This is a genomic window from Thermococcus sp., from assembly GCF_026988555.1.
Lineage (GTDB): Archaea > Methanobacteriota_B > Thermococci > Thermococcales > Thermococcaceae > Thermococcus.
Genome location: NZ_JALSLB010000015.1, coordinates 1 through 54,304 on the forward strand (window position 1 = coordinate 1; position 54,304 = coordinate 54,304).

Sequence of the window (54,304 nt, forward strand, 5' to 3'; positions counted from 1 at the left end):
CAAGCCGGACTTCGTGGTTCTCGATGAGCCAACATCGGCTCTCGATGTTTCGGTGCAGGCGAACATCCTGAACACCCTCAAGGGACTGCAGAAGGAATACGGCTTCTCGTACCTCTTCATAAGCCACGACCTCGGCGTCGTCAAGTATATGAGTCACAGAATGGGCGTCATGTACCTGGGTAAGCTTGTTGAAGTCGGGCCGGCCAAGAGGATATTTGAGAACCCGCTTCATCCCTATACCCAGATGCTCCTCTCTGCGATTCCTGTGCCCGATCCGGAGCTGGCCAGGACAAAGAAGAGGATGGAGGTCAAGGGGGAGCCACCAAGTCCGGTAAACCCGCCGAAAGGCTGCCGCTTCCATCCCCGCTGTCCCCTGGCCAAGGCAGGCCTCTGCGACAGGAGGGAGCCACCACTAATCGAGGTTGAGAAGGACCACTACGTCGCGTGCTGGCTGTATGAGAAATCTTAGTCTTTTCCCTATTTTATTCCGAGCGTATCATGGAGAAGGGCGGAGTAAAACGCCGTCCTGAACCGGGGGTCCTTTTTAAGAAGGTTTGTGTAGACCTGATCCTTTCCGGAGTCCTTCATGACCGTCCCACCCTCCAGCCATAGCCTCATGTAGATCGTACCTTCGGTGACTATCCTGATGTCCCCTAGGTCACTGGAGCCCTTAACCCCGAGTATCCCTTTGAGAAGCGCCAGTCCCAGGGAATTCTCCCTCTCCGTTTCGGCGAGCCTTTCGTCGATGTCGATATGCCTGCTGTGCCCCGTGGGGATGCCTATCATCCTGAGTATGTTCCACCGCCTTATATGAGAGACTCTTCTCTCCAGAACCTCTTCGGTGGCCCGTTCCAGATTTTCAAACGTGTCCTTCAGCAGCTTCTCCAGGTTCTCCGGAAGAAGCACTGGGAGGGGGTTTTGAGCGGAGTTGAGGAATCTCTCTTTATCAGGGTCCTTTACGAGGACCGCTTTCCTCGGTTCAATCGAGACGAACTCGATAAAATACGAGTCCATGGCCAACCTTCGTATGCTCTTCCCTTTTTTTATGACCCTGAAGACTGTGAAAGGAACCTCCATAGGCATCCCAAAGGTATTTAACCGTGGCCCCAATAAGTCTTGCGGTGGAAGATGAGGGTCGATGAACTTCCGGTTGATGAGAGGATAAAGAGAATCATCATTGAGAGAGGCATAGGAGAGCTGTACCCGCCCCAGGCCGAAGCCCTCACCAGTGGAGTGCTGGAGGGACGGAACTTAGTTCTGGCGATCCCAACGGCTAGTGGAAAAACACTGGTCAGCGAGGTGGTCATGGTAAGCAGGCTCCTTCGGGAGGGTGGCAAGGCGGTCTACCTGGTTCCGCTCAAGGCCCTCGCCGAGGAGAAGTACCGCGAGTTCAAGATTTGGGAGGCCTTGGGCCTGCGCGTTGCGGCAACCACCGGTGATTACGACTCCAGTGATGAGTGGCTTGGGAATTATGACATCATCGTTGCCACGGCCGAGAAGTTCGACTCTCTGCTTCGTCATGGAGCCAACTGGGTAAAGGACGTGGGACTGGTCATCGCTGATGAGGTTCACCTCATAGGCTCGTACGACAGGGGGGCAACGCTTGAGATGATCCTGAGCCACATGCTGGATCAGGCGCAGATCCTCGCCCTGAGCGCTACAATTGGAAACGCCGAGGAACTGGCGGAATGGCTCAACGCGGAGCTCGTCGCGAGCGACTGGCGGCCGGTTCAGCTCAGGAAAGGGGTCTTCTCCCACGGACTCCTCACATGGGAGGATGGTAGCACCGAGCGTCATCCCGAGAACTGGGCATCCTTGGCCACGGGTGCAGTCCAGAAAGAAAAACAGGCTCTGGTGTTTGTGAACACCCGCCGCTCTGCCGAGAGGGAGGCCCTGAGCCTGAGCGGAAAGATCTCCCGGCTCCTGACGAAACCGGAGAGAAGGACGTTGAACGACCTCGTGGGCTCCATAGAGGATAATCCAACGACTGAGAAACTCAAGAGGGCCCTTAAGGGGGGCGTTGCATTCCACCACGCGGGTTTGAGCAGGATAGAGAGGACTTTAATCGAAGATGCCTTCCGTGATGGCATCATTAAGGTGATAACGGCCACACCGACGCTCAGTGCTGGAATAAATCTCCCAGCGTTCCGTGTTATTATAAGAGACACCAAGCGTTACGCCGGCTTCGGCTGGACTGACATTCCCGTTTTGGAGCTTCAGCAGATGATGGGACGTGCCGGGAGACCCAAGTACGATAAGGTGGGCGAGGCCATAATCGTTGCGAGGACTGAGGATCCGAAGAAGCTGATGGAGAGGTACGTCTTTGGAAAGCCGGAGAAGCTCTTTTCAATGCTGGCCAATGAGCAGGCATTTAGGAGTCAGATCCTGGCGTTGATAACCAACTTCGGTGTTTCCAGTTTTCAGGAGCTCCTGCACTTCCTGGAGAAGACGTTCTACTTCCACCAGAGGAGTGATACATCATCGCTGGAGTGGAAGGCGAAGGAGATAGTCTATTTCCTCATCGAAAACGACTTTATCGACATGGGGACCGACGACCGCTTCATGCCCCTGCCCCTTGGAAGGAGAACCTCCCAGCTCTACATAGACCCACTGACGGCCAAGAAGTTCCACGACGCTTTTCCAAAGCTCGAGGATAATCCGAACCCCTTCGGAATCTTCCAGCTCATGGCATCGACGCCGGACATGGCCACGTTGAACGCCCGGAGACGGGAGATGGAGGACTACCTCGACCTGGCATATGAGATGGAGGATAAGCTTTACACGAACATCCCCTACTACGAAGACTCGCGCTTCCAGGGATTTTTGGGCCAGATAAAAACGGCAAAGGTGCTCCTCGACTGGATAAACGAGGTTCCGGAGACGAGGATATACGAGACCTACAACATAGACCCCGGCGACCTACACAGGATCCTCGAACTGGCCGACTGGCTCATGTATTCGCTCATAGAGCTCTACAGGCTCTTCGAGCCAAAGGCAGAGGTTCTGACCTACCTCCGTGACCTGCACCTCCGCCTGCGCCACGGCGTTCGCGAGGAGCTCCTCGAACTGGTCAGATTGCCTAACATCGGGAGAAGGAGGGCGAGGGCCCTCTACAACGCCGGATTCCGCACGCAGGATGACGTAATGCGCGCCAAGGTGAGAGATCTTCTGAAGGTGGAGGGCATAGGCATGAAGGTCGTTGAGGGCCTCTTCAACCACTTCGGCGTCGAGATGCCGGGGGTGAAAGGGAGGCGAAAGAACGGGAATAAAAGAACCAGGAAAGGCACCCTCGACGATTTTTTGAAGTGAGTTAAGCTTTTAAACCCCCTCTTTTTACTCTGGCGTGGGCACTATGATAGTCATCGTAACCGGGATGCCAGGATCCGGAAAGAGCAAGATCGTGAAGGAGTTTGAGAGTAGGGGATTTCCGAGCGTTTCTATGGGAGATATTGTGAGGGAGGAGACCGTAAAGCGGGGTCTCGAGCTCACCAAAGAGAACGTCGCCAAAGTCAGCATAAGGCTTCGGCAGGAGCTCGGCCAGAACGCGGTTGCGAAACTCGCGGTTGAGAAGGTTCGGGAGTTGCTGAGGGAAACAGACGTGGTGGTAATCGACGGCGTCCGCTCTCTGGACGAAGTGGGGACGTTTAGGAGCGCTTTTCCGGGGGAGAGGATAGTGACCATCGCCGTACACACCCCTCCGAGACAGCGTTTTGAACGGCTCAGGGCCAGGGGCAGGCACGATGACCCAAGGAGCTGGGAGGACTTTGAGGAGAGGGACTGGAAGGAGCTGAAGTTTGGCATAGGCAACGTCATGGCTATGGCCGACTACATGCTGGTGAACGACGGCCCCCACGAGGATTACATCAGGCGCGTCAAGGAGCTCGTGAGGACCATCCTATCCGAGCATTGAATCTAGGAAGAGCATGACGTAGAAACCCGCGAAGAAGCCCAGGGTGACGAGCGTCTCGTTCTTCTCCATCCTGTATATCTCTGGGATCATCTCCTTAACCGTGACGTAGAGCATCGCGCCCCCAGCCATTCCAAGTCCGTAGGGGAGAAGCCAGCTGAAGAGGGTGAAGAAGTAAGCCCCGACAAGGACCATCGCCATCTCCGCCAGACCGCTCAGGACGCCCATGAGTATCGGCTGGAGCCTCTTCCCCTGCAGCGTTGCGAGGGGGAGGGAGACAACGGTTCCCTCGGGGAAGTCCTGTATGCCTATGGCTATGGTTGTCACGAGGCCGACCTCTAGGCTGTAGACTAGTGATGTTCCGACGGCCAGGCCTTCGGGCAGGTTGTGGATTATCACAGCTATCACCAGCAGCCACACCTTTCTCAGACGCTCTTTCATGGATCTAGGCCCCTCGTACCCCCTGGCCAGGTGTTCGTGGGGGAGGAGGCGGTCTATTGCGTAGATAATCAGAACACCCAGTGTTATGCCTATTCCTGCTGGAATAAACGAACCTGTACTCCCTATCGCGGGGAGGATCAGTGACGTGAACGCCGCGACTATCATAACCCCTGCGGCAAAGCTGAGGGAGAAGTCTACCCCTTCCTCCGGCAAACGTTTGGCGAATATCGCCACCATTGCCCCTAGAGATGTCATTATGGCCACGAATAAGCCCGCATAGAAGGCCACCCACATGATTTCACCGTTTGAAACCCTCAGTATCCAGCCGGCGAGGTTCGTGATGAAGTTCTCTAACACTGTTAGGACACCCTAACTATTTTGGTGGTTGGGTTTATAAGGCTTCTTCCGAGCATTACCCCGGTGGTGAGAATGGAGCTGTTTGAGGAAGTTGAAGTTGAGACCCATGTTTGCCCTACGGAGGACTTGGAAAAGGTGAAGACTGCGATGCTCAACCTCATTCCCGGGCTTGAGTTTGAGGTGTTCGAAAAGGAGGAGTACACCATCCTCACCGGGAAGACGACGAGTAGAAAAGCCCTCCAGAGGCTTTACGAACTCTTCCGCGGTCAGGCGATACTTGACACGGCGCGCTCATTCTTGGAGGATGGTTACTTCGGTGAGGAAATAATTCTGAGGGTTAACAAGCAGGCCGCCTACGCCGGATCCGTTAACTTCAACGAGGAAAGTCCCCTTGGCCCGATAACAATAATCATAAGAACCAAGGATCCACAGGGACTCATGAAGTGGCTCGCACCGAGGACGAGGGATGGAATTCCGGTGGAATAAAAAGAGAAATGCTCAGTCTCTCCTTCTCCTCTTTTTACCCCAGGATATCTTTGCCGTCAGCACTTTTTCGCTGGAAAATATCCTTGCCGCGAAGTAGAGGGTTACTAGGGACAGGGCGCTTAGGTATGCGATGCTGAGTGTCATGGGACCATAGCTCCCGGAGAGGGCGTACCTGTAGGCCAGTATTGGGTGGGTAAACGGATCCGCTAGGAGACCGTAGTGCGCCAGGGCTGGTAGCTCATTGATGTCTGTGAACATCAGGATAAATGCCGGGAACGCGAGCGGCAGTATGACCGAGCTCACGACCGTATTTGCGCTCTGGACATCCTCCGCAAACACCGCCAGTATCATCGCGAGGCTCAGTGCAAAGACTATCGTCAGGAACACCACGAGTGCAAAGAGCAGCATTCCCATCGGGGTGACACCCAGGCCAAGCTCCTTCAGGGTCACTCCCGTCTCCGTTGTGAATGAGCCGAGGTAGCTTTTAAGACCTATCATGTAAGCCAGAGCGGCTATCAGGCCCATGATCGCGGTTCCGCTGATTTTTGAGGCCACTATGGTCGTCCTCTTAACTGGAAGGGTCAGGAGGGTTTCAAGGGTCTTGTTCTCCTTCTCGCTTGCTATGGCTCCTGCCGCCATCTGGGCGGTTATCGTCACCATCAGAAAGACTATGAGGGGAAGGCTGATCGCCTGCGATGTGAGGACGCCCGAGACGAGCGACGGTGGGGCGTTCACTATATGGTGATTTATGAAGGATCTGCTCTCCGCCCTAACCGGGTGAAGGAGGGCCTCTGGTTGACCGACGTTCAGGTTTTTGAGCTTCAGCTTTGCTATCTCCTCCGATAGGACGTTTATGACTGCATTTATCCTGGATTCACTGACGCTTTCCCTGACCCCCGTTCCTACGGAGTGGAAGATTCCGTAGACTTCCACAGTAGCGATCCTGTTGTCCTCGATGCTGACGCTGAAGTTGCGTGGTATGACGACGAGGACGTTCTGTTTTTCCTGGTAGGCTCGGTTCAGCGCCCCCTGAAGTGAGCTCGCGTTTATCTGTGTGACCGTCACGTTTGGGGCTGCGGTTAGGGCGTTAACCAGCACCCTCCCGTACGGGCCGTCGTCGAGGCTGACTATGACGACGTGGGTCTCCCCCTGGGCCGTTTCCATTCCGACCTGCATCACCTTTCCCATGGCGGGATATATTATCAGTGGTACTATTATAAGGCCGAAGAGCAGTTTCTTGTCCCTTATGAGGCTCAGTATCTCCTTCCTCGCAAGCACCCAGAAATCGCTCATGATCCCTCACCATCCACCGGTTCAACCGCCCTCATAAAGACCTCCTCGAGGTTCTCGGCACCATAGCGCTCCTTCAGCTCCTCCGGGGTCCCTATCTCGATGATCTTTCCCCTGTTTATCAGGGCAACGCGGTCACAGAGGAACTCGACCTCAAGCATGTTGTGGCTGGAGACCAGAAAGGTCGTTCCCTCCTCCCTGGCGAAGCGTTTTATTGTCTTCCTGATCGTGTAAGCGTTGACTATATCCAGCCCGCTCGCCGGTTCGTCGAGTATCGCCAGCCCTGGCATCACCATCAGCGCCCTTGCCAGGAGCAGTTTTCGGGTCATACCCTTAGAGTAGGTGGCCACTTTGTCGTTCAGTCTGTTTCCCAGGTTGGAAATTTTCTTTCCGAGCTCCACCATTCCTGTCGCCTTTTCATCATCTTTGGCGTACAGCCTCGCCATGAGTCGGAGATACTCGATCCCCGTGAGGTTCTTGTAGGCACCGGCCTCCTCCGGAAGGTAGCTTATTAGGGCCCGCACCTTCTCGGCTTCCCTGACCACATCGTGCCCGAACACCTCGGCCCTTCCCCCGGTCGGCTTCAGCAGAGTTGCCAGTATCTTCAGGGTGGTGCTCTTGCCCGCCCCGTTCGGCCCGATGAGGCCGAATATCTCACCCTCGTTGATGGAGAAGCTTATCCCCTTGAGGGCCTTCACCTTTCCGTAGTCCTTCTCCAGGTTCAGAACTTCAACCATGGGCATGTTTGGCCCTCCCAACTTTGTAGAGTACGAGACCAAGGATTGATAATGTTGCCCCAAAAACGAAGAGGCTCAGGATCGATGAATAACCACTTATGATGGCAATGCCAAGGCCGCTCGAAAGGCCCAGCCAGCCGTTTAATTCGTGGTCGTTTTTAAAGCCATGGCCGAGCCCCAGGAGCAGCGCCCCAACAGCGACCAGCCCGAGCTCAATGATGAAGATGGGCGTGTTTATCCCCGTATAGACCTCTCCACTCGGCACTTTCATGCAGGCCAGCCGTTCAATGGGCGGCTCTGCTATGCCTAGGCTTATGCCGAGGAGATAAACCATCAGCCCGGCCAATTTCTTACTCATCCCTATCACCCTCGTAAAGGAATACGTCCTCGATTTTAACGCCGAAAAAGCGCGCTATCCTAAAAGCTAATCTCAGCGATGGGTCGTATTTACCCTTCTCAATCGCTATCACCGTCTGCCTCGTTACCCCTAGGGCCTTCGCCAGTTCCTCCTGGGTTAAGCCTTTGGCCTCCCTTAGCTCTCGCAGGCGATTTTTCATAGGCTCACATCCTCCCGGCATAATAGGCTCTGAAGATGAGGTTGCCTAGGAATATGGTAGCGAATATCAGGACGGCGAGGTTGGTGCACCGCTCGTCCCTGAGAACCAGCCACGAGTAGTAGAGCGCCGCCACTGTGACGAGAAGGACGAGCTCCAGGGTTCTCGCCGCTGAGAGTTTGGCTATCTCGAAGGCCCTCTCGTCTGGGGGAAGACCGATATCCCTCACTATCGTCCGGGTCATGAAATGGCCCAGGAGTCCGCCTCCAACAATGGCAACCAACGAGACTAAGATGAGTTCGTTCATTCACATCCTCCTCCTGTAGTAGATCCCAGCCCCGATCATCGAGAGGCTCCAAGTTAACATGAATAAAATGGAGAGCGTTTCAGAGCTCGGGTTCCACAGGTGGAAGAGGCTCACCAACAGAACTATTGAGGCAACGAACGTCATGTTCCTGCCGACCATTGCCCAGGACTTGAGCTCTATCAGCTCAACCCTCTCATCCGTGAGGGGTTCCTCTGGAGTTAATGTGGCCCTTTTTACCCGGAGGATAAGCGCCCAAGACACCACTACAACCAGGACAAGAAGCGCGCCGGGAGTTCTTTTCAGATACCCCGTCATGATGAAAGCCCCTATAGCCGAGGTTGTTCCCAGTAGAATTCCCAGGGACAACAGTTGCAGGATCACCTCTCTTTTCTCGACCATCTCTGAGCCGGTAATCGTCAGAAGTCCCCACCCACCGATGAACGCTATCCCAAAGACGAGGACGCCAACGAGGAGCGGAAACGTCCACTCCGGAGGGTTGGAGCTTACCACCATCGTTCCGCCACTTGCTTCATAAAGCCAGGCAAGATAAAGGACATACACCAGGGCAAAGACAAGTAGAAGACCGAGCACGTTTCGCTTCCAGCGCTCCATTCACATCACCCGCTCATAATGCGCCTTCAGGACTGCCGCGGCCAGGACACCCGCTAACATCGACAACAGGAGCCACTTTGAAAGCAGAACCACAGTTTCATAGTCATGGCCAGCGAGCCAGATCAGTTCGTAGCCAAGAACGACGAAACCGACTCCCATGCCTTGGTAAAAACTCTTCATGGTTATCAGCTCGGTCCTTTCGTCTCTGAGGGGCCCTACTTTCTTCTCGTAGGTCTTCGCAAGGACCCAGGTTCCGAGCCAGACGAGGGTGAAGAAGAACCAGCTTAGGTATGTGCTGGTTCGCGAGTAATAACTCACCAGGAAAATTGTCGTGAACAGAAAGACGAAGTGAATGACCCCGAACCTCACTCACATCACCCGCTTGTAATGATAGTGAGAAATCAGGGGCACGGCCGCACCAAGGGCGAGGGGAATTATAAGCTTCGTAGCCACCTCGACGTTCTCCTTGTTGTACTCCCATAGATATTCAGCGAAGAGGAAAAAGCTCATCACAGCATAGCCGTTCCTCGCGCTCTTCGCACTTATGAGCCTGCTCCTCTCATCCTCAATCCTCTCAACCTTTGAGTCGTAGTACCAAGCCAGCAGATAGCTTAGCAAAAAGCCCGCGACAAAAATTCCCACAGCCAGAAGGGCTTTTCCGGACTTTGTTGAGTAAGCCAGCCCGATTATCATGCCCGTGATGAGAATCCCGAGCAGGCCTTCGTACTTCATTCACATCACCCTCAAGTAGTAGTGTTTCAGCGCGACCTTTAGAACCGAGACGAGAACCATCAGGGCAAGGGAGAGGTAGTAGGCGCTCCTCAGCTCCGGGCAGCTCTGGGAAAGTACCGCCAGACCCACCACGCTGAAAGCGAGGACGAGCACCAAAACCTGAAGCGTCCTTCTTGATGCCATCTCCTCAATGCGGAGCGTTCTCTCATCGTTTATAATCTCACCGCGCCTCTTAACCCACTCGGAATATAAGAAGGTCGTGGCAATTGCCCCAGCCAGAACCCCAAAGGCGAGTGCGGCGTTTCCCATCCAGAGGGCCACGGCCAACAGCGATGCGGTCGTGGCCGGAATCGCATATCCAATTGCCTTCCATCCTTCCACATTCATCACCATGTAAAGTTTCCTTTACGTAAAGCTTCCTTTACATCCTTATAAGCCTTTCCCCTCAAAGTTTTTAAAGCAAAGGCAATAACTCAATCCGCGCGGGGGTAGCCGAGCCTGGCCAAAGGCGCGGGATTTAGGGTCCCGTCCCGCAGGGGTTCGCGGGTTCGAATCCCGTCCCCCGCACCATACAAACTTCGCCTTTGCGACGTTGAAGTGGAGCTTCAACGCACGGGATGATAGTCCCGTTGAGTTTGACCAAGACTCGTGATTCTTCTCTAAATGCACTTCTGTGAGGTTTGCACTTTCAAACGGCTATTTTCTCGGGGAAATTCTCTTTAGGGGGCTATTAAACGTGTTTTCTCTAAAAAGCGCTCCTTCGGAGCGCGTGAAAGTGTAAACCTAATGGCAACGGCTCTTAACTTGGAGAATTTCACACATCCAAGGGGCTATTGGAAGTGCAAACACTCACCAAAAAGCTCCCTATCACAGGAATCACTAACTTTGATGAAACTTTGCTCAGCAAAGTTTCCTTGATGAATCTTTTCCCAAAAGCTTCAGCGCTGGCGGAAGGTTATGTGCTTCTTCTAAAGCATTCATTTTTGAGCGGGTTTTTTCCTAACTTACCCCTTGGTGAGTGTTTCACGCTCTAAATGGCGTCCAAAGGACGCCTTCTTGAGTGAAACACTCTTCAAAAAGCACGTGAAAAAGGAACCAAACTCAAAATGGACACCTCTAGAATAATGAATCTTGTTTTCCGCCAGCGCTTTCGTCGGAAAGGGCTGTTATGGTGGGCCCGCGGGGACTTGAACCCCGGACCTCCACCGTGTGAGGGTGGCGTCATAACCAGTCTAGACCACGGGCCCATCCGAAGATAATGCCAAAAGCAGGGAATATAAAGCTTTCGCTGGGCTTTAGGTTTCTTCCAGTATCTTCCTTGGAGCCCTCCCGAACTCCACCAGGTATTCTGCCTCAACGATGTGGAGCCGCCCCGGGACAACCATGACATGAGGCTGTCTCCCGAAGTCCTCGTTTATCATATCTTTAACGTAGCCCGCCCGCAGTGTTGGATTCAGAGAGCCCGCCCTTGCAAGGACAACTACTAGAGTGTCGGGCGTGAAAATCCTATCACCTTTCATGTTCTCCACCTGGAGGAGTATCTCCATCGCCTCGTTGGCGGTCATGTAGCGGTTTTGGTGGGCTCTTATGTCGAGGAAGAGCATTGTATGAAGGCCCCTCTCGCGGTTCTCCCTGATTACGTCGTAGTGGCTGGTTGGAAACCAATTTTTCTCCGGATACGCCACCGTGGCGCTCTTCCCAAACTTGTATATCTGGAGGCCCGTTACGGCGATCGCCGAGTAGATGCTGGGTGCGTGGATTACGTGGCTTTCGATACCCATCCTCTTTGCCCTTATTCTGAGGTCGGAGTGCGTTGTTGCCACCATGGGATCCCCTGCCGTCAAAAAGGCAACGTCCTTTTTCTTGGCCTCACTTAGGACGGTGCGCTCAAAGTTGAGCTCAACATCCTCTCTGCTGAGCCTCTTTATAGGTTTACCTATCATGGCCTCTATTCTGTCCACCGTCGTTCCGGCCAGCAGGGATGTGTAGAACTCCGCAAACACCAGGTCGCATTTCTTAGCGGTCTCAAGCCCTTTGAGAGTGATGTCCCTCTCATCGTAAAGACCGAGTCCTATGAAGTAAATCGCCATCGTCTCACCGGCGGAAGTTTCCCTTCCACCTTTTAAGATTACCCTCGCAGCGCATGCTAGTTTCATGTTGCCGTGTGAGCCCAGTGCCACCTTAACCCTCGCTGTGGGGTGAGAACCAGCTGTGAACCGGGTTTGCCTAACTTGCCTGGCTTTTTATGTGGAGAGCCGACCCAACGTTCATCAGAAAAGGCTGTTGTGGTGCGGTGGCCGGGATTTGAACCCGGGTCACCGGCTTGGAAGGCCGGTGTCCTAGACCAGGCTAGACTACCACCGCGCAGAAAGTGGTGGGGCGAGGGGGATTTGAACCCCCGACACCCGGATCTTCAGTCCGGCGCTCTCCCAGGCTGAGCTACCGCCCCACGCCCAAAGATAAAAGGCCGGAGCGAATTTATAAATCTTGCGGTGAGCCGAAAGCAGACCCACCTTGGGAAGGAATCCGTGAGGCGGCACTATACCCTTGGTTCAACAGCGTAGACCGTCTCGTCCTCTCTAATACCATCGATGAGTCCCCTGTGCCGCCTCACGCAGCTCTCGCACTCGCCGCAGTGTATGGGCTTTCCATCCCTTGTGAAGCCCTTCGGCATATAGCAGGAGCTGGAGTACTCGTACTTGGCGCCAAGCTCCTTTAAACGTTTAGCTATGCCCCTCTTGTCGAGGTCTATTAGCGGGGCGACGACCTTCACGTCTGCCATTGTTCCGTATTTCAGCATCTCGTTCATCTTTTCGACAAACTCTGAAGTGTTGTCCGGAAAAGTTGCCCCCTCCTCGGCGTTGAAGCCGACTATTATATCGCCCCCGCCGAGCGCATCGAGGAGCGAAGCCGCTAAGCTTATCAGCACGACGTTTCTCGCCGGAATCCAGACGCTTTTTGCTGTTTCTTTGGCCCTCTCAAAATTCTCAAGCTCTTCTCTAGTAACCTTCGGTGTCTCCCCCCCAACGAGCGTCGTTCCCCTCAGCTTTGAGAACTCCTCAAGAAAGTCGAGGCGGACTATCTTCAATGGAACATCCAGCTCCTTCGAGAAGAACTCCGCGACCCTGTTCGTAACGCGCTCCTCGTTGCTTCCGTAGTTGGCGGTGACCATTATGACCTCGTCGTAGTTTCTCTTCGCCCAGTAGAGGCAGGCGGTACTGTCAAGCCCACCCGAGAACAAAACCACCGCGCGCTTCATGGTATCACCCCTAGATTAAAGTTGGGCCGGCGATTAAAAACTTACTCCAGCGCTAGGCCGACTATCTCTTCCACACTCGAAAAGCCCTCGCTTTTGAGGTATCCAGTTATCCCCTCGTTTATCTCCCGGAATACTCCCCATCCCCGGAGTGAGACGGCTGTACCAACCTGAAGGGCCGAGGCTCCGGCGAGGAGAAACTCAACCGCGTCCCACCACGTCGTTATACCCCCAATTCCTATCACCGGGATTTCAAGTGTTCTCGCGAGGTCGTAGACGGCCCTCAAGGCGACGGGCTTCACTCCGGGCCCCGAATAGCCTCCGACCCTGTTGCTCAGTATCGGCCTCCTCGCGTAGACGTCTATGGCTATCGCCTTCAGCGTGTTTATGGCGGAGACCGCATCTGCCCCCGCTTTTTCGGCTGCAAGACCGAGCTTCGTTATGTCGTTCGTGTTCGGAGTCAGCTTCGCTATCACTGGCCTGTCAGTGGCGTCTTTAATTGCCCTGACCACCTCGTAGACGTTCTCCGGTTTCTGGCCTATTTCCATGCCGTAGCCCTTTGCATGGGGACAGCTGAGGTTGAGCTCGAAGGCGTCCGCAACGTCACTTAGCTTCTCGGCCAAAAAGGCAAACTCCTCTGGTGTCCCTCCGAAAATCGAGACGATCAGCGGGAAGTCGAAGGTGAAGCCTTCAACCATCTCAAGGAAGCCCTTCCAGCCGGGGTTCGGCAGTCCCATCGCGTTTATCAATCCATAGGGGAGCTCCACGATCGTTGGGTTGGCATAACCCTTCCTCGGCTCGATTCCGATGGATTTGGTGATCACCCCCCCCGCACCTTCCTTATACGCTCTAATCCACTGCTCCGGAACCTTGTCATCTATCCCCGATGCGAGAAGAAGGGGGTTCTTAAGGTCAACTCCAAGAAGTTTGACTTTTAATGACGGCATCTTCGCACCTCACTAGGGAATGGGGTGATTATATTAAGGTTTTCTCCCTTCCCGGAGTTCCATACGCACGTCTTCGTCCATGAGTATGAAAAGCGCTAGTCCCGAAAGGAGCGTCAGGCTTACGGCGGCCAGTGAGAAGATGGATATTACCCAGATTATCCCGAATATAAGGTCGAGGAGGGCAACGTAGGCACCCCCATCAACGGCAATGCCGTTTCCGAGGTATACTCCGGCTGCGAAGAGTATGTGAAACGTTCCTATGAGAACAAAGCCGGGAAACATATACTGCTCCCCATAGCTCAGAACGGCGAGACCGTAGAAGTAAATTGAGAGAAGGAGAAAAAATGAGACGACGATTAGTCTAGGCCTCATTTCCGAGTTCCTCCACCGGGAGCCTCATTCTGGAAGCGGCTAACAGGAGCCCGATTCCAATCAGAGTAACGGCCAGGAAAATCGCCATCCCCGTCCCTACCCCGCTCACTAGGAGGAACATAACGTTGGGTGCCACTGCGTTGGCGGAGTTTGAGATGAGGCCGAGTGCAAAGCTGGCGTCGGGGTAGACCTCCTTGGAATAGGCCGCCGGTGCGGTCGTCCAGAACGCTGGTCCGGTACCCTGCACTATCCCCGTTACCGCCAAACCGAGCAGAAGTGCGCTGTAATCTCCCGAGGAGAATCCCTTCCATACAAGAAGCAGCCCCAGGAACGTTACCGCGTACGAAATGCTCATGACGCTGACTATCGCCTTGAATAGACCACGGTTGCTACTGTTCTTGACTGATAAGCGGTATCCGAGGTACCCCATGATTATCGACCACACACCAAGGGACACCTCAAGGGAGGTCAGGAGTGTTGAGATCTGGGCGCCGCTGAAGGGTGCGTGTTTAACCGTGAACGAGCCTATGGTGAATATTATCCACAGTGCGGGGAAGAACGTGAAGCCGAAAACCCACGTGAACGGCATCCTCCAGACGCTTACGCTGCTCGTCCGTGATGTGCTCTTGGGGATTTCAAAGTCCTCGACGAGGAACCACCAAACCGCGAGCATCAGGTACATGATGACTGCTGATATAATAAATACCCTTTGAATGGCGCCCCAGTCCGAGCTGTTCGGTGCAAGCCAGCCCGCAAGGTGAACTCCGTAGAGCCCACCCCAGAATATTCCCGATAGTATTATGCCCTTTGCAAACGGTCTCCCCGCGAGGAAGAGCCTGGCGATCTGGTTGCTGAAGACCGCGATGAGGGCCACGATGAACCCCTGGAAGAACCTCAGGGCAACCACCACCCACCAGTTCCCGACGAACGGGATTATAAACTGGGGCACCGCAGCGAAACTGACTATAAGAGCGACGCTCCTTTTGAACGAGCCTTTGAAGAGGTTAGTCCCTCCAAGCAGAAACGCAACAAAGAGACCAACAACGTAAGCGTCCTGCTGGTAGCTGAGTGCTGAACCGCTGATTCCGTAGTGAATTATAACCGCGTCTTTAAACCTCTCCAGCATGTGCATCGTACCGAATCCTGCCGCGAGAAGAATCGTGTTCAGTATGACGGTCATCCACCTGCTGTTTTTCATGTCAGCACCTCCTTTATTACATCATGTCATATCCTGCCTTTTCATATCCTGCCTTTCTACATCCCGAAGGGCAACAATAACCTCAAATCTCCGAGAGGGCGTTCCTCATCCTCTCCATGGCTTCTACAAGCTGGTCCTTCTTGGTCGCGTAGCTTATCCTTATCCACCCTTCCCCCTGCTTTCCGAAGGCGGTACCGGGGATAACGACGACTCCGGCCTTCTCAAGGAGCCAGTTTGCGAAGTCTTCGCTGCTCATATCGAGCTCCGGGTCAATCTTGGCCCACACATAGAAGGCTCCCTTGGGCTTGAATGGAGTTATGTGGGGCATGTTAAGAAGATTTTTAACGACTATCTTCCTCCTCTCCGCGTAGGTTCTGCGCATCTCCTCAAGTCCCGCCCAGCTGCGGCTGTCCCTGAGTGCTGTTATTCCGGCTATCTGGATGAAGGAAGCAACGTTTCCAATGACGTACGCGTGAAGTTTTATCATGTCCTTGATTATCTGATCCGGTGCTATTGTAAAGCCCAGCCTCCAGCCCGTCATGGCGAACGTCTTTGAGAAGCTGTTGGCTAGGATCGTGTTATCCGGGGCGTACTTTACCATCGGGTAGTGCTTGGCCCCCTCATAAAGGAAGTGTTCATAAGGCTCGTCGCTGAGTATGTAGAGGTTGTAATCCTCCGCAATATCAGCGAGGGCCTTTACGTCCTGTTTTTTCATAACGGCTCCGGTGGGGTTGTTGGGGTAGTTCACCACCAGCATCCTGGTGCGCTTGGTTATTGTCTCCACGAGCTCATCAGGGTCAACGCGGAAACCGTTCTCTTCCCTCAGGGGGATGCGAATTATCCCCGCCTCCGCTATCTTGGCGTCTTCCACGTAGCAGACGAAAGCGGGATCCGGGATTATGACGTCGTCCCCTTCCTCAAGAAGTGACTGAAACGCTAGGTACGTCCCCTCGTACGCACCCGCCGTTACGATGATGTTGTCTGGATGAACGTCGATCTTATAAAAATCGCTGTAATACTCCGCGATCGCCTCACGGAACTCCGGAATCCCCGCGTTTGGGGTGTAATGAGTGTATCCTTCGTCCAGGGCCCTTTTGGCGGCGTCCTTTATGACCCCCGGAGTGTCGAAGTCGGGCTCTCCAATCCCTAGGGAAATAACGTTCTTCATCTTCCTTGCCTTTTCAAAGAGCTCCCTAATCTTTGAGCGCTGAAGCAGGTTTATCCTGCCGGCCATAAAGTACTTACGCTTTTTGTATCTCATGAGCATCACCCCTTAAGCACGCAGAGATTAGAGCACTATTTTATAAATCTATCCTGTATGTGACCCAGTTCATCCCCAATTTTGCCTATAAAACTTCAACGAGAGCCGCGTTTTCAAAAAAAGTTTTCGCTTCTTCTCTCCTGCATTCAGCAGGCGGCATCTTCTTCAGGTTGAATTCCCTCATGAATTCCATGCACTCCTCCTCACTTCCAAAGAAAACCAGGTAGTTCTCACCCCTCCTCACACCTACCCTCTCTATAGCATCCTTTATCTGAAGTGTTCCCGCAAGGCGCAGGAGCAACTCACCTCCTGGAGTCTTCGCATGATTCGTTCCCCTCTCAAAGGAGTGCAGGGTCAGAACCGCCGCGAACCTAACCACCTCGTCGCAGGGGGCCCTTACAACCTGTATCTTCCCACCAAGGCGTGGAATTATTCTCCCGACCTCATCCACCAGCACTCTGACTATGCATACGTTGCTCCAAGTGCTTCCCATTACACACCCCTCGGAGAGATGCGTTCCGTGCCGTTAAAACGCTTTCCTTTCTCTATTTTCAGCCTTTTTAAATGATTTTTTGTGTATCAAAAAGTTATTAAAAATTTTTTTAAAATCATAATATGCTGATAATATTAAGCAAGCGCAAAGTATTTAACTAATTAAAGCACTATCTATTTCAGCGGCTTAGTGGATTGGGTGGTGCAGTAATGACCAAGATGCGTATCATCAGTGTACAGCTCCCGCAGGGACTCATAAACGCCATGGATCAGCTTGTTAAGAGGGGTGCTTACCCAAACAGGAGCGAGATAATACGGGAGGCTATTCGTGAGCTCCTAAAGAGAGAGCTCTACCAGCTGGAAACTGAAGAACGGTCAATGCCTGACTACGTGCTGAAATAAGCCCTGGACTAAGCTTGCTCAAATAAGTCCTTGAATCATATCCTCCAATAATCGGTCCGAATGAATGAGGGGGTTGGGAAAATGGTGTTTAAGCTCTTGGAGCAGGCAGGGATTGACCTGAATCTAGACGATGAGAAACCAAAGGCAAAGATAGAGGGGTTCTCGGACGAGAACCTTGCTGATCTGATAAAAATAGCCATTGTGGGCGTTGGTGGTTCCGGGAACAACACGATAACCAGACTCTACGAACTCGGGGTTCAGGGGGCGGAGCTCATAGCTATGAACACGGACGCCCAGCATCTCGCCAGGATCAAAGCCCATAAAAAGCTCCTCCTCGGACGGGAGATCACCCAGGGGAAGGGCTCCGGGGGAGACCCTGAGGTGGGGTATCGGGCTGCCGAGGCAAGCGCTCACGAGATCGCCGAGACCATAGGGGACGTTGACTTGGTATTTATAACGGCCGGTATGGGTAATGGTACTGGTACGGGGGCTGCCCCGGTTATTGCGAAGGTTATAAAGGAGCGTGCCAGGCACAACGGTCGCTTTAGGGAACCGCTCGTCGTCAGTGTTGTAACCTATCCTTTCAGGAACGAGGGTAAGATAAGGATTGAGAAGGCCAAGGCCGGCATAAAGGCCCTCATGTACTACTCCGACACCGTCATCATAATCGAGAACGACAAGCTCCTCAAGCTCGTTCCGAAGCTCCCGATAAACGCGGCCTTCCGCTTCGCCGACGAGATAATAGCCAGGATGGTCAAGGGCATCACCGAGACCATAAAGCTCCCGTCCATGGTCAACATCGACTTCGCCGACGTTTACAGCGTTATGCACAACGGTGGTGCGGCACTCATTGGAATCGGTGAGAGTGATTCCAGTAACAGAGCGGTTGATGCGGTCAAGAACGCCCTTGAGAACAAGATGCTTGAGGTCGAGTACGGCAGCGGCGACAAGGCTCTGGTTCACTTTACAACCGGTCCGGACGTCAGTCTGGGTGAGATAAGCGCCGCTATGGACATAGTCTACGAGAAGCTCGGTGAGAAATCGGAGATAAAATGGGGTGCGAGGATAGACGAGGATATGGGCAAGGTCGTCCGCGCCATGGTCATAATGACGGGCGTTAAGTCTCCCAACATCCTGGGCGGTGAACATGCCCTGCGCGTCGGCGACAGATTTAAGGACAACATAATCACCCCCATAGACGCCAAGCCGTTTAAGAGCACCGATAAAGGATTTGAGAGCTCGTTCGGCGACATCGCTAGGAACAAGAAAGGCGAGATACCTGTCCACGCCAAGCGGGCGCTTGAAGGTTTTCTCGACCTTACCTGATTTTCGTTCTTTTTAACCCTCACAGGTGATTTTATGGCAGTGGTAATTAGCGTAGCGAACCAGAAAGGCGGTGTTGGAAAAACCACCCTGACAATGAACCTCGGTTGTGCACTGGCCTCAAAGGGAAAACGCGTTCTCCTCGTTGACATCGACCCTCAGTTCAACCTTACCTTTGGTCTCATTGGCATGGAGGTTTTGAACTACGAGAACAGCAACGTTGGCACACTGATGACGCGTGAGAGCGAGATCAACGACGCAATAGTGGAGATCAGCAATGACCTTCATCTGCTCCCCAGCCATCTAAACCTCTCTGTTAAGGAGATAGAGATAATAAACGCGTACAACCGGGAACGGCGGCTGGAGAAGGCCCTTACTCCGGTTTTACCGGACTATGACTACGTCCTAATAGACAACCCGCCCAGCATGGGCATATTCTTGGTCAACTCCCTGACGGCATCCGATTACGTTCTCATACCCCTGGAGCTCAGCTACTTCGGCGTCATCGGGATGCAGCTCATGTTCAACCTCATGCGCATGATCCGCGAGGAAACCAACGAGAACCTGAAGCTCCTCGGCCTCGTTCCAAACAAGTTCACAAGGCAGACCAAAGTTCCAAAGACCCGTCTAAAGGAACTCAAGGAAGCGTACCCGGACGCCCCCATCTTAAAAACGATACCGAAGGCCATCGCACTTGAGAAGGCTCAGGGTAAGGGCATGAGCATATTTGAGTTTGAGAACGATGGAAGGGCTGCAAAGGCGTTTATGAAACTGGCAAGAGAGGTGGTAAGAATTGCCGAGGGATAAACTTCCCAAGCTGTTTGATGGTTCCGTTAACGAGCTCACCAAGCCCTCCCGTTTAAAGGCGGGGGACAGGTCCCGTAGCTCCCTTAAGTCCGAGAAGAAACAGAAAACCCTCTACGTTACACTGGACATGAACCGGAAGCTCATTGAACTTTACGGGGAGGAAGGCAGGAGACAGAGTACCATAGTTGAAGACGCCGTTAATCTCTACTACTACCTCAAAAAAGCGCTCGGTGAGAAGAAATTCAACGAACTCCTGAGTGCCGTTGGAAGGGAAGATCCGGAGTTCCTAGCGGAATATATCTCAAAACTCAGGGTTTAAGTTAATTAAGAGCCTTTCAGTCAGTCCGCTGGAATAAACGGTTAAAATCGACGGCATCATTCGCAGTAAGTTTCCACGATCCTTTCTATTATCTTACTCGTCTTTGCACGATCCTTCTTGTACAGGTAGGGTATCCTTATGACCTCCGCTTCTATCCCGTGTTTCCTGAGGTCCTCTTTCAGTCTTTTGCAGTTGAACGCCTGATCGGGACCCACCGCAACCACGTCGGGGTTTATTCTTTTCACCAGCTCGAAGTCTATGCTTCCCGGGGCCCCTATGTAGACCTCATCAACGTATTTTATGGATCTCAGGACCTCTGCCCTATCCTCTGCGGGGTTTATGGGCTCCCTTTTCTTGTTCTTCCTGACGGTTTCGTCGCTGGCCACTATAACCACCAGCTCGTCCCCGAGTTCCCTTGCCTGCTTCAGGAAGTGCAGGTGGCCCACATGGAGCAGGTCGAAGACCCCCCCGACGAGGACCCGCACCTTCCCCCTCTCCGAGCCGATCATGTGACTTCACCGTTGTCCAACGGTTACTTCCCACATCCTGTCCTTTGCGTGGTGTATCACCTTAACGGCTTTTCCCCTGGGTTTCTCCTTCATGGCCCTGCCGTCCATGAGGGCCACCCCTATTGCCAATGGTCTGCCATAGTCCTCTTCAACCACGAATACAAAGTCTCCCTCCTTTATGCTCTCGTCGGCATCGGTTATTCCGGCGGCCATAACATCGGCGCCCTTGAGTATGAATGGAACCGCACCAGCGTCAACCACAACCCTGCGTTTCCAGTTCCTTAGGTTCTCGGTGTTCGACAGCTCATAGAGGGCGATGACCAGAGGAAAGACGAGCCCCCCTCGTTTTATGAACGTGGGCCTACCGTTCACAAGCAGGATGTCGGTGGTTTTGTCGAACTCCGCCAGTTCAACCCTGTCCTTCTTCCCAAGGAGCTCCCTGCCCATGTCCTCGCCGAAGATCTCCCCCATCTCCCGGATTATCTCACGGATCTCCCTTTTACTGAGAGGATGTTTGATCTTAAGTTCCATCACCTGTTCCCCCATTTATTTCCTCATGGAGCCGTCTGGCACTTTCTCCTGGGTTCTCACTCGCGTAAATACTTCTTCCCACGATGATGTAGTCTGCTCCGGCCTCTAAAACCTCACCCGCCCTGCCGCCCTGGGCACCGACGCCAGGGGTGAGGATTTTGATTCCCGGCTTCAGCTTCGAGCGTATGTATGAAACGCGTTCTGGCCTTGTCGCGGGGGCCACTATGCCGAATGGTTCCAGTTCGTTGGCCAGCTCCACCAGTCTGTCCGTGAGAGATTGAATGAACTCCCTTGCCCCCGGATGGCTCATCTCGGTGACCATTATGACCTCGCCCAGATCCATAACGGCCCTTACACTGTCCCTGCCAGTGAACCCATGGGCGATGATGTAGTCCGCTCCTGCCTCGAAAACCTTGCTAGCTATCAGCCGGTTGGTGTTTGGGATGTCCGCGAGTTTGAGATCCGCGATTATCGGAAGCCCGGTTTCCACTTTAAGCCCCCTTATGATTCCCAGTCCAGAACCCAGTATCAGCGGCCAGTTGACCTTTACGGCCCACAGGTAATCCGCAGTCTCCCTTGCCACCCTCAGGGCAGTTCCCTTTTCGTACACGTCAAGCGCCAGGATGAGCCTTTTCATCACCTCACCCCGCAATGGACTTGATCTCCCCGGGTAATACCTCTGCTTTTAGCGCGAGGGCAACGTGGTAGGCACTCTTCATGGCATCTCCGGGGTTCTCCGCCCAGGTCACGACCACAAGGCAGCCTTCATTCAGCTCTGGCATCCTTTTGATGTCCTCATCGAGGGCCGGCATGGTCTCCCTGAGAGGTCTCTTGTCCTCTGGAAACACGACCTCCCCTTCGTCCACCACCAGTATCATAGCACCCTTTGCGAAGTACCGTATGGCTTCATCGCGGAGCTCTATGCTTTTGAACTCCGGGGGGTTTCTAACCACCACGGCGTACGCGGGATAGCTATCGATCCTGTGTACCTCCCGTGCTTCTGAGAAGTTCTCCGTAATCCCACGAACAAGGGATACCCCCTTTTCCGTGAGCGAATGCCCCCTCTGGGCGGAGCGTATAAGTCCCAGGTTGGTTAACCTCCTTAAGAGCGTCCTGACACTGCCCTCCCCTATGTTGAGTAACTCTGATATGGTTTTTCTCCCCGTGGGCTCTCCAAGGAGGAACAGTGTCGCAACAGCATCCTCAAGGGTAAATTCCGGATAGGCTCCCCTCTTCCAGCTCATCGACTTCCCTCCAGAGATGATACCCCCCACAAGATTAAAAGCTTGTTGGGTGGACGTTCTGACGTGGGACTCCGGGTTGAGCTAACAACGCGTCCCTTCCCACCCGGAACGACGCTCACAGAACGCAGACGAATACCTGGAAAACCCCATTCGCAACGATCACGGACCGGAGAGAACGGGAAAGGGGCAAAGGCCCCTCAAAGCCACTTTGGTTCCAGACCGGCCCACATCCTCATCTTCTCGTGGGCGATTATCCTGGGAATGTTCTGCTTCTCCTTCGGTCCCGGATTCTTCATGTAGAATGCGTTGACCTCGTAGACCGGGCCGAAGTCCCTCTTCTCAACCGCCATCCTCCCAAGCCTGACGAGATCGACGAGGAGTCCGGCGAGGGCCGGGCTGTCGTTGATCCTTCCGGAGATAATTATCTCATCGTGGGCACCGTTGAAGCTTACGTACTCCATGTGCATGGCGATGAACTTCTTGTCTCCGAGCGGTTCGAGAAATCCTGTCGGTTTTATATAGTGAGGAGCGTCGTAGCCTAGGAGTTCTTTGACGATGGAGCTCTTGGTGAACTCCTTGCTCTTGTTCCTCTCCTTGTCGGTGAGGGCGAGGAAGTCGTTATTTCCCCCGATGTTGAACTGGGCGATGTCAAGGACGTACCTGTTCCTCTGAGCAAAGTGGCTGAGGACATCGGCGGTTAGTGGGGTGGCACCGGTCGCACCGTCGTCCCCGAATATCGCGAGGTTGCTTTCCCTTGCCAGTTCGGCGTAAACCGGGTCGTTAGCTATGAGGGTTGGGATTGCGTTGACGAACGCCGCACCGCCGGTCTCCTTCGCGTACTGTGCGGCCGCGTAGACATAGACCTGTGTCGCGGTGAGCCTGTCCTTCCTATCCTCGGCGATGGCCTTCTCAAGCTCCTCTCTGCTTTCGAAGGGAATGAAGGCCTCGGTGGTGCAGACGTTGACGAAAACGTCCGGTTTGAGCTCTTTCCACTCGTTAACAAGGTGCTCAACGGCCGCCTCAATGGTCATCCCATCGTCGAGGCCGGTGGCTTTGATTGGAAGGTTCCTGAGGCTTCTCAGGTGAATTCCATTCCTGACGGTGATGCCCTTGAGGCTCTCCGGCGCCTCGGGATCGTACCTCTTGACCACATCGTACAGGTCTTTGCCAACCTTGGAAGCATCAACATCGTAGGAACCGACTATCTCAATCTCCCTGATTTTGATCGGGAGCTCGTCAGCGAGGGGAACGCCGTAGGGTTCCATCTTCCCGGCCTTTATCTTCTCCAGACCGCTTGCGAAGATGCTTGCAACGTATCCCTGTCCAAGTATCACAACCTTCACCATTGTTATCCACCTCCTTTCTTATTCAGGATATTTCATAGTGGTTAAATAGTTTTCGGCTACGAAACTTTTTCGGATACTAAATAGCTCGTGAGGCAGACACGGAGGTTCGTCAGAATGGCGAGCAGGAGAAAGAGTGCCCTAACCGAAGCCCCGGCTGGATACAGAAGGAAGAGCATGGTGGTGAAGATTCTCTCGTCCCTCTTGCCGGGGAGCTTTCTGAGGGCGGGAATCGAGCCGTAGGCGTCCTCACCGTAGGCGGCCTTGAACCTCTCGGTCGAGTAGCTCACCATCACCGAGCCGAGGAGAGCGAGGAGTGCAGTGAGATACCAGAGGGGCTCTCTGAGGGTCGAATAGGCCAGGAGGGCCAGAAACGCGCCGTCAACGTAGCGGTCGAGGAGGGAGTCGATGTAGCCCCCAAACCTGCTTTCCCTGAGCTGGGCCCTCGCCAGCTCCCCGTCAACGCCGTCGAGGATTGAGCTAATCTGATACAGTATTCCCGCCAGCGGAAGGCTGACGAGCGTCAGAAAGGCCGAAATCACTCCGAGGGCAAATGTAATGAGGGTCATCTGGTTCGGGGTGACCTTTTCGGCGAGGAGGTAGCTTATCTCCGTTGAAATCCTCCTGTTGAGGTGCCTACTGATGAAGCCGTCACCCGTTCCCTTCACCGCGGTCTTGGCGAGCATCCTCCTGGCCATCTTAAGGTCAGAGGGCGTGTCAACATCAATCCAGGGGAGGCCGTCGAGGAAGGTAACTGGCAGTTCAGCCCTCTCAACAATCTCGCTTAGGGGGTAGTCACCATCTTGCTCTCTCTCCAGTGCCTCCGTTATCTCAAAGATGCTCTCGTCGAGGATGAAGAGGCCTGTATCGACAGCGTCCCACTCGTCGAGAGATTTGCCTATCTCCTCAACCCTGCCGTTTTTGACCCTCACCTTCGTCGCCTCACCCACGTCCGTCCATCTCGGCTTTCTATCCGCTATCAGGCCGCTCCCCCTAAGGGCTTCCCGGATGAATTCCTCACCGTAAACGTGGTCGCCCATCACCAGAACGAATCTTCCAGAGACGTGGTTTTTGACCAAGTGGAGGGAGTGTCCGTTGCCCTTTTCAGGTTCGGGGTTGATTACCAGCTCGGCGTTGAGGCCGTGCCCTTCGATGAACTCATGGTAAAGTCCTGCATAGCGTTCGTTGGTGACTATTATGAACATCCCAACGCCATTTCGCCTGAGAAGGGTAAGCGTCCGGTAAAGAATCTCCCTCCGGGCGACTTTCAGGAGCCCCTTGGGCCTCTCTCCCATCCTTGTCCCCAGGCCTGCCGCCAGAATTACCGCCGTTTTTGGCACCATTGGCATCACCTTTTTAAAGCCCCCGCCGAGCCACTCTCCAGTGGGAATTATACATCGACGATTTGAAGTTTTCGGGTGAGAGGGATGCGAGTTGCGGTGCTGTATTCGGGCGGGAAGGACTCCAATTACGCCCTCTACTGGGCGCTGAGGCAGGGGTTTGAGGTCAAGTACCTCATCTCGATGGTGAGCGAGAGCGACGAGAGCTACATGTACCACGTGCCGAATATACACCTCACCGAACTCCAGGCGAAGGTGGTAGGAATTCCCCTCGTCAAGGGCTTCACCAGCGGCGAGAAGGAGAAGGAAGTCGAGGACATGAAGGCCGTCCTTGAGAGGCTGAGGATAGACGGCGTCGTTGCCGGTGCTCTGGCCAGTGAGTACCAGAAGAAGCGCGTTGACAGGGTAGCAAAGGAGCTTGGCATAGAGAGCTTCGCTCCAGCATGGCACCGCGACCCAATCGAGTATATGCGCGAACTGGTGGAAATATTTGACATCGTCATGGTCGGCACGGCCGCCTACGGCCTGGACGAGAGCTGGCTCGGAAGGAGGATTGACGAGAAAGCTTTGGAGGAACTTGTGGAGCTCCATGAGAAGTACAAAATCCACGTCGCCGGCGAAGGGGGAGAGTTCGAGACCTTTGTTCGTGATGCGTCCTTCTTCAAGGCGAGGATAGTCTTCGATGAGGTCGAGAAGGAGTGGAGTGAGTGCAACTACTCTGGAGTGCTGAAAGTGAAGAGGGCTCATCTGGAGTGGAAAGAAAATGGAAGGGTCTAATCTTCCTCAACGTCCGCCCACAGGCTGACCCGCAAACGGCCGCCGGTTGTTGGTTTGGATAAAACTTTATTAACCCATCCCAGACATTACCATCGGTGGTGGAATGATAGAGGTCGAAGGCCTCGTCAAGAGGTTCGGTTCTAACATGGCCCTCAAAGGGATAACCTTCACGGTCAAAGACGGCGAAATTTACGGCCTCCTCGGCCCCAACGGGAGCGGAAAGAGCACCACCATGAAGATCCTCTCAGGAATAATTCCCCCCTCATCGGGCAGGGTTGTCGTGGACGGCGTCGACGTTTCAAGCGACCCGATAGGGGTGAAGGAGATAGTCGGCTACGTCCCGGAAACGCCGGTTCTCTACGAGAGCCTCACCCCTGTTGAGTTTTTCAACTTCGTCGGGAGTGTGAGGAGAATCCCTAAGGAGGAGCTCCAGGAGCGCGTGGAGACCTTTGTGAAGGCTTTCGGGATAGAGAAGTACCTCGGTGAGATGATCGGTAACCTCAGCTTCGGAACCAGACAGAAAATCTCCCTGATAAGTGCCATGCTCCACGATCCTAAAGTTTTAATCCTCGACGAGGCAATGAACGGCCTCGACCCCAAGAGCGCGAGGATTTTAAGGGAGCTCCTGCTCGGGTTCAGGGAGGAGGGGAGGAGCGTGGTTTTTTCTACCCACGTTCTGGCTCTGGCCGAGACCATATGCGACCGCGTCGGTGTCATATACAACGGTGAGATAATTGCTGAAGGAACTGTGGAGCAGCTCAAAAGCTTTGCACACGAGGAGAGCCTTGAAGATGTGTTTCTTAAGCTCACTGAGAGCCAGGAAGAGGTGGCCGGAATAGTCATGGCCCTTAAGGAGGCCCTTTAGGGTGGGAGCATGTTCGAGATAGTCAGAATCCTCTACAGGGAGCTTCACTACAGGCGCCTCAAAAGCAACCCCCAGATAGCGGCCGACCCGGAGAAGTTCAGGAAGCAGCTCAGGAACTCTGGGAACATGAAGAGGGGCATAGCCCTCCAGTCCGTTGCCTTTCTCTTCTTCGGGATCATGATGGCTGGAGGTATCGCCGGAGCGGAGGACGAGACGAGGGCGTCCGTTATGTTCGCAACCTACGCGCTCCTGCCCTTCGTGATGGCCCTCTATACCACCACCGTCAACGCTTCCTACGCCGTCTCGATGGGAATCTTTGAGCCTCTCAAGCCCCTGCCGATAAGGACCGGCTCAAAGTATCTCAGCGTTCTCCTGGCGATAGACAACGTTCCTGCCGTTATAGCCCTCCTGCCGGCTGTCATTGCTATGGCCACAAAATACGGACTTCCTGGGGTACTCGGCCTTCTCTGGATCCTTACGGGGGCGTTCCTCGGCCATATCCTTGGACTGATCGTTTTCACCTTCTTCGGCTCCGCGAGCGTCGGCGGCAGGTTCTCAAAGCTCAGAACCCTCGCCAGAACCGTTGGGGTTATACTCTTCATAAGCACCTTCTACGCCATCAACTACGTCCAGGAATACGTGAGGGAGCACTACGAGGAACTTTTGCCCTTCTTCTCAAAGTACTCTATAGCCTATCCGTTCTCAGTTGCATCGATAACCGATCCCCTCCACTCTCTCCTCCTGGTTCTTGGCTATCTCACCGTTCTAGTTCCGCTCTACCTGTTTATCCTTGGACGGCTCTGGGGAAGGCTTGAGGAGGGGGTGGAGGTTTCCCGCTCCAGAAACGTCCGCTTCAAGGCCAAAACCCACCATCCGGTTCTGGCCATTGCCCTCAAGGACCTGAGGATAGCCTTCAGAAAGAGCGCCCTCCTTGTGGGTTTGATTTTCCCCCTCTTCATAATCCTTCCGAGCGCCCTGAATCTCCTCACGGCCGGCTCGATCAGGGAATGGGCCGTTGCGTCGGTTCTGCTTATGATAGCCTGGATAACCTCGGTCGGGGTGGACACGGTCCTCAAGATAGACGGGAAGGAGTTTGAACTCCTGAGGAGCCTCCCGCTAACGGTCGGCCAGTTCGTCAGGGGAAAGCTCCTCGTCATGAACGCGGTTCCGGTCACCGCGGGCGTTGGTCTGGTTCTGGCGGTTTCATACATCAACGTTAAAACGCTCATCCTGCTCCCGGCAGCGCTTCTTCTGCCTCTTACGACGTCTTCGATAGCCTTAGCCTTTTTCTACCACGGCGAGAGCGAGTTGTCAGTTCCTGAGACCAGCTTCGGGCACGTTCTTGCGCTCATGGTGATAAACGGGATCGCACTGGGAGTGGTCGCGGGGATGTGGTATTTCATCGGGTACCCCTACGCGCTCGCCCTCACGCTCCTCGGGGTCTTGGTAATTCAGAAATCCCTCAGCAGGTGACGTGAAATATTGCAAGTACTTTCCTTTTTCCCCAGAGTTCGTTGAAGAGCTCCACCGCTTCGTCAGTCGGCTTTTCGATGACCTCTTTGTTCGCCACCAGTCCCCTGCTCTCCGGCAAAAGTGACAGCCTTCCCCAGGCGCCGGTTCCTACTATCAAAACGTCGAACTCCTCCTTCAGGTACTCCCTCAGCTCGTCCGGGTCGAGCCTATGGCTTGTCCCGTGCTTTTCCTTGCTGAGCCCTTTTTTCGCCTCTCGATTTCTCCGCTGGGATAGATCACGATGTCGTGGTCGTAGACCTTTCCATCGACGACTATCTTCCCGAAGGCAGGGAACTCGACCCTCATGACATCACCCCAGACTCAGGGCGTCCCTCAGAATCTTCGCGTGGTCGAAGGCCAGCGGTAGCTTTAGTGCCTCATCCATGGGGAAGACATACACTTCTTTGGCGTCGTCCCCGGCCTTCAGTTTTCCGGTTCCAATCGCCAGAAATGCCGTCGTCACGGTGTGCCCCCTCGGGTCGCGGTTCGGGTCGGAGTAAACGCCGACGAGCTTGATGAGCCTCACGTCGAGACCGGTTTCTTCCTTCGCTTCCCTCTTTGCCGCGTCCTCAACGGTCTCGCCGTACTCAACGAATCCCCCTGGCAGGGCGTAGTGACCTTTGAACGGTTCGTGCTTCCGTTTTATGAGGACAACACCGCCGTTGTAGAGTATCACAACGTCTGCGGTGAGGCCTATGCACATGTGCGCCTCGACCTTGAGCTCCGGATGGATTCTGGAGAGAAACTCTCTGAGCTCCTCCCTTACGGGGGTTATATCGTAGCCCTTTGGGGCCTTAACGAGCAGAACGTAGCGGTCCATATCACCACCTCAGGGAAGTCCCTTATCATCATCTTCAGCATGCTGACGTTTCATCATCGGCGGGCATAATTGTTCCTAATGGATTTATATCGTTAAGCCTCTCGACCGCGACTCTCATAGCCAGCTCGTTGAGGTCTTCCATCGAGAAGGAAAAGTCCCTGTGCTTTAGGAAAAGAGCGGTGAAGGCGTTTGCCTTTTTTAGGGCCTGAATAAAGGGGCACTGGGAGTAGAAGTAGCTGAAAGATGCTAGGAATACGTCGCCCGCTCCGGTGGATTCTTCAATATCCATCTGGATGGGCCTGTATCTGTATCCCATGCTCTTGAGGTATGCAAACCCCGGCTCCGCGCCGTTGCTTATCAGGAGAACTTCAACATCACCGGGACTAAAGTTGGTAAGATATCGTGTTTCCGTGAGATCGGCATGAAAAACTCTCATCCCCCTGAGGAAGGACGCATCAATCTCCCGAAGCCTCACCGGGCCAACTTCTGGCGCCCTTATAAATCCCTGAACGTCGGCAACGAGAAAGTTCGACAGCTTCTTAAACTTGGTGGCACTTTCGGGGGGAATCTCCCCGGCAACCGGGTTCAGCATTACCATGTCGTAATCCCCACCCGGCACGTCCACTATTGGAGGGGCCCTTGAGAGGAGTCGGAGCTTTCTTCTGTTGGCGTCGATGTAGCGGAGCTCGTAGGAGGTACTCTCATTGGAGGGTATTATCCGGAGTTTTATACCAAGTTCCTTCAACTCATCGAGCCACTCGCCCGGAAGATCCTCACCCACGCTTGTCAGCACCTCAACGTCGCAGAAATTTGCCAGGGTTATTGCGGAGTAGTACGCCCCACCACCGGGTCTCTCCGCCTTCACGTCACTGTGCAGTACTATGTCACGGGTGAGGTGTCCGACTACGAGACATTTCATAGATTCACATCCAACTTTAATCTTTAGCCTGCTTCCTAATAAAAACCTTTTGGAATTTGACCGAAAGATTTATAAATGAGAAAGCGAAAAGCTTAAAAGGATGTGTCCTTTTGGGGTGGGGCTATGAAGCGACTTGGTAAGGTTTCTCACTATGCGAAGCAGGGCTTTCTGATACTGCGCACCGAGTGGGTTCCATCGCTCAATGAACCCGTTGTTGACAAAAGTTTGACGCTTGTTGGAACGGTTAAGGATGTTTTTGGTCCCGTTGGCAGGCCGTATGTAGCGATTAAACCCCGTGTCAGAAATCCCGAAAAGTATGTCGGGACACTTCTCTACGCTGACTCCAGGCGCGGATCGAAACCGAATCACGTCAAGGGCAAGCGGCCCGTTAAGGGAGGTAAACGACGCCCTGCCCCCAGAAAAAGGGGGTGAGAATTTTTGGCTGACAAAAGGGTTTGCCCTGTGTGTGGCTCAACCGAGTTTATTTACGACCCTAGGAGAGGGGAGATAGTCTGTGCCAAGTGCGGCTACGTTATAGAGGAGAATGTGATAGACGAAGGTCCGGAATGGCGTGCCTTTGACCCGAATCAGCGGGCTAGAAGGGCAAGAACCGGCGCACCCATGACCCTGATGATACATGATAAAGGCCTGTCCACGGATATCGACTGGAGGGACAGGGACATACACGGCAACCAGATAACCGGCATGTACAGGACAAAAATGCGCAGGCTCAGGATGTGGCAGCGCCGTATGAGAATCAACGATGCGGCCGAGCGTAACCTCGCCTTCGCCCTGAGCGAGCTCGACAGGATGGCGGCACAGATGCGGTTACCGCGCAGGGTTAAGGAGGCAGCGGCTTCTCTGTACAGGAAAGCCGTCATGAAGAAGCTCATCCGCGGGCGCTCGATTGAGGGAATGGTTTCGGCGGCACTTTACGCTGCATGCAGGATGGAAGCCATCCCGAGAACCCTGGATGAGATAGCGGCGGTTTCAAAGGTCAGTAAGAAGGAGATCGGAAGGAGCTATCGATTTATGGCAAGGGGTTTGAGCCTGAACCTCCGTCCGACGAGTCCCATTGAGTACGTGGACCGTTTCGGTGACGCCCTTGATGTTAACGCCAAGACCAAAAAGCGGGCCAAGGAGATACTGAAGGAGGCTATAAAACGGGGTATAACCAGCGGAAAGGGCCCAACGGGTCTGGCCGCGGCGGCGCTCTACGTTGCATCTCTCCTCGAAAATGAGAAGAAAACCCAACGTGAAGTTGCGGAGGTTGCCCACGTTACCGAGGTGACCGTCAGGAACCGCTACAAGGAACTTGTCGACAAGCTCGGGATAAACGTTCCGATCTGAGGTGTCCCTGTGCTGATAGCAGTGATTAGTGATACCCATCACGGCGATAAAACCCTGAACTTTCCTTCCACTCTTTTTAAGTGTATACAAAGGAGAGAACCGGAGCTGATCCTCCACGCCGGCGATGTAACTTCCTCTGAACTCTTGGAGAAGTTGGAAGAACTCGCTCCTGTCCTGGCAGTTCGTGGAAACGCTGACCACTTAGACCTGCCTGAGGAAAGTTCTCTTGAGGCTGAAGACCTCAGGATCGGCATCGTTCACGGTCATCAGTTTCTGAGCTTAAACCCCCAGTTCCTCACCTACAAGGCCCTGGAAATGGACGTCGATGTCCTGATATTCGGGCACACTCACAGGTTCTACAGTGACGTAATGTCCTTTCACGGTTCGCGGATCCTGTTGCTGAACCCGGGCTCCCCCGCGTTTCCGCGTATGGACGCGGCAGGTTTCGCCCTTCTAAAAGTATCGGGAACAGAAGCGCGTGTTGAGAGGGTGAGGTTCTGGTAAGGATAACATCCTCGATAAAAATTTAGAAAAAATCTGAGGAAAAGCGCCATCAGGACTTGATGGCGAGCTTGATGTCCTCGGCCTTGACGGTCTTCCTGCCCGCGTGGTGGGCGAGGTCGACGGCCTTCTTGGCGATCTCGGTAGCCTTGTCCTCGAGGTGCTCTGCAAGAAGCTTGGCGGCGTCTTCGCTAACGCGGGCCGCACCGGCCTTCCTTATAAGCCTGTCAACTGGGGCAATCGGCAACTCAGCCATTTTCCCAACCTCCTAAACGTTGTTTTGCAAGTATCTGCGTTTTATTTTAGGAACAAAGGTGTATATAAACCTTTCGGAAACGGGCGGCGTGGAGGCCTATATTTCTGGAGCTATAGGCGAGTTGTTGAGAATTGGGATGTCTTTCTATAGATGAGGGAGAAAGAGGCAAAAGGACGGGCGTGAGTTAAGCTACGAAAACCGTTCTTTGCCCATTATTTTCCTGGAACTGCTCTTCCAACGGGTTAAATTAAATAACAGGGACAGCATCTTGAACCATTGGGGGAGAAAAACTCTCTTCGATACCCATCTGAGGGCACGGATGTCTCAGATTTGCACCACAGGGTTTTTATAGGCTTGGCCCCGACATTGAATTTACCTGGAGGTGAAAGATATGACGGAAAAGTTTGACCGGATCTACGACTACTACGTCGACAAATCGTATGAGCCCAATGTAAAGAGGGATGTCGTGGCCGTGTTCCGTATAACCCCTGCGAAGGGTTATACGATCGAGCAGGCTGCGGGGGCCGTTGCCGCGGAGAGTTCGACCGGTACTTGGACGACCCTCTACGACTGGTACGAGCGGGAGCGCTGGGCAGATATGTCGGCCAAGGCCTACCACTTTACGGACATGGGCGACGGCACCTGGATCGTCAGGATAGCTTACCCTTACCACATCTTTGAGGACGGAAACATGCCCGGATTTCTCGCGAGTGTCGCAGGCAACGTCTTTGGTATGAAGCGTGTTGAGTGGCTCCGCTTGGAAGACCTATACCTTCCGGAGAGGTTCCTCCGCAACTACCCCGGCCCGAACTTCGGTATTAGTGGAGTTAGGAAGAAGCTCGGAATATACGACCGGCCGCTGTACGGTGTCGTTCCGAAGCCGAAGGTTGGTTACTCTCCTGAGGAACTTTACAAACTCGCCAACGACCTTTTCTTGGGTGGAGCGGACTACATCAAAGATGATGAGAACCTCACTAGCCCCTGGTACAACCGCTTCGAGGAGAGGGTGAAGGTCGTCACAAAGGCGATGGAGAGGGCCGAGAACGAGACCGGCGAGAAGAAGACATGGTTTGCTAACATTACGGCTCCTATACTGGAGATGGAGGAGAGGCTTGAGGTGCTCTCAGACTACGGAGTTCCGCATGCGATGATCGACGTCGTCGTCCTAGGATGGGGTGTTCTTGACTACATAAGGGAGCTGGCAGAGGACTACGGCATCGCGCTGCACGCCCACAGGGCCATGCACACAGCCTTCGCCAGAAACCCGTACCATGGCATCTCGATGTTCGTCCTAGCGAAGCTCTACCGCCTTATAGGCGTTGACCAGCTCCACATCGGAACCGCCGGTGCGGGCAAGATGGAAGGTGAGAAGTGGGAGGTCATCCAGTACAAGAGAATAATCACAGAGGACCACTACATCCCGGACGAGAACGACGTCTTTCACATGGAACAGAAATTCTATCACATCAAGCCAGTCTTCCCGACGAGCTCCGGCGGGCTCCACCCCGGCAACATCCAGCCAGTCATAGACGCCCTCGGAAAGGACATCGTCCTACAGCTCGGTGGTGGAACTATGGGACACCCGGACGGACCGCGGGCGGGGGCTATGGCAGTCAGGCAGGCTATAGATGCCATCATGCAGGGGATACCGCTTGATGAGTACGCCATGAGCCACAAAGAGCTTGCCCGTGCTTTGGAGAAGTGGGGCCACGTCACCCCTGTGTAAGGTTCTGACGGTTTTTCTTTCCCCTTTTCGTCTTCCGTTCAACTTTTTTTGCGGGGGAGGTTCAACGGCTGAAAATTCCCCCTTGGGGGAAACTATGGTTCATCTAAGTGGTTACTCCGAGGACGAAGCCGTAGCGCACGACGGTCCGCGCTACATGGAGATAGACGAGGTTTAGCTCTTTCCGATGAGCCTGATCGAAGTCCTCAACCTTCTGACGGGTGAGGTGTTTATGTCATCGTGAGTGGTCTCAACCTCGACTTCAAGGGGAATCCCTTCCCGGTTACGAAGGAACTCCTCGTCGGGGTCGATAATGTGGTTTACCTGACCGCCGTCTGCACCGTGTGCGGAAGGCCCGCGACTAGGAGTCGGCGTCTCATCGATGGGGAGCCTGCCCCTAAGAACTCCCCGATAGTCCTGGTTGGTGGAAGGGAGAGCTACGAGGCTCGCTGCAGGGAACACCATATCATCCCCTAATTTTTGTAGTTTGCCCTCCAATCCACCGAAAAGCTTAAAGTAATCTTTTCTTACATTAGGTTAGGGAAAGATGAAGTAGGGGGGTGAGAGAGTGGAATCAAATAAGAATATGGGGAGACTGCTGGACATACTCGGAAACGAGACGAGGAGGAGGATACTCATACTGCTCACCAGGCGGCCTTACTTCGTGAGCGAGCTCAGCCAAGAGCTTGGTGTGGGTCAGAAGGCCGTCTTGGAGCACCTTAGGATACTTGAGGGGGCAGGTCTCATCGAGGGCAGGATCGAGAAAATACCCCGGGGAAGGCCTAGGAAGTACTACACGATAAAGCGAGGCTTCCGTCTTGAGGTAATGCTGACCCCGTATCTCTTCGGAACCGAGATGTACGAGCCCCGGAAGCCCAGGTCGACCGAGGAGTACCTGCAGGCGCGGGAGCTAATAAAGTCCACCGGCCCAGTGGAGGAGAAGATGAGAGAGCTTCTTGAGTTCCTCGGTGAGATTCAGGACAGGATAAACGAACTGATAAGAACCAAGCAGGAGCTCGAGGAGGTTCGCCTCCTAACGGAGACCTACATCGAGAACCTGATGCGCAGGATGGCCAGGGAAGACGAGCCGGAATTCGAACGCCTGCTCAGGGAATTCGCCTCTTTGATGCCTAAGAAGGTCTTAGATGATCTTGATGACCTTTAGGAAGAAACAAAATCTGGGAGGACTTAAAGGCAAATAAAAACGAAGGGCAGCGATTAGAGCATCTTGCCCTCTTCCTTCATCCCGATGAGCTTGGTTATGTAACCTGCTATCCTGTTCCTTATCGTCTTGCTGGTGACGTTTGTGAGTTCCTCGACCTTCTTCTTGTTGTACTCAAAGTCCTTGCTGAACTCGTTGGGATAGCGGTCAAACAGCTCCCTCGCGGTTCGCTTAATGAAAGTCTGCTTGATGTTCCCCATCTTACTCCCTCCGATTAGCTTGAGTTTGACAACCGTAACTCACATCATAAGAGGCCTTTTAAAAGTTTTCCCAGAACCAGCAAAAATAAAGCGGTTCCTTACACCTTCCTGAGCTTCTTGCGGAGGAGTTCGAGCACGTCAACGCTGGTTTTTCCGGGATGGACCTTTCCAAGGGAGTTCACCCTTACGATGGCGAACCCAGCGTTGATCCTCAGGAGGCCCTTAACGGCGCGCCTCAGGTTTATCCTGTCACCCTATGTAGTATTTCCCCGCTATACTTAAAAAGTTTTTCACCTGTTTAGCCGGAAATTTATAAACCCCTGCTCTAAGCTGAAACCATGCTGAGGGAGATAATCCGCTGCAGGGGTCACGAGAACGTCAGGGCAACACACAGATCAACGCTGGAGTTCACGAAGGAGGACTATCTCACGCCCCGTGGTGACTGCATACTCTGCATTGAGGCCGACAAGGGGTTAAATGACCTCAGCTATGAGTTTAAACGTGCCCTTAAGGCTGGAAAGAGGCTCTTGATCCGCATCAGAGTGGGCGACCTCACTGACGAGGTTCTCTCTGAGGGAAGCCCAGACCTGATCCTCGACCACGATTTTTCGATGGTGGTGAGAAAGAGCAACTACATCGATGCCAGAACTCTCTCCGTAAGGGCTAACAAGGCGGCTAGGGATATAGACAGGAAAATAGTGGAGCTCCTGAAGAGCCCCGAGAGGACAGCGGAGATTGAACTGATAATTTTGGATTAGTCTTCCTTTCTTCTCAGTCCTCAATCGCCAGACCAACGTGCCTGTCTGCTCCCCCGTAGTAGAGGTAGTATTTGCCCCCGTGCTCTATCATTGCCTCCGCGAACACCACGTTGTCAACCCACCCGTGCAGCTCCCAGTCGAAGGTCGGCCTGAGGATGGGCTTCTCTGTCCTCCATATGAGCTTTCTTGGGTCTTCCAGATCAAAGAGAGCCGCGTGCGTGTGATAAACGAGCTTTTCACCCTCGTGGAAGGCTTCGCTGTGTATCAGGAGTATTCCGTCCCCTGTGCGGATTGGAGGGGGTCCGGGCTCAACGAGATGACCCCTAGGCATCAGAACGGGTTCCCTCTCATACTCCCAGTGAATGAGGTTCTTTGAGTAGGCGAGCCAGACGTTTGAGTCGCCGAAGTACATGATGTAGTGTCCCTTAAACGGCCCAGACTTCATTTTCTCCGGCAGAATAGCCCCACTCTTTGTCCAGTTGAGCTTTCCGTTCTTGGGGAAAGGAAACTCTTCAAAAACCACGCCATGTTTCTTCCAGTTCAGCAGATTCTTCGAGGTGGCGATGCAGAGCCGTGCCGTCTTTCCATCGTAGCCGGTGTAGGTCATGTAGTAGGTCTCTCCAATTCTCACAACGCGTGGATCCTCAACGCCGAGGCTCTCCCAGCTGTATTCCGGCTCCATGACCGGCTCGGGGTGCCTGATGAAGTTGACTCCGTCCTCACTCAGTGCCAGGCCGATCCTTCCGGTTGTCTTGTCACCTTTGGCCTCCGCACGGTAGAGCATGACCACCTTTCCTCTCCTTTTGACCACCGCGGGGTTGTAGACGTTCTTTGAGTCGAATCCTTCATCTGAAGGAAAAAGCACGGGTTTTGGGAGCTTTTCAAACCTGAACTCATAGGGGTTCAACGCTAACACCCCCATTGGCCACTACGAGGTATCTCCTCCCTCCAAATGAAAGGCCTCTCAGGACGATGTTTATTCCCTCTGCCGGCTGGATAGTAAGCCCATCCCCCGCCTCCATTCCCAGTGAGGCTGTGACGAAGGCGAAAACGCTCGCCGCGCTCCAGACCTGGGGGGAGTTAGCCCTAGGCACCGGGACGAGTTCGTCCAGTCCGCTGTACAGCTCAGGAAGTTCTTTCTCGGGCATGAGCTTCGCTGCTGCGAGTATTCTGTCCGTGAGCTCCTTTGCAAGGTCGGCCCTTCCAACCCTCGCGAGACCGAGGGCTATCAGCGCGTTGTCGTGCGGCCATACGCTTCCGCGGTGGTAGCTGAAGGGGTTGTAGGCTTTCTCTCTGGCACTGAGGGTTCTTATCCCGTACCGGGAGAGCATGTCTGGCTGGAAAAGCCTCTCCGCTAGTTCCCTCTCGTGATCGGCTATACCCGTCAGGAGCAGGTGCCCCATGTTCGAGGAGACGACTCTGAGTGGCCTTCCATCCCCGTCCAGCGCGAGGGCGTAGTAAGAACCGAGCCAGAAGTCGCGGTTGAACCTTTTCCTGAGCTGTTCTGCCTCCCTGATTAGGGCCCCTTCATCAAGGCCGGTCAGCCCAAGCTCCCCTGCGAGCTTGAGCGCCCAGTGGGCGTAGCCCTGCACCTCGACAAGCGCTATCGGCGGCTTTGGAAGCTTCCCCTCCTCATCAACTATGGCATCCCTAGAATCCTTCCACCCCTTGTTGCCGAGTATCCCCGGGACGTAGGTTATGTAACCATCATCGAGCTTTCCGAGTATCCACTCGACGGCAGCGGTCAGGTTCGGCTTCAGTTCCTCTATCAGCCTCCTATCCTTGGTCCAGCGCAGGTACTCGCCCGCCAGCGCCACGTAGAGTGGGGTGGCATCGACCGTGCCGTAGTAGGGCGCGAAGGGAACCCTCCCAGACTGGGCGAGCTGACCAAGGCGGAACTCATGCGGTATCTTCCCCGGCTCCTCCTCATTCTTCGGGTCGGTTTTCTTCCCCTGGAGTCTCCCGAAGAGCCTCAGCGTGCCGGCGGCGTATTCCGGGTAGTACGGCAGGAGAAAGAGCGAGGTTATTATAGCGTCCCTCCCGAAGGGACAGGCGAAGTATGGAATCCCTGCAAGTGGAACCGGCCCGAAGCGCGTGAACAGCGTCAGGGCGTTTATGTTCTCAACCGCCCTCTCGAATATCCCGTCGATGGCGGGTAAGCCTGTGAAGGCGACGTTTTTTATCGTTTCCCTTTTCTCTGCGAGTATCTCCGAGACCCTGCCCTCGATTTTGGGGATGAAGCGGACGTAGAGGACCGCCTTCCCGAGGGGAGGTACCTCAAGTTCCGCCCTTAAGAGACTTCCCTCCCTCTCCATGTTGGTCTCGACGGTGAGGCTCCTTCTTCCGGCGGGGCTTTCCTTCAGGTGGGTTCCGCTGACTGGGGCTATCGCCTCCCCCCTCTTCAGTCCCATGAAGCCCCTGACCTGGAATATGTCCTCAAGGGGAGCCTCGTAGGTGTATCTGACATTGACACCGAGCGGTTTTTCGGATGTATTGTAAAAGGAGAACTTCTCCTCGTAAACCCCGTCAAGGGTTCTCAGCCTCACAAGGATTCCCCGTTCGCCGAGGGAGAAGTGTGAAACCGCCCGGGTAAAGGTAGACGATGCCCCGATGAAGCCTGGCTCCGGAGAAACTTCAAGCCTGGCCTTTCTGACGAATCTGGTGTCAAGAAAATAAAAGCCGTCGTAGTGGGAGGGCATGTCTCCCCTCTCGTCGCTCAGGACGAAGGCCCCGTTGCCGGCTAGGATGGTTCTCATGGCTACCCCTCAAGGAAGGACTTTACCTCACCTGCATCGCCAAGGTCTATCGCCTTTACCTCCCATAGTCTCGCGGTAAAGCGGAGCTCCTCGGTGTAGTCGCCGGGGACCAGCGAGAGATGGTTGGCCCCCATGGCGGAGATAAAGCCCTCCTTGTCGAGCGGGTTCCTTATGGCCGTATGCGGCCACTGCTTGCCCCATTTGAGCTTTGATTCCATTTCCCCCGTTATCTCAAGGCCCTCCGCGAGGAAGTAGAGGAGGTAGTAATCTCTCCCGCGACGTATGAGCCTCGCCACGGTGAACTCCGCCGGAGGGGTTCTGTAGGTTAGCGCCCCGCCGTTCGCCCCCTGGCACTGTCCCTGGACGGTTGTTGCCTTGAGGTTCTCCTCCGGGTTCTCGCTCAGCCTTGCGTAGTAGAGCGAAGCCGCGCCGCAGTTGGCTATCATGACGACCTTGTCGTCCACGTACTTTATATCTCCGAAGAGCGGGGGCTTTCCGCTCAGATAGAAGAGGAGCGCCGAGCTTATCGTGCCCTTGACGTCGCCCTCGCACGTCGCCGGGACTACCTCCTTCTCGCCCTCTGCATCGAGGCTGAACGGAAAGAGTGCGGGAATCAGACAGGCCGTAACGCCGTAGACCTCGCTCAGCTCCGGCTGACACTTTACCGAGACGGCCGAGACGTTACTCTGCTCTTTCCAGCTCTCCTTTGCGGCGAGGTAGAGCGCTATCTGTCTCCTCAACACCTCAGGCGTCAGCATGAGGTCGTCGAACTTGACTTCCATTTTCTCGGTCAGCCAGTCGTAGAACTCCTCCACGCGGACCCTCAATCTTTCGTCCGAGAGCATCTCCTCTGCCTTCCTCACCAGGACGTACTGGTCAAGGGTTATGAAGTCGCCGACGATTCTCTTAAGCCTCGGCAGGTCGTCCATGAGGTGCTCCATTCCGAGGGTGTACGGGGCTCCCCAGAGGAGGAGGGACTTCTTGGACAGCTTTGAGACGGCTTCAACGGCCCTTGCCCAGGCCTTTACCTTTTCAACGTCTCCTTTGAGGCGGACGTGGTTGAGGGCGTACTCGTTCACAGCGCTCTCCCAGAGCGAGGCACCAACGGATGTGACGCATGTAGTCCCGGCCCACGCAGGATCATCGTCGGCGTAGAGCAGTATTGGCCTCTTGGTCTCCCTAACGAGTGCCGTAACGAGGTTGCTCTCCGTCCAGTGCCACAGGCCCGCTATGATTCCGGAGGCGGAGCTCCCCCCGACTATCTCGGCGGCCCTGAAGCTCTCATCCATCGAATCTACCCCGAAGTTCTTACCGGCCTTTAAAGCCCCGTATTTTCCAAGCCTCTCGTTCACGTCGAGGACTTCAAAGCCTGCTCTCCTCAGCTCCCCGATGAGGGCGGAGTGCTTCTCCATCAACGCCCTCTCGCGCTCGATCGAGAGGGCCGTTGGCCGGGGGTCGGTGAAGGTAATAACGGCTATCATCTGATATCACCTAAAATACTGCCTTTCCGCTTCTCTTCTCAAAGACGTGGGCCTTGCGCATGTCGAAGACGACGTCTATTTCTTGCCCTTCCTGGACTTTGGATTCTGAGCGGAATGACCCTAAGAACGTCACGTCACCAACGCGCAAGTGCACTATCTTCTCGCTTCCCAGGTTCTCAATGATATCAACCATTGCTCTAATCATGTTCTCTCCAGGAATCTTGACTTGAGCGAACATTGCATCGTAGAGGTCTTCTGGCCTTATGCCGAATATTGCCTCCTTCCCGATCAGGTTCCTATCTTCGAGCACTTCAACCTGGTCTGGGAGGAGTTTGAGCTTGAACTCTCCAAAGTCGGCAAAGCCGTCCTCGGTTACCGTCGCGTCAATGAAGTTCATCGGAGGACTTCCGATGAAGCCTGCAACAAAAGTGTTGGCCGGCCTGTCGTAGACTTCCTCTGGAGTTCCAACCTGCTGTAAAACGCCGGCGTTTATGACTGCAATCCTGTCGCCCATGGTCATTGCCTCGACCTGGTCGTGGGTGACGTATATCGTCGTGACTCCCAGCTGCTTCTGGAGCCTCTTCAGTTCGGCGCGCATTTTCACCCTTAGTTTCGCGTCCAGGTTGCTGAGTGGCTCGTCCATGAGGAAAACCTGGGGTTTTCTCACGATTGCCCTGCCTAGAGCGACTCTTTGCCTCTGGCCGCCGCTTAGTTCTCTGGGTTTTCTTTTGAGTAACTCCGTTAGTCCAAGCATTTCGGCGACTTCCCTCACGCGCTGGTCGATTTCCTGCTTGGGGACTTTTCTGAGTTTAAGCGGAAAGGCGATGTTGTCGTAAACCGTCATGTGGGGGTATAGAGCGTAGCTTTGGAAGACCATTGCAATGTCCCTGTCCTTTGGCGGGATGAATACTCCTTTTTCCGGGTCTGCGACGAGTTTGTCTCCAATGTAGATTTGGCCTTTCGTGGGTTCTTCCAGCCCGGATATCATCCTGAGTGTGGTCGTTTTTCCGCAGCCACTCGGACCTAGGAGGATCATGAACTCCCCATCCTTAACGTGGAGGTTCATGTCCTTGACGGCCGTGAAGTCCCCGAACCGCTTCCACACGTTTACAAGCCTTACCTCCGCCATAAAATCACCCTCAAACTATGGTCAGTCGAATCATGGTCGTTTCATAATCCTCCAAAACCGCAAACATTCCCCCGATCTTTACTATCCCCCTTTCCGTCTCCAGGTCGAAGCTGTCTATTCCCTCATCAAGCGCCACTGTGTAGCCAACAACGCGACCTTCAAGTTCCTCCATCTCACCCATGACGAGGTTCCTCCCAAGGACTTTGGCATAAATGACGCCGTCGTTGAGGTGCCGCCTTATGATGTCCACGGCGTGGAAGTTCGCAAAGAACCGCAGGTCGTCCCTGTTTTTTATCCCCTCCAGTATGAGGCTGGACTCCTTGAATGCCTCCCTGATGAAACTGTACTGGGAGAATATTATTTCGGGATATGTCGCCTTGAAGCTGGGTGGGTTCCTCGGCCGGAAGCCGATGTTCTGGATGTCTATGACCTCTCTGCCGTCAAACATCCCTATGAAGTGGTTCAGCTTGTGGAACTTCCTCACGTAGAGGTTGCCGAGCTTGGCAAAATCGGAGAGGTCTATCTGCTCTTCGGTGTAGAGGGAGATTGTGGTTCCCCTCTTGAGGGCGGTCTTTATGTTGTCCTCTATTTTCTCCAGAAACTTTTCCGGGGCCACCAGTATGGCCTCATAGGAACTGGAGTCTATGGACTCCTTCACCATCTCGACGGCTATGTTGAGGTCTTTTGTGCGCCAGATTCCGGGTCTCTCTTCGGTCTTTACATTGACCCTCTGGAGCTCCTTCTCAAGCTCTTCCTTGATTCCATCTATGTCTCTCTTGAACCTCAGAAACGCTATCTTCGGGGAATATGCGACGTACACCTTCGGGGAGCCCTCAACCTCGTTGACGAAGCCCCTCGCCTTCAGTGATGCTATGGTGTCATAGACCCTGTTGTAGGGCACGCCACTCCTCTCGGATATCTCCTTCGCCGTGCTCGGTCCGTAGACGAGGAGCGTCCAGTATATCATGACCTCGTACTTCGTGAAGCCGATTCTGGTCAGCATGGCTATGGCCTTCTCGCTGATCTCCATACCTACCCCTCCCCAGAAAATAAGAGGAGGAGGTCTAAATACCTTTCCAGATGTTTGGTAATGAGGAAGTTCTCCCTCACGCGTTCCTTGGCATTGAGACCAAGCCTCTCGGCCTCTTTGGGGTGTCTGAGCAGGTAGATGACTTTTTCAACGGCCTCTCCAATGCCGTTCACGAGGAAGCCGGTCTCCCCGTCAATCACTTGGAACTTAATCCCCCCAACGGCTCTTCCCACGACTGGCTTACCCTTCCACATGGCCTCCGTCACAGTCAGCCCAAAGCCTTCCCTAATGGACATCTGGAGAACTACGTCGCTGGCCCTCTGAAAGGCGTTAACTTCCCGTGCATGGGCCCCAGTAAGGTTCGTCAGAACTTTAACGTCGTAGTCCTCACCAATCTTCCTCAAGGTCTTCTCGAAGTAAACCCAGCCTTCCGGATCGTCAGCCGCCATGACCCCGACGAGAAGCAACTGAACCTCCGGAATCTTTTCCTTCACTTTCCGATAGACCTCGATAACATCGAAGACACCCTTCCAGGGGTCGAAGCGGGCAACCTGTGTGATTATCGGCCTGTCCGGGTCAACGTCGAACCTTTCAAGGGTTTTAAGAACTTCTGACTCACTCAGCTCCATATTCTTTTCGCTCAGCGGGTCGATGGACGGCGGCATAATGACGGTCTTCTTCGGGTTCAGGTCTGGCTGAACGTATTCCGGAAGGTGGAAGATGTACCGGTCGTATCTTTGGACATACTCTCTCAAGAATGCCCAGAATTCCCTGTTCGGGTCGCTTAAGTCGATATGGCACCGCCAGATCCAGGGTTGGGTTTTCTCGTAGAAGTCTATGAGTGCTGCGGGTTGTGGGTCGTGGATGAGAACGTAGTCAAATTCGCTTAGGTCTGCTTTCTGAGCGTTCTCTTCGTTGGTTTTGAGGTAGAGGTTCTTCATTTTCCCGGTGAGTTTGAGGTCTTTGTTGCCCTGAAGGGCGTTGTGGAAGCTTTTGGTGACGTTGAAGAACTCGTCGCTTCCCTCGATGACCCACCACTTCGCTCTTATTCCGACGTCGTTCATGAGGGGCACCAGATTGCTCAGTATCTCGGCGACGCCACCACCATATGCTGTTGAGTTGACGTGGGCGAGCTTGGCTCCCGAGAGCGTTTCACCCTTTTCCATAATCCTTGAAACTGCATCTTCTCCGGCAACAGAGGGATAGTCCTCAATTCGTTTCCGAGGCAGTTTCGTAACCTGGAACATGTCGAGACTCCTCCTTATATACTTTTAGTATATGAATACCCGGCAAATGTTTGGCTGTCTATATATAAAAAGTTTTTTGAAATATGTCCCGGATTTTAATGGACATGTTGTAAATGAAGTTGGTATTTTCCGTTATTAATCCAGACATCTTCCTAAATTCCTGGAAAATTATGGACATAAATTAACAGGGGCTTTCCGAAAAGTATAAATATACTAAAAGTATACAGGCCTAGTGAACAGCCCTGGTGAGGTGTCTATCTATGAGGTTTCATGCCAAAAGGTTTGCATTGCTTTTGAGCGTGCTGTTGTTAGCCGCCTTTGTCTCAGGATGCATTTCAGGAGGGGGAACATCTCCAACGCAGACAACCTCCAGCCCCGGACAGACGACCACTCAGAAGCAGGTTGAGATAGTCGTTTACGGCCAGTGGGGTGGGGTTGAGGGTGAGAACTTCCAAAAGGCTCTGAAAGTTTACGAGCAGGAGCACCCCAACGTTAAGATAAAGTATGTGATTCAGTCCAAGCTCAGGGATGCCGTTCTAACGGAGCTCGCAACGGGCTCTCCGGGTTTTGATATCGCGATTCTTCCGTGGCCGGCCCTTATTACCGAGCTCGGCCAGAAGAACCAGCTCGAACCTATGAACTCTGTGGTCGATGCTTACAAGGGTGACATCATGGAGAACCTTCTTGAACCCGTGAAGGTTGGGAACACCTACTACGCTGTTCCAATAAAGGCCTGGGCAAAGCCTGGAATCTGGTACAACGTCCACGACTTCAAGAAGTACAACGTAAAGCCACCGAAGACCCTTGACGACCTTAAGGCCGTTTGTAAGGTCTTTGAGCAGCACGGAATTCAGCCAATGGCAAGCGGAGCCGCCGACAAGTGGCCTCTGACCGACATCTTTGAGGCGGTTCTCATCAGGATTGGTGGCCCACAGCTCCACAACGACCTCATGACCCACAAGGTCAAGTGGACCGACCCGCAGGTTATTGAGGCCTTCAAGGTACTCAGCGACCTCATTAAAGACGGTTGCTACGGTGATCCCAAGGTCGCCATCGGTGAGAAGTGGGAGGTTCAGGTTTCGAGGCTTGGCCAGGGAGATGTGGCCATGTACTTCATGGGCAACTGGATCAACCTCATGCTCCAGAACCAGGGGTACAAGCCAGGCACAGACTACGACCTGATTCCGTTCCCCGTTATCAACCCCAACGCCGACTTCGCCATCGTTGCCGGTGGCGACTGGGTTGTAATTCCAAAGGGTGCTCCCCACAAGGATGCGGCCTTTGAGCTCGCCAAGTGGCTCGCCGGTCCGGAGTACCAGAAGATAATGGTTGAGCAGAAGGGCTACCTGGCGCCCAACCTCAAGGTTCCCAAGAGCGCCTACGACCCGGTTGACGCGAAGATCATCGACATGATGGCAAAGTACACCGTGGTTCCAGACCTTGACGACAACGCCCCACCTGGATTCCAGCCGATAATCTGGGACAAGCTCTTCGAGCTCTGGGCCAACCCGGACAACTACCAGCAGATAGCCCAGGAGCTTGAACAGTATGCGGAACAGTACTACGGCTCATGAGGTGCCTGAGATGGGCGGAAGGAGGGACTGGCTCAGCAGGGATTTCCTGATCCTGATGATACCCGCCTTCATCCTCCTTTTAGTTTTTATACTCTACCCGATTTTCAACACGTTCTACCTGGGGTTCACCAAGTGGGACGGCTTCACCCAGCCCCAGTTCGTTGGAATTGAGAACTACCGCACCATGATGGGTGACCCGCTCTTCTGGACGTCGGTGAAGAACAACATATTTATATTCATCGTTTTCCTGCCCCTTGTGACCATGATCGGCCTTGGCTTCGCACTCCTCCTCCACAACAGCGCCGTTGTGGGGCGCAACCTGCTCAGGGGCTTCGTCATGCTTGGCATGGTAATGCCCCTTACCGTCGTCGGTATCGTCTGGAGGCTCCTCCTGGACCCCAACGCGGGTATCGTCAATCACGTGCTAAGTTTCTTTGGAATAGAACCAAGGGCGTGGATTCAGGATCCCAGCACGGCGATATATTTCGTCATAATAGGCTCCCTGTGGGCGTGGCAGGGCTTTTCGACTACGGTATTCCTGGCCGGACTGGAAGGTCTCGACATCGAGGTTCTTGAGGCCTCGATTATCGATGGTGCGAACCCCTGGCAGCGCTTCAGGTACGTCATACTGCCCCTGCTGAAGCCTGCATTGATAGTAGTCGTCACTATGAGCTCCATATACATACTCAAGGTGTTTGACCTCGTTTACGTCCTCTCAGGGGGTGAATCCGTGCCAATGTACCTCTCGGTGCTGGCTTACATGGTGTACTACGAAATATTCCGCATGTTCAGGTGGGGCTACGCAGCTGCGATAGCGACGTTGCTGACTGTTGCAGTGTTCTTGTTCTCCATAGGGATGCTGAAGAAGATGATAAGTGAAAGGGGAGTGGGCTCATGAAGGTTAGCACGAGATACAAGGTCACCATAAACCTCGTGGCGTGGTCAATAGGCCTGATGCTCCTCGTACCCCTCCTGGGACTGATAATGACATCCATCAGGCCGTTCGACGAGATAGTGAACGGCTGGTGGAACCTCAAGAACGCCCACTTCATCATTGACAACTACGTCAGCGTGTGGAACGCCGGCTTCTGGAGGAACATCCTCAACTCCATACTGATAGCCACGGTGGCAACGATAGTCCCAATACTCATCGCCGGAATGGCCGCCTACGGCTTTACCTCCTTCAGCTTCCCGATAAAGACTATGCTCTTCCTCACCCTCGTGGCCATCCAGGTTGTCCCCCAGCAGGCGGTCATAGTCCCACTCCTGAGGCTCTTCCGTGATCTTCACATGTACGATCAGTACTACGGCATAATCCTCGTCCACACGGCCTTCGCGCTCCCGTGGATGATATTCTTCCTCCGCAACTTCTTTATGTCCATCCCCAAGGACTACGAGGAGGCCGCGAGGATAGACGGCCTCAGCGACGTTGGGATATACTTCAGGGTGATACTGCCCATAGCGATGCCGGCAGTCATCAGCGTTGCGGTCGTGCAGTTTATCTTTGTGTGGCAGGATCTGTTCTTCGCCATAACCCTGCTGAGGCCGGAGAAGTGGCCGGTTTCGGCTGGAGTAACGCAGTTCATAAGCCGCTACAACCCCAACTGGGGACAGCTGACAGCCGCTGGAGTGCTGGCGATAATCGTGCCTATCACCGTCTACGTTGTGCTTCAGAAGTACTACATGAGGGGAGTGTCCGGCGGAATCAAGGGCTGAGCCCTTTCAAAACTTTTTTGGAGGGATGAAGATGGAGTTCGTCCTCGGTGTCAACTACTGGCCGAGAAGGAAGGCCATGTTCTGGTGGAAGGAATTTGAGGAAGGGGAGGTTAGGGAAGAGTTTGAGGTTATAAAGGAGCTCAGCCTCGATGTTGTGAGGATTTTCCTGCTCTGGGAGGACTTTCAGCCGGAACCCGAACGGATCAACGATAAATCCCTCCGGAACCTGGGGAGGGTCATGGACATAGCGCATGAACTCGGACTGGGAGTCATGCCGACCTTCTTCATCGGGCACATGAGCGGGATAAACTGGCTCCCTGAGTGGGTTCTCTCCGATGAACCCCACAACAGGTTTCTGACATACTCTAACGGAAGGCTCGTTGACCGCGGCGCGAGGGACATCTACGAGGAGCCTGACCTCTTGGAGGCAGAAGAACTGCTTCTCCGGACCGTTGGCTCCGAACTCGACGACCATCCGGCACTGTATGCGTGGGACATCTCCAACGAGATAGACAACGTCAGGATACCCCGCACCCCCGAGGCCGGGAGAAGATGGGTTCGGTTCGTTTACGAAACGCTGAAGGCCAGCTCCAGCAAGTCGGTGACCTTCGGTATCCACCAGGAGGACATTCAGGGGGACAAGCACTTCCGCGTTGGCGATGTGGCTGAAGGAAACGACTTCCTCTGTATGCACGCGTATTCGGTCTACACGGACTTCACTGATCCCCTCGATCCCTACTTTGTCCCCTTCGCATGTCTGCTGACGAAAGCACTCGGGGGAAAGGAGGTCCTCATGCAGGAGTTCGGGATGCCGACGACGCCCGGGGAGACCAGAAGGATACGCTCCGTGACGGGTAAACACGAGACAGAGCACTACCTTATAAATGAAAAGGATGCCGCAAGGTGGCTGGAAGAGACCCTCACGGCCCTCTATGAGTTTGGAACCCTGGGTGCGTTCTACTGGAACTTCGCCGATTATCACGAGAGCATATGGGGCAGGCCTCCCTTTGATAGGGCAGTCCATGAGAGGTTTTTCGGTCTTCTAAGGAGCGACGGGAGCCTAAAGCCGACCGCCTTTGTGATGGGAGAGTTCAGGAAAAAGATGGGCGAACTTAAAAGGAGAACCGTAGAGATAGAGGTGCCTGAAGACTACTATTCAGACCCCAAGGGCAACCTTGTAAGGCTGTACCGGGAGTTCAGGCAAAAGCTTGGCCTTGAGTGAGGTGGTTGCCGTGATTGCCTCCATCGGCGAAGTCCTCATAGACTTCATAGCCCTCCAGGAGGGGAAGCTTAAGGATGTGAAGTCCTTCGAGAAGCACCCTGGCGGCGCTCCTGCGAACGTTGCCGTCGGCCTTTCCAGGCTCGGAGTTGAGAGCGCCCTGGTGAGCAAGGTCGGAGACGACCCTTTCGGGGACTTCCTGATCGAAAGGCTCACAGATGAAGGTGTTAAGACATTCATCCCGAGAGACCCTGAGAGGCACACCGGCGTCGTTTTCGTCCAGCTCATCGGTGCTAGGCCGGAGTTCATACTCTACGACGGCGTTGCCTACTTCAACCTGAAGCCTGAGGACGTGGAGACTGCCCTTCTTGAGAGGGCAGAAGTTGTCCACTTCGGGAGCGTTCTCTTCGCCAGGGAGCCTTCGCGTTCGACGCTCTTCGGGATTCTGGAGGAACTTAAGGGAAAGGTTCCGCTGAGCTACGACGTCAACATAAGGCTCGACCTCTGGCGCGGAAGGGAGGATGAGATGCTCCAGGATATTGAGCGGGCCCTGAAACTTGTCGATATAGTCAAGCTCGGTGATGGGGAGCTGGCGTACCTTAGAGACAACGGAATAAGCCCCGAAGACTTCGACTTCAAAATATTCGTGGTGACTCTGGGTGCAGAGGGAAGCGAGCTGAGGAGCGGAGGCGCTGGGGTTCATATCCCTGCTTACAGGGTAGAGCCGGTTGACACCACCGGGGCTGGAGATGCCTTTATGGCCGCCCTCCTTGCTGGTCTCCACTACTCGAACCTGCTCGGTGAGAATTCCATAGATGAGGAGCACCTCAGAAAAATCGGCCGCTTCGCAAACCTCGTAGCCGCGCTCTCAACGGCCCTCAGGGGGGCCTGGAGCGTTCCAAAAATGGAGGAGATAGTCCTAATGAAAGAGGTGAGGGAGCTCTACCACCGCTCCAGGAGGTAGTCCTTCTCCTCAAGGAATACCTTAGCCCTCTCCTCTATCAGTTTTTCAGCCTCAAGGGTGCTCATGTCCATCGTTCTTTTGACGAAGTCCGCCGTCTTTGCGAAGTACAGCGGCACGAGGGGTTCCGCCTCGGTTAGAATTCCGTTCCTGTACGCCACGGCTCCGTCGTAGAGGACGTGGCTCCAGAGCCTGTCGTCGAACTCGAAGGTCTTGAGTGCACTCACCACCCCCTTGAGCGTCTCTTCACTAAGCGCCCTCCTCAGCACAGGTTCGTGCTGGGCGAATAGCTCCTTCGCCCTTATCTCCAGGAGCTCCAGGGTCACCTTTACGGGCTCAGGTTCGCCCTTCTCAAGCTCCCCGAATACCGGGACGGGCTCTATCGTTCTCACGTCCCTCCAAGCATGCTCGTACTTCCTCATCAGCATGAACAGCGTTCCGACGACCTGGTTGAACATGGGACCGAGGGAAGCGGCAGGATCCTTGGGGTCATGTATCTTCATCCCCAACGCCGCCTGGGTGATTTTGAAGCCCCTAGCTATGGCAGTCGTCGTCAGGAAAATATCCACGCCGAAGCGCGCCACGTGCGTCTTCCAGACCTCCTCATCTTCGAGGTAAACCTCCATGAGTCCTCTGCTTATTCCAAAGTCTCCCCCTATCGGCTGTCTGACGTTCTTTCCGTAGAGAGAGGCCGTCATCGGGTAGGCTATTTTGTTGGTTATCGTGCCATCCCACTTGTGCCTTATGTAGAGCGGCGCCACGAAGTCGTAGCCTTCCTCGATGGGCCTGGCAAAGCGGTATATCCACTCGTGGGTTATGCTCCTTAAATCGCTGTCGACGAAGACTATGGCATCGGCGTCCCTCCCGAGGGCAAACTCCATGAGCTCCTTCATGGCACTGCCCTTCCCCGGGATGGGCCATCTGTAAACGAAGCTGTGAACCTCGACACCGTCTAGGACCTCCGTCCTCATCACTGCGTCTCTCGTCCCGTCGGTGCTCCCTCCGTCGGCGTTGACTACTATTCCCCCTCCAAAGTATTTTTTAAGCCCTTCTGCGGCCTGTTTCACGACAAAGGAGATGGTCTCTTCGTTGTTGTAACTGGGAATTCCGACGATAACCCTCATCTTCTCCACCCTCATAAGTTACAACCATTTAAAGTGGTTTACTTTGAAAAAGGTTATATACCTTTCGACCGTATTGGGAAGCAGGCGATGCCCATGGAGCTGAAGGTGGGAGTGATAGGCTGCGGAAACATATTCAACCTCGCTCACAAAAAGGCGCTGAGGGGAATAGAGGGGATTAAGGTCGTTGCCTGCATGGACATAGACGCTGCCAGGGCGAAGGAAGGTGCTAAGGAGCTCGGGGCGAAGGCGTTCACGGGCCTCGATGAGTTCCTTGACCTCGACCTCGACGTCGTGGAGATATTGACGCCGACTTACACCCATGCCGAGCTGGCCATTGCGGCCCTTAAGGCTGGAAAGCACGTGGTAGTGGAGAAGCCGATAGCCCTCACCGTTGAAGAGGGCGAGAGGATGATAAAAACCGCCGAAAAGAAAGACCTGCATCTCTTCGTTGGCCACGTGAGGCGGTTTGACAAGAGATGGATTCAGATGAAGGAGGTCATAAAGAAGCGCAACATCCTTCCCATGCACATCAGGAAGGCCGAAGTCCAGAACCTCCCCTTCCCGAAGGGCTACTGGTACTGGGACGAAAAGAGAAGTGGCGGCGTTGCCGTTGACCTTGGAGTCCACGTCACGGACTTCCTGCGCTGGTTCTTTGAGAGCGAACCGGTGAGTGTCTACGCCGTTGGAAAAGCGATAAAGGAAGAGGCTAGAGCCAACGGGACGTTCGACCACTTCATGATGATGATAAAGTTTGAGGGAGAAAAAACGGGCATAGCCGAGGTCAGCTGGGCGTATCCCTATCCCTCGCGCTACGGTGTATTCTACCACCACGTTGACATCATAGGCAAGAACGGCAGGATACGCTATACACCGCTGGATACCCCGGTCGTCGGCGTTGCCAAGGCCAACTTCGAGATGCCCCGCTTCTCACCGCTCCTGTCGACGTTTCCAGATGCCTTCGAGAGGGAGCTGAGGCACTTCTTCAACTGCATCAGGGGCAGGGAGGAGCCAATGGTTACAGCGGAGGACGCTCTTATTGCGCTGAAGATTGCAGAAAAGGCCAAGGAAAGCGCCAGGAAGGGGGAGGTGGTTGAGGTATGAGGAAGCTCAACTTTGGAGTAATCAGCTACGCCCATCCGCATGCCCTCCGTTTTGCCTCGGTAATTGCGGGGGGCAAGAGGACAAAGCTCGTCGCCATATCCGGGGACGGCTCGAACTCTGACGTGGCCAGGGCCGAGGCGAGGAAGTACGGGGCGAAGTTCTATAGGGACTACGAGGCCCTCCTGAGGGATAAAAACGTGGAGGCCGTTTACATTGCCATAGAAACATATAGACACAAGGAAGTAGCCGTCAGGGCCGCGGAGGAGGGCAAGCACATACTCCTTGAGAAGCCCATCGCTCTGAACCTCAGGGACGCTGATGAGGTGATAAAGGCCGCTAAAAAGGCAGGGGTTAAGCTCATGCTCCCCTTCAACCCCCGGTTCACGGAGCCCCTCAGGAAGGCCAAGGAGATGATCGATGCGGGTGAGATAGGTGCCCTAGAATACATACAGACGATTTCTGAAAACGTCAAGCCGCCGATATTCCTCCAAGGGCTCGATATGGACTGGTTTTTGGACGTTAGAAAGTCCGGCGGCGGGGGCTTCATGGACACCGCACCCCACGGCGTTGACTCCCTTCTCTGGCTCACCGGCGATGTGCCCAGGAAGGTCTACGCCGACATAGGGAGCAAGATATACGGTTTCCCGGTGGATGACATAGGGACGGCCGTCCTTGAGTTCAGGAAAGGTGTCTTGGCGGTTCTTACCGCGGGCTGGGGCAACCCCAAGGGCTACTCCTACGGCATTGAGATAAAGTACTACCTCGTTGGCAGGGAGGGCTTCCTCGACGTCAGGACCGCCTACCCGGACTTCACTGTCTATCAGGACAGGGCCGAGAAGATATACTGGGACAGGCCGGACGTTAGGGGGATAGTGAACTCGTTCACGGATACCGTGCTCGGGAACCGGGAAGTGCCCATAACAGGGGAGGACGCCAAGAAGAACCTAGCGGTAATCCTAGCGGCGTATGAGGCTTCTAGGAGGAATATATCGATTAAACTTAAATTCTGATCGAATTTTTACTTTTTTATAATACAACTACTTCTAGTGGTTTTAATCCATAAACCTTATATACTTTGATGAACTTATATGCGTTGAGCTGTATAGTCTATTGACATTAAAGCATGCAGGTGATGTTGTATGGAAAGGGTGTTTGGTTTGCTGTTGATCGGCCTTGTAGCCTTTGCCGTGGTAGCCGGCGGATGCATTAGCGGTGGGGGGACCACTTCCTCTCCAACAGCCACACCAAGCGGGACAAGCACTGCCCCAAAAGTCGGCAAGTTAACCTGGGTTTCGACCCAGCTCAACCCGCCTGAAGAGAGAAGTTTTGTTATCAACACCCTGATCTCCGGCTTTAAAAAAGAGAGCGGCATTGATGTTGACTTTGTCCCGCTGAGCTACACGGATCTCTCCACCCGCCTGGCAGCGGAGGAAAAAACGGGCAAGGTTACGATTGACCTGATAGGCGACCTTCACGGTGGTATGGATTACTATGCCTCCCAAGGATGGCTTATGGACCTGAGCAAAATGCCAAAACTAACGGGCAGAACCTTTATCTCAAGTTTTGAAAAATACGCCACAATTAACGGTAAGCAGGTTTACGTCCCCTGGATGAGCGCAACGTACGTCATGGTGGTGAACAAAGAGGCATTCAACTACCTCCCCAGTGGCCTCACAAAGGAGGACGTTATAAAAGGAACTAACAAGTGGACTTACGATGCCCTCCTTGCATGGGCCAAGAAACTCAAAGAGGCTAAAGGACAGCCGGAGCTTGGGTTCCCCGCTGGACCAAACGGTCTGTTTGTCAGGTTTCTGCATGGGTACCTGTATCCATCGTACACGGGATATGAAGCCAAGGAATTCAACAGTCAGGCGGCCCTTGGGATGTGGAGCTACCTTAAGAACCTGTGGCAGTACGTGAACCCGGCATCAACAACCTGGGATGCGATGAGCGATCCTCTCTTAACCGGACAGGTTCTTATTGCGTGGGACCACACGGCGAGAATTAAAAACGCAATTGAAACCAAGCCCGACCAGTTCGTTGTTGTTCCGGTTCCCAGAGGACCGAAGGGAAGGGGGTTCATCGTTGTCCTCGCAGGGCTGGCGATTCCAAAGAACTCTCCAAACCCTGAAGCGGCATGGAATCTTATAGATTACCTCACCAGACCTGAGACCCAGGTTGAAGTCATGAAGAACGTTGGATTCTTCCCGACGGTTAAGGAAGCGACAAACGAAATCCCCAACGGACCCCTCAAGATACTGGCTGAAGGGGTAACCGCCCAGTCGTCAACATCAGACGCCCTTATAGTCATGATACCTAACCTAGGGGACAAGGGCGGTGAGTTCAAGAACATATACAAGGAGGCGTTTAAGAGAATAGTTCTTCAGGGGGAGAACCCCCAAAAGGTGCTGAGCGACCTCGGACCTCAGCTGCTCGGTCTGTTTAAGGAGAAAGGCATCCCGACACCATGAGGGATTGCTATGAGGTCCAAGTACCTTCCATATCTTTTACTTTTACCTGCCGTGGCGTATCTCCTTTTTTTCATCGGGTATCCTTTGATACAGGCGTTAAATCTTGCATTTTTCGTTAACGGTCATCCTTCGGCTTCGAACGTCCACAGGGCCGTCGGCAACCCTACGTTCCTAAGCGCCCTCAAGTACACCATAGCACTTGGGGCAGTTATAATTCCGGTGCAGATACTTCTGGCATTGGTTCTGGCCTTGATCATGATACGTACCTTCAAAGGTAAGGGTATGGTTCTCTATGCCCTTATAATACCACTGACTATAAGCGACGTGGCCGGTGGCCTTATATGGTACACCATGCTGTCAGACGCGGGTTTCCTGAACAAGCTACTCCTTAACCTTGGCATAATCAGTCAGCCCATACACTTCTTTGGGTACCAATACAGAAACATGGAATTTCTCGCAATAGTCATGGAGGAAGTTTGGAGGGCAACGGCCATAGTGTTCGTCATAATCCTCGCAGGGTTGCAGATGATAAGTAAAGAGTATCTTGAGGCCGCGGACGTCTTCGGTGCCAGCTACTGGACGAAGATGAGGAGGATAGTCATTCCAATGTTAAAGCCCAGTATACAAAGCGCCCTGATAATTAGAACCCTCTTTGCGATGCAGATCTTCGGTGCAGTGTGGATGCTGGCGGGTAGGGACATACCGGTCCTTGCAGGGGAAGGATTCTATCAACTGACATTTATCAGGGACTATGGTGTTGCGGCTATCTACGCCTTAATGATTGCTGTCCTCTCAATAGTCTTGGGGGCCCTTTACGTCAAGTTC

The 54,304-nt window shown here is 54.0% G+C and carries 61 protein-coding genes, 4 tRNA genes and 2 pseudogenes (1 of these 67 cut by a window edge); 28 read left to right on the forward strand and 39 right to left on the reverse strand.

Translation table 11 applies throughout. The features are described from left to right. A partial coding sequence (locus MVK60_RS01555) for an ABC transporter ATP-binding protein (protein ID WP_297435769.1) occupies positions 1 to 469 on the forward strand: 469 nt, incomplete at its 5' end. 8 nt (positions 470 to 477) lie between these two features. Here MVK60_RS01555 and MVK60_RS01560 read toward each other — a convergent pair. Beyond that, positions 478 to 1,083, reverse strand: a complete 606-nt coding sequence (locus MVK60_RS01560) for a hypothetical protein (RefSeq protein WP_297435771.1) — start codon at positions 1,081 to 1,083, stop codon at positions 478 to 480. Positions 1,084 to 1,128: 45 nt separating this feature from the next. Between MVK60_RS01560 and MVK60_RS01565 the strand changes: the two genes are divergently transcribed. After that, the gene (locus MVK60_RS01565; protein WP_297435909.1) at positions 1,129 to 3,309 is read left to right on the forward strand and encodes an ATP-dependent DNA helicase; all 2,181 of its coding nucleotides are present in this window, start codon (positions 1,129 to 1,131) and stop codon (positions 3,307 to 3,309) included. A 43-nt stretch (positions 3,310 to 3,352) separates the two neighbouring features. Next, complete coding sequence (locus MVK60_RS01570; RefSeq protein ID WP_297435911.1) at positions 3,353 to 3,910, forward strand: dephospho-CoA kinase; 558 nt, start codon at positions 3,353 to 3,355, stop codon at positions 3,908 to 3,910. Here MVK60_RS01570 and MVK60_RS01575 read toward each other — a convergent pair. Continuing rightward, the gene (locus MVK60_RS01575) at positions 3,896 to 4,705 is read right to left on the reverse strand and encodes a ZIP family metal transporter (RefSeq protein ID WP_297435773.1); all 810 of its coding nucleotides are present in this window, start codon (positions 4,703 to 4,705) and stop codon (positions 3,896 to 3,898) included. The two genes, MVK60_RS01570 and MVK60_RS01575, sit on opposite strands and share 15 nt — an antisense overlap. 72 nt (positions 4,706 to 4,777) lie before the next feature. Between MVK60_RS01575 and MVK60_RS01580 the strand changes: the two genes are divergently transcribed. After that, on the forward strand, positions 4,778 to 5,191 hold the full coding sequence (locus tag MVK60_RS01580; protein ID WP_297435912.1) for an RNA-binding domain-containing protein: 414 nt from the start codon (positions 4,778 to 4,780) through the stop codon (positions 5,189 to 5,191). A 12-nt stretch (positions 5,192 to 5,203) separates the two neighbouring features. Here MVK60_RS01580 and MVK60_RS01585 read toward each other — a convergent pair whose 3' ends face one another. From MVK60_RS01585 to MVK60_RS01625, 9 genes are read right to left on the reverse strand one after another with little or no spacing between them, the layout of a single operon-like run. Further along, positions 5,204 to 6,484 (reverse strand): ABC transporter permease, encoded by a 1,281-nt coding sequence (locus MVK60_RS01585; RefSeq protein ID WP_297435775.1) that lies wholly within the window; start codon positions 6,482 to 6,484, stop codon positions 5,204 to 5,206. Beyond that, complete coding sequence (locus MVK60_RS01590; protein ID WP_297435777.1) at positions 6,481 to 7,224, reverse strand: ABC transporter ATP-binding protein; 744 nt, start codon at positions 7,222 to 7,224, stop codon at positions 6,481 to 6,483. The genes MVK60_RS01585 and MVK60_RS01590 overlap by 4 nt, the downstream gene beginning before the upstream one ends. Next, positions 7,211 to 7,576: a hypothetical protein gene (locus MVK60_RS01595; RefSeq protein ID WP_297435780.1), complete on the reverse strand. Its 366-nt coding sequence runs from the start codon at positions 7,574 to 7,576 to the stop codon at positions 7,211 to 7,213. Before MVK60_RS01595 ends, MVK60_RS01590 begins: the two co-directional genes overlap by 14 nt. Beyond that, complete coding sequence (locus MVK60_RS01600) at positions 7,569 to 7,775, reverse strand: helix-turn-helix transcriptional regulator (RefSeq protein ID WP_297435782.1); 207 nt, start codon at positions 7,773 to 7,775, stop codon at positions 7,569 to 7,571. The genes MVK60_RS01595 and MVK60_RS01600 overlap by 8 nt, the downstream gene beginning before the upstream one ends. Before the next feature lie 4 nt (positions 7,776 to 7,779). Next, positions 7,780 to 8,079, reverse strand: a complete 300-nt coding sequence (locus MVK60_RS01605) for a DUF2178 domain-containing protein (RefSeq protein WP_297435784.1) — start codon at positions 8,077 to 8,079, stop codon at positions 7,780 to 7,782. After that, the gene (locus MVK60_RS01610) at positions 8,080 to 8,691 is read right to left on the reverse strand and encodes a hypothetical protein (RefSeq protein ID WP_297435786.1); all 612 of its coding nucleotides are present in this window, start codon (positions 8,689 to 8,691) and stop codon (positions 8,080 to 8,082) included. Beyond that, entirely contained in the window at positions 8,692 to 9,060 is a 369-nt protein-coding gene (locus tag MVK60_RS01615; RefSeq protein ID WP_297435788.1) for a hypothetical protein, read from the reverse strand. Then, on the reverse strand, positions 9,061 to 9,423 hold the full coding sequence (locus MVK60_RS01620) for a DUF2178 domain-containing protein (RefSeq protein ID WP_297435789.1): 363 nt from the start codon (positions 9,421 to 9,423) through the stop codon (positions 9,061 to 9,063). Continuing rightward, positions 9,424 to 9,810, reverse strand: a complete 387-nt coding sequence (locus MVK60_RS01625; RefSeq protein WP_297435791.1) for a DUF2178 domain-containing protein — start codon at positions 9,808 to 9,810, stop codon at positions 9,424 to 9,426. 95 nt (positions 9,811 to 9,905) lie between these two features. Here MVK60_RS01625 and MVK60_RS01630 point away from each other — a divergent pair. Further along, positions 9,906 to 9,993 (forward strand) — tRNA-Leu (locus MVK60_RS01630). Between the two features lie 599 nt (positions 9,994 to 10,592). Here MVK60_RS01630 and MVK60_RS01635 read toward each other — a convergent pair. From MVK60_RS01635 to cgi121, 10 genes are all read right to left on the reverse strand, one after another. Then, positions 10,593 to 10,670: transfer RNA gene (locus tag MVK60_RS01635), tRNA-Val, on the reverse strand. Positions 10,671 to 10,718: 48 nt separating this feature from the next. Beyond that, the gene (gene dph5, locus MVK60_RS01640; protein WP_297435793.1) at positions 10,719 to 11,513 is read right to left on the reverse strand and encodes a diphthine synthase; all 795 of its coding nucleotides are present in this window, start codon (positions 11,511 to 11,513) and stop codon (positions 10,719 to 10,721) included. 196 nt (positions 11,514 to 11,709) lie between these two features. Next, positions 11,710 to 11,787, reverse strand: a tRNA-Gly gene (locus tag MVK60_RS01645). An 8-nt stretch (positions 11,788 to 11,795) separates the two neighbouring features. Further along, positions 11,796 to 11,872, reverse strand: a tRNA-Phe gene (locus MVK60_RS01650). 90 nt (positions 11,873 to 11,962) lie between these two features. Continuing rightward, on the reverse strand, positions 11,963 to 12,682 hold the full coding sequence (gene queC, locus MVK60_RS01655) for a 7-cyano-7-deazaguanine synthase QueC (protein ID WP_297435795.1): 720 nt from the start codon (positions 12,680 to 12,682) through the stop codon (positions 11,963 to 11,965). A gap of 41 nt (positions 12,683 to 12,723) precedes the next feature. After that, positions 12,724 to 13,626 (reverse strand): dihydroorotate dehydrogenase, encoded by a 903-nt coding sequence (locus MVK60_RS01660; protein ID WP_297435798.1) that lies wholly within the window; start codon positions 13,624 to 13,626, stop codon positions 12,724 to 12,726. Between the two features lie 33 nt (positions 13,627 to 13,659). Further along, complete coding sequence (locus MVK60_RS01665; protein WP_297435800.1) at positions 13,660 to 13,998, reverse strand: hypothetical protein; 339 nt, start codon at positions 13,996 to 13,998, stop codon at positions 13,660 to 13,662. Further along, positions 13,988 to 15,196 (reverse strand): MFS transporter, encoded by a 1,209-nt coding sequence (locus MVK60_RS01670; protein ID WP_297435802.1) that lies wholly within the window; start codon positions 15,194 to 15,196, stop codon positions 13,988 to 13,990. The genes MVK60_RS01665 and MVK60_RS01670 overlap by 11 nt, the downstream gene beginning before the upstream one ends. Before the next feature lie 82 nt (positions 15,197 to 15,278). Next, positions 15,279 to 16,457 carry an aminotransferase class I/II-fold pyridoxal phosphate-dependent enzyme gene (locus tag MVK60_RS01675; protein WP_297435914.1) on the reverse strand — a complete coding sequence of 393 codons (1,179 nt, stop codon included), beginning with the start codon at positions 16,455 to 16,457 and terminating at the stop codon, positions 15,279 to 15,281. 85 nt (positions 16,458 to 16,542) lie between these two features. Then, on the reverse strand, positions 16,543 to 16,950 hold the full coding sequence (gene cgi121 / locus MVK60_RS01680) for a KEOPS complex subunit Cgi121 (protein ID WP_297435804.1): 408 nt from the start codon (positions 16,948 to 16,950) through the stop codon (positions 16,543 to 16,545). A 209-nt stretch (positions 16,951 to 17,159) separates the two neighbouring features. On the opposite strand from cgi121, the gene MVK60_RS01685 reads away from it, so the two are divergent. The 4 genes from MVK60_RS01685 (at position 17,160) to MVK60_RS01700 (ending at position 19,800) form a co-directional block, all read left to right on the forward strand. Continuing rightward, complete coding sequence (locus MVK60_RS01685) at positions 17,160 to 17,351, forward strand: ribbon-helix-helix domain-containing protein (RefSeq protein WP_297435806.1); 192 nt, start codon at positions 17,160 to 17,162, stop codon at positions 17,349 to 17,351. An 81-nt stretch (positions 17,352 to 17,432) separates the two neighbouring features. Then, complete coding sequence (ftsZ, locus tag MVK60_RS01690) at positions 17,433 to 18,677, forward strand: cell division protein FtsZ (RefSeq protein ID WP_297435808.1); 1,245 nt, start codon at positions 17,433 to 17,435, stop codon at positions 18,675 to 18,677. Between the two features lie 33 nt (positions 18,678 to 18,710). After that, on the forward strand, positions 18,711 to 19,481 hold the full coding sequence (locus MVK60_RS01695) for a ParA family protein (RefSeq protein WP_297435810.1): 771 nt from the start codon (positions 18,711 to 18,713) through the stop codon (positions 19,479 to 19,481). After that, complete coding sequence (locus MVK60_RS01700; RefSeq protein ID WP_297435812.1) at positions 19,468 to 19,800, forward strand: CopG family transcriptional regulator; 333 nt, start codon at positions 19,468 to 19,470, stop codon at positions 19,798 to 19,800. The genes MVK60_RS01695 and MVK60_RS01700 overlap by 14 nt, the downstream gene beginning before the upstream one ends. A 56-nt stretch (positions 19,801 to 19,856) precedes the next feature. Here the strand turns inward: MVK60_RS01700 and MVK60_RS01705 are convergent, their stop codons facing one another. The 6 genes from MVK60_RS01705 to MVK60_RS01730 form a co-directional block, all read right to left on the reverse strand. Beyond that, positions 19,857 to 20,306: an FAD synthase gene (locus MVK60_RS01705; protein WP_297435916.1), complete on the reverse strand. Its 450-nt coding sequence runs from the start codon at positions 20,304 to 20,306 to the stop codon at positions 19,857 to 19,859. A gap of 9 nt (positions 20,307 to 20,315) precedes the next feature. Next, positions 20,316 to 20,840, reverse strand: coding sequence for an RNA-binding protein (locus MVK60_RS01710; RefSeq protein ID WP_297435814.1), 525 nt, complete (start codon positions 20,838 to 20,840; stop codon positions 20,316 to 20,318). Then, positions 20,830 to 21,477 (reverse strand): orotidine-5'-phosphate decarboxylase, encoded by a 648-nt coding sequence (gene pyrF / locus MVK60_RS01715; protein WP_297435815.1) that lies wholly within the window; start codon positions 21,475 to 21,477, stop codon positions 20,830 to 20,832. Before pyrF ends, MVK60_RS01710 begins: the two co-directional genes overlap by 11 nt. Before the next feature lie 4 nt (positions 21,478 to 21,481). Beyond that, on the reverse strand, positions 21,482 to 22,084 hold the full coding sequence (locus MVK60_RS01720; RefSeq protein WP_297435817.1) for a DUF4443 domain-containing protein: 603 nt from the start codon (positions 22,082 to 22,084) through the stop codon (positions 21,482 to 21,484). A gap of 197 nt (positions 22,085 to 22,281) precedes the next feature. Beyond that, on the reverse strand, positions 22,282 to 23,430 hold the full coding sequence (locus MVK60_RS01725) for an inositol-3-phosphate synthase (RefSeq protein ID WP_297435820.1): 1,149 nt from the start codon (positions 23,428 to 23,430) through the stop codon (positions 22,282 to 22,284). 56 nt (positions 23,431 to 23,486) lie between these two features. Further along, positions 23,487 to 24,770, reverse strand: coding sequence for a bifunctional L-myo-inositol-1-phosphate cytidylyltransferase/CDP-L-myo-inositol myo-inositolphosphotransferase (locus tag MVK60_RS01730; RefSeq protein WP_297435917.1), 1,284 nt, complete (start codon positions 24,768 to 24,770; stop codon positions 23,487 to 23,489). Between the two features lie 84 nt (positions 24,771 to 24,854). Here MVK60_RS01730 and MVK60_RS01735 point away from each other — a divergent pair, with 84 nt between their 5' ends. The 3 genes from MVK60_RS01735 to MVK60_RS01745 all read left to right on the forward strand — a co-directional run bounded on the left by MVK60_RS01735 (position 24,855) and on the right by MVK60_RS01745 (position 27,882). Continuing rightward, positions 24,855 to 25,544: a TIGR00289 family protein gene (locus MVK60_RS01735; protein WP_297435822.1), complete on the forward strand. Its 690-nt coding sequence runs from the start codon at positions 24,855 to 24,857 to the stop codon at positions 25,542 to 25,544. Positions 25,545 to 25,647: 103 nt separating this feature from the next. Then, positions 25,648 to 26,409, forward strand: coding sequence for an ABC transporter ATP-binding protein (locus MVK60_RS01740; RefSeq protein ID WP_297435824.1), 762 nt, complete (start codon positions 25,648 to 25,650; stop codon positions 26,407 to 26,409). 9 nt (positions 26,410 to 26,418) lie between these two features. Then, positions 26,419 to 27,882, forward strand: a complete 1,464-nt coding sequence (locus MVK60_RS01745; RefSeq protein WP_297435826.1) for a hypothetical protein — start codon at positions 26,419 to 26,421, stop codon at positions 27,880 to 27,882. Here MVK60_RS01745 and MVK60_RS01750 read toward each other — a convergent pair. From MVK60_RS01750 to MVK60_RS01760, 3 genes and pseudogenes are all read right to left on the reverse strand, one after another. Continuing rightward, positions 27,872 to 28,227: pseudogene (locus MVK60_RS01750) on the reverse strand (Mth938-like domain-containing protein). The gene MVK60_RS01745 and the pseudogene MVK60_RS01750 overlap by 11 nt on opposite strands. 4 nt (positions 28,228 to 28,231) lie before the next feature. Continuing rightward, positions 28,232 to 28,741: an NUDIX hydrolase gene (locus MVK60_RS01755; RefSeq protein WP_297435829.1), complete on the reverse strand. Its 510-nt coding sequence runs from the start codon at positions 28,739 to 28,741 to the stop codon at positions 28,232 to 28,234. Between the two features lie 34 nt (positions 28,742 to 28,775). Continuing rightward, complete coding sequence (locus MVK60_RS01760; protein WP_297435831.1) at positions 28,776 to 29,660, reverse strand: carbohydrate kinase; 885 nt, start codon at positions 29,658 to 29,660, stop codon at positions 28,776 to 28,778. Between the two features lie 123 nt (positions 29,661 to 29,783). On the opposite strand from MVK60_RS01760, the gene MVK60_RS01765 reads away from it, so the two are divergent. Genes MVK60_RS01765 through MVK60_RS01775 form a run of 3 tightly spaced genes read left to right on the forward strand, consistent with a single transcriptional unit; the run spans position 29,784 to position 31,514 of the window. After that, the gene (locus MVK60_RS01765; protein WP_297435833.1) at positions 29,784 to 30,092 is read left to right on the forward strand and encodes a Gar1/Naf1 family protein; all 309 of its coding nucleotides are present in this window, start codon (positions 29,784 to 29,786) and stop codon (positions 30,090 to 30,092) included. Positions 30,093 to 30,098: 6 nt separating this feature from the next. Next, positions 30,099 to 31,010 (forward strand): transcription initiation factor IIB, encoded by a 912-nt coding sequence (locus MVK60_RS01770; RefSeq protein ID WP_297435835.1) that lies wholly within the window; start codon positions 30,099 to 30,101, stop codon positions 31,008 to 31,010. Between the two features lie 9 nt (positions 31,011 to 31,019). Further along, positions 31,020 to 31,514 (forward strand): metallophosphoesterase, encoded by a 495-nt coding sequence (locus MVK60_RS01775; RefSeq protein ID WP_297435837.1) that lies wholly within the window; start codon positions 31,020 to 31,022, stop codon positions 31,512 to 31,514. Positions 31,515 to 31,563: 49 nt separating this feature from the next. On the opposite strand, the gene hpkB is transcribed toward MVK60_RS01775, so the two are convergent. After that, on the reverse strand, positions 31,564 to 31,767 hold the full coding sequence (gene hpkB / locus MVK60_RS01780; protein WP_297435839.1) for an archaeal histone HpkB: 204 nt from the start codon (positions 31,765 to 31,767) through the stop codon (positions 31,564 to 31,566). Positions 31,768 to 32,158: 391 nt separating this feature from the next. Here hpkB and rbcL point away from each other — a divergent pair, with 391 nt between their 5' ends. The 3 genes and pseudogenes from rbcL to MVK60_RS01795 all read left to right on the forward strand — a co-directional run bounded on the left by rbcL (position 32,159) and on the right by MVK60_RS01795 (position 34,655). After that, positions 32,159 to 33,493 (forward strand): type III ribulose-bisphosphate carboxylase, encoded by a 1,335-nt coding sequence (gene rbcL / locus MVK60_RS01785; RefSeq protein WP_297435842.1) that lies wholly within the window; start codon positions 32,159 to 32,161, stop codon positions 33,491 to 33,493. A 154-nt stretch (positions 33,494 to 33,647) separates the two neighbouring features. Continuing rightward, positions 33,648 to 33,967, forward strand: a pseudogene (locus MVK60_RS01790) (thymidine kinase); the annotation flags it as partial. A gap of 91 nt (positions 33,968 to 34,058) precedes the next feature. Next, a complete protein-coding gene (locus tag MVK60_RS01795; RefSeq protein ID WP_297435844.1) occupies positions 34,059 to 34,655 on the forward strand; it encodes an ArsR family transcriptional regulator in 597 nt (198 codons plus the stop codon). A gap of 53 nt (positions 34,656 to 34,708) precedes the next feature. Here MVK60_RS01795 and MVK60_RS01800 read toward each other — a convergent pair whose 3' ends face one another. Further along, positions 34,709 to 34,912 (reverse strand): 30S ribosomal protein S17e, encoded by a 204-nt coding sequence (locus MVK60_RS01800; RefSeq protein WP_297435846.1) that lies wholly within the window; start codon positions 34,910 to 34,912, stop codon positions 34,709 to 34,711. 338 nt (positions 34,913 to 35,250) lie between these two features. On the opposite strand from MVK60_RS01800, the gene MVK60_RS01805 reads away from it, so the two are divergent. Further along, positions 35,251 to 35,670, forward strand: a complete 420-nt coding sequence (locus tag MVK60_RS01805) for a DUF371 domain-containing protein (protein WP_297435848.1) — start codon at positions 35,251 to 35,253, stop codon at positions 35,668 to 35,670. Between the two features lie 13 nt (positions 35,671 to 35,683). Here the strand turns inward: MVK60_RS01805 and MVK60_RS01810 are convergent, their stop codons facing one another. Genes MVK60_RS01810 through treT form a run of 6 tightly spaced genes read right to left on the reverse strand, consistent with a single transcriptional unit; the run spans position 35,684 to position 43,313 of the window. Next, positions 35,684 to 36,577: a glycoside hydrolase family 130 protein gene (locus MVK60_RS01810; protein WP_297435850.1), complete on the reverse strand. Its 894-nt coding sequence runs from the start codon at positions 36,575 to 36,577 to the stop codon at positions 35,684 to 35,686. Then, on the reverse strand, positions 36,564 to 38,426 hold the full coding sequence (locus MVK60_RS01815) for a glycogen debranching N-terminal domain-containing protein (protein ID WP_297435852.1): 1,863 nt from the start codon (positions 38,424 to 38,426) through the stop codon (positions 36,564 to 36,566). Before MVK60_RS01815 ends, MVK60_RS01810 begins: the two co-directional genes overlap by 14 nt. A 2-nt stretch (positions 38,427 to 38,428) precedes the next feature. Continuing rightward, the gene (locus MVK60_RS01820; RefSeq protein WP_297435854.1) at positions 38,429 to 39,907 is read right to left on the reverse strand and encodes a fucose isomerase; all 1,479 of its coding nucleotides are present in this window, start codon (positions 39,905 to 39,907) and stop codon (positions 38,429 to 38,431) included. A 10-nt stretch (positions 39,908 to 39,917) separates the two neighbouring features. After that, a complete protein-coding gene (locus MVK60_RS01825; protein WP_297435856.1) occupies positions 39,918 to 41,036 on the reverse strand; it encodes an ABC transporter ATP-binding protein in 1,119 nt (372 codons plus the stop codon). A 10-nt stretch (positions 41,037 to 41,046) separates the two neighbouring features. Continuing rightward, entirely contained in the window at positions 41,047 to 42,066 is a 1,020-nt protein-coding gene (locus tag MVK60_RS01830; RefSeq protein ID WP_297435858.1) for a TrmB family transcriptional regulator, read from the reverse strand. Positions 42,067 to 42,068: 2 nt separating this feature from the next. Next, the gene (gene treT, locus MVK60_RS01835; RefSeq protein ID WP_297435860.1) at positions 42,069 to 43,313 is read right to left on the reverse strand and encodes a trehalose synthase; all 1,245 of its coding nucleotides are present in this window, start codon (positions 43,311 to 43,313) and stop codon (positions 42,069 to 42,071) included. Between the two features lie 260 nt (positions 43,314 to 43,573). On the opposite strand from treT, the gene MVK60_RS01840 reads away from it, so the two are divergent. Genes MVK60_RS01840 through MVK60_RS01860 form a run of 5 tightly spaced genes read left to right on the forward strand, consistent with a single transcriptional unit; the run spans position 43,574 to position 48,786 of the window. Then, positions 43,574 to 44,887 carry an extracellular solute-binding protein gene (locus tag MVK60_RS01840; protein WP_297435862.1) on the forward strand — a complete coding sequence of 438 codons (1,314 nt, stop codon included), beginning with the start codon at positions 43,574 to 43,576 and terminating at the stop codon, positions 44,885 to 44,887. 10 nt (positions 44,888 to 44,897) lie between these two features. Then, a complete protein-coding gene (locus MVK60_RS01845) occupies positions 44,898 to 45,785 on the forward strand; it encodes a carbohydrate ABC transporter permease (protein ID WP_297435864.1) in 888 nt (295 codons plus the stop codon). Further along, on the forward strand, positions 45,782 to 46,603 hold the full coding sequence (locus MVK60_RS01850; RefSeq protein WP_297435866.1) for a carbohydrate ABC transporter permease: 822 nt from the start codon (positions 45,782 to 45,784) through the stop codon (positions 46,601 to 46,603). Before MVK60_RS01845 ends, MVK60_RS01850 begins: the two co-directional genes overlap by 4 nt. Before the next feature lie 25 nt (positions 46,604 to 46,628). Then, the gene (locus tag MVK60_RS01855) at positions 46,629 to 47,825 is read left to right on the forward strand and encodes a beta-galactosidase (RefSeq protein ID WP_297435868.1); all 1,197 of its coding nucleotides are present in this window, start codon (positions 46,629 to 46,631) and stop codon (positions 47,823 to 47,825) included. A 10-nt stretch (positions 47,826 to 47,835) separates the two neighbouring features. Continuing rightward, positions 47,836 to 48,786, forward strand: coding sequence for a carbohydrate kinase (locus MVK60_RS01860; protein ID WP_297435871.1), 951 nt, complete (start codon positions 47,836 to 47,838; stop codon positions 48,784 to 48,786). Here the strand turns inward: MVK60_RS01860 and MVK60_RS01865 are convergent. Continuing rightward, positions 48,765 to 49,907 (reverse strand): glycosyltransferase, encoded by a 1,143-nt coding sequence (locus MVK60_RS01865; RefSeq protein ID WP_297435919.1) that lies wholly within the window; start codon positions 49,905 to 49,907, stop codon positions 48,765 to 48,767. The two genes, MVK60_RS01860 and MVK60_RS01865, sit on opposite strands and share 22 nt — an antisense overlap. Positions 49,908 to 49,994: 87 nt before the next feature. Here MVK60_RS01865 and MVK60_RS01870 point away from each other — a divergent pair, with 87 nt between their 5' ends. From MVK60_RS01870 to MVK60_RS01885, 4 genes are all read left to right on the forward strand, one after another. Then, positions 49,995 to 51,008, forward strand: a complete 1,014-nt coding sequence (locus MVK60_RS01870; RefSeq protein ID WP_297435874.1) for a Gfo/Idh/MocA family oxidoreductase — start codon at positions 49,995 to 49,997, stop codon at positions 51,006 to 51,008. After that, positions 51,005 to 52,018 carry a Gfo/Idh/MocA family oxidoreductase gene (locus tag MVK60_RS01875; protein WP_297435876.1) on the forward strand — a complete coding sequence of 338 codons (1,014 nt, stop codon included), beginning with the start codon at positions 51,005 to 51,007 and terminating at the stop codon, positions 52,016 to 52,018. Before MVK60_RS01870 ends, MVK60_RS01875 begins: the two co-directional genes overlap by 4 nt. Positions 52,019 to 52,147: 129 nt before the next feature. Next, a complete protein-coding gene (locus tag MVK60_RS01880) occupies positions 52,148 to 53,479 on the forward strand; it encodes an ABC transporter substrate-binding protein (RefSeq protein WP_297435878.1) in 1,332 nt (443 codons plus the stop codon). Positions 53,480 to 53,488: 9 nt separating this feature from the next. Further along, positions 53,489 to 54,304: the 5' portion of a carbohydrate ABC transporter permease gene (locus MVK60_RS01885; protein WP_297435880.1), read on the forward strand. 33 nt of this gene lie beyond the right edge of the window; only the first 816 of its 849 coding nucleotides appear in the window; the start codon lies at positions 53,489 to 53,491; the stop codon falls past the right edge of the window.

Bases quoted from the DNA above. Each gene is read 5' to 3' on its own strand.
- MVK60_RS01745 (WP_297435826.1), top strand. From the start codon at position 26,419: ATGTTCGAGATAGTCAGAATCCTCTACAGGGAGCTTCACTACAGGCGC.
- MVK60_RS01585 (WP_297435775.1), bottom strand. From the start codon at position 6,484: ATGAGCGATTTCTGGGTGCTTGCGAGGAAGGAGATACTGAGCCTCATA.
- MVK60_RS01865 (WP_297435919.1), bottom strand. From the start codon at position 49,907: ATGAGGGTTATCGTCGGAATTCCCAGTTACAACAACGAAGAGACCATC.
- MVK60_RS01565 (WP_297435909.1), top strand. From the start codon at position 1,129: ATGAGGGTCGATGAACTTCCGGTTGATGAGAGGATAAAGAGAATCATC.
- MVK60_RS01800 (WP_297435846.1), bottom strand. From the start codon at position 34,912: ATGGGGAACATCAAGCAGACTTTCATTAAGCGAACCGCGAGGGAGCTG.
- MVK60_RS01760 (WP_297435831.1), bottom strand. From the start codon at position 29,660: ATGAAATGTCTCGTAGTCGGACACCTCACCCGTGACATAGTACTGCAC.
- MVK60_RS01595 (WP_297435780.1), bottom strand. From the start codon at position 7,576: ATGAGTAAGAAATTGGCCGGGCTGATGGTTTATCTCCTCGGCATAAGC.
- pyrF (WP_297435815.1), bottom strand. From the start codon at position 21,477: ATGAAAAGGCTCATCCTGGCGCTTGACGTGTACGAAAAGGGAACTGCC.
- MVK60_RS01880 (WP_297435878.1), top strand. From the start codon at position 52,148: ATGGAAAGGGTGTTTGGTTTGCTGTTGATCGGCCTTGTAGCCTTTGCC.
- MVK60_RS01725 (WP_297435820.1), bottom strand. From the start codon at position 23,430: ATGGTGAAGGTTGTGATACTTGGACAGGGATACGTTGCAAGCATCTTC.
- MVK60_RS01735 (WP_297435822.1), top strand. From the start codon at position 24,855: ATGCGAGTTGCGGTGCTGTATTCGGGCGGGAAGGACTCCAATTACGCC.
- MVK60_RS01765 (WP_297435833.1), top strand. From the start codon at position 29,784: ATGAAGCGACTTGGTAAGGTTTCTCACTATGCGAAGCAGGGCTTTCTG.
- MVK60_RS01580 (WP_297435912.1), top strand. From the start codon at position 4,778: ATGGAGCTGTTTGAGGAAGTTGAAGTTGAGACCCATGTTTGCCCTACG.
- hpkB (WP_297435839.1), bottom strand. From the start codon at position 31,767: ATGGCTGAGTTGCCGATTGCCCCAGTTGACAGGCTTATAAGGAAGGCC.
- MVK60_RS01605 (WP_297435784.1), bottom strand. From the start codon at position 8,079: ATGAACGAACTCATCTTAGTCTCGTTGGTTGCCATTGTTGGAGGCGGA.
- cgi121 (WP_297435804.1), bottom strand. From the start codon at position 16,950: ATGGGAAGCACTTGGAGCAACGTATGCATAGTCAGAGTGCTGGTGGAT.
- MVK60_RS01600 (WP_297435782.1), bottom strand. From the start codon at position 7,775: ATGAAAAATCGCCTGCGAGAGCTAAGGGAGGCCAAAGGCTTAACCCAG.
- MVK60_RS01695 (WP_297435810.1), top strand. From the start codon at position 18,711: ATGGCAGTGGTAATTAGCGTAGCGAACCAGAAAGGCGGTGTTGGAAAA.
- MVK60_RS01805 (WP_297435848.1), top strand. From the start codon at position 35,251: ATGCTGAGGGAGATAATCCGCTGCAGGGGTCACGAGAACGTCAGGGCA.
- queC (WP_297435795.1), bottom strand. From the start codon at position 12,682: ATGAAGCGCGCGGTGGTTTTGTTCTCGGGTGGGCTTGACAGTACCGCC.
- ftsZ (WP_297435808.1), top strand. From the start codon at position 17,433: ATGGTGTTTAAGCTCTTGGAGCAGGCAGGGATTGACCTGAATCTAGAC.
- rbcL (WP_297435842.1), top strand. From the start codon at position 32,159: ATGACGGAAAAGTTTGACCGGATCTACGACTACTACGTCGACAAATCG.
- MVK60_RS01625 (WP_297435791.1), bottom strand. From the start codon at position 9,810: ATGAATGTGGAAGGATGGAAGGCAATTGGATATGCGATTCCGGCCACG.
- MVK60_RS01820 (WP_297435854.1), bottom strand. From the start codon at position 39,907: ATGATAGCCGTTATTACCTTCACCGACCCCCGGCCAACGGCCCTCTCG.
- MVK60_RS01620 (WP_297435789.1), bottom strand. From the start codon at position 9,423: ATGAAGTACGAAGGCCTGCTCGGGATTCTCATCACGGGCATGATAATC.
- MVK60_RS01675 (WP_297435914.1), bottom strand. From the start codon at position 16,457: ATGAGATACAAAAAGCGTAAGTACTTTATGGCCGGCAGGATAAACCTG.
- MVK60_RS01815 (WP_297435852.1), bottom strand. From the start codon at position 38,426: ATGAGAACCATCCTAGCCGGCAACGGGGCCTTCGTCCTGAGCGACGAG.
- MVK60_RS01850 (WP_297435866.1), top strand. From the start codon at position 45,782: ATGAAGGTTAGCACGAGATACAAGGTCACCATAAACCTCGTGGCGTGG.
- MVK60_RS01840 (WP_297435862.1), top strand. From the start codon at position 43,574: ATGAGGTTTCATGCCAAAAGGTTTGCATTGCTTTTGAGCGTGCTGTTG.
- MVK60_RS01590 (WP_297435777.1), bottom strand. From the start codon at position 7,224: ATGCCCATGGTTGAAGTTCTGAACCTGGAGAAGGACTACGGAAAGGTG.
- MVK60_RS01570 (WP_297435911.1), top strand. From the start codon at position 3,353: ATGATAGTCATCGTAACCGGGATGCCAGGATCCGGAAAGAGCAAGATC.
- MVK60_RS01855 (WP_297435868.1), top strand. From the start codon at position 46,629: ATGAAGATGGAGTTCGTCCTCGGTGTCAACTACTGGCCGAGAAGGAAG.
- MVK60_RS01670 (WP_297435802.1), bottom strand. From the start codon at position 15,196: ATGAAAAACAGCAGGTGGATGACCGTCATACTGAACACGATTCTTCTC.
- MVK60_RS01825 (WP_297435856.1), bottom strand. From the start codon at position 41,036: ATGGCGGAGGTAAGGCTTGTAAACGTGTGGAAGCGGTTCGGGGACTTC.
- MVK60_RS01665 (WP_297435800.1), bottom strand. From the start codon at position 13,998: ATGAGGCCTAGACTAATCGTCGTCTCATTTTTTCTCCTTCTCTCAATT.
- MVK60_RS01560 (WP_297435771.1), bottom strand. From the start codon at position 1,083: ATGCCTATGGAGGTTCCTTTCACAGTCTTCAGGGTCATAAAAAAAGGG.
- MVK60_RS01610 (WP_297435786.1), bottom strand. From the start codon at position 8,691: ATGGAGCGCTGGAAGCGAAACGTGCTCGGTCTTCTACTTGTCTTTGCC.
- MVK60_RS01720 (WP_297435817.1), bottom strand. From the start codon at position 22,084: ATGAGCTGGAAGAGGGGAGCCTATCCGGAATTTACCCTTGAGGATGCT.
- dph5 (WP_297435793.1), bottom strand. From the start codon at position 11,513: ATGGCGATTTACTTCATAGGACTCGGTCTTTACGATGAGAGGGACATC.
- treT (WP_297435860.1), bottom strand. From the start codon at position 43,313: ATGTTCCAGGTTACGAAACTGCCTCGGAAACGAATTGAGGACTATCCC.
- MVK60_RS01870 (WP_297435874.1), top strand. From the start codon at position 49,995: ATGCCCATGGAGCTGAAGGTGGGAGTGATAGGCTGCGGAAACATATTC.
- MVK60_RS01740 (WP_297435824.1), top strand. From the start codon at position 25,648: ATGATAGAGGTCGAAGGCCTCGTCAAGAGGTTCGGTTCTAACATGGCC.
- MVK60_RS01755 (WP_297435829.1), bottom strand. From the start codon at position 28,741: ATGGACCGCTACGTTCTGCTCGTTAAGGCCCCAAAGGGCTACGATATA.
- MVK60_RS01875 (WP_297435876.1), top strand. From the start codon at position 51,005: ATGAGGAAGCTCAACTTTGGAGTAATCAGCTACGCCCATCCGCATGCC.
- MVK60_RS01730 (WP_297435917.1), bottom strand. From the start codon at position 24,770: ATGGTGCCAAAAACGGCGGTAATTCTGGCGGCAGGCCTGGGGACAAGG.
- MVK60_RS01845 (WP_297435864.1), top strand. From the start codon at position 44,898: ATGGGCGGAAGGAGGGACTGGCTCAGCAGGGATTTCCTGATCCTGATG.
- MVK60_RS01660 (WP_297435798.1), bottom strand. From the start codon at position 13,626: ATGCCGTCATTAAAAGTCAAACTTCTTGGAGTTGACCTTAAGAACCCC.
- MVK60_RS01830 (WP_297435858.1), bottom strand. From the start codon at position 42,066: ATGGAGATCAGCGAGAAGGCCATAGCCATGCTGACCAGAATCGGCTTC.
- MVK60_RS01685 (WP_297435806.1), top strand. From the start codon at position 17,160: ATGACCAAGATGCGTATCATCAGTGTACAGCTCCCGCAGGGACTCATA.
- MVK60_RS01710 (WP_297435814.1), bottom strand. From the start codon at position 20,840: ATGGAACTTAAGATCAAACATCCTCTCAGTAAAAGGGAGATCCGTGAG.